This is a genomic window from Vibrio sp. 1F263 (assembly GCF_041439035.1).
In the GTDB taxonomy this organism is placed as follows: domain Bacteria; phylum Pseudomonadota; class Gammaproteobacteria; order Enterobacterales; family Vibrionaceae; genus Vibrio; species Vibrio tasmaniensis_A.
On record NZ_JBGONI010000023.1, the window covers coordinates 1 to 57,671 of the forward strand.

General features: G+C 43.6%; 51 protein-coding genes and 1 pseudogene (1 of these 52 running past the window's edge). 37 read left to right on the top strand and 15 right to left on the bottom strand.

Annotated elements, in window-relative coordinates; genetic code table 11:
* The first annotated feature begins 393 nt into the window (after positions 1-393).
* Both mepA and ACED25_RS14835 read left to right on the top strand, forming a co-directional pair.
* Positions 394-1,233 carry a penicillin-insensitive murein endopeptidase gene (gene mepA, locus ACED25_RS14830; protein ID WP_017098092.1) on the top strand — a complete coding sequence of 280 codons (840 nt, stop codon included), beginning with the start codon at positions 394-396 and terminating at the stop codon, positions 1,231-1,233.
* A 278-nt stretch (positions 1,234-1,511) separates the two neighbouring features.
* Positions 1,512-1,820, top strand: a complete 309-nt coding sequence (locus ACED25_RS14835; protein WP_009848260.1) for a hypothetical protein — start codon at positions 1,512-1,514, stop codon at positions 1,818-1,820.
* Between the two features lie 42 nt (positions 1,821-1,862).
* Here the strand turns inward: ACED25_RS14835 and ACED25_RS14840 are convergent, their stop codons facing one another.
* From ACED25_RS14840 to rdgC, 3 genes are all read right to left on the bottom strand, one after another.
* Positions 1,863-2,117, bottom strand: coding sequence for a YfhL family 4Fe-4S dicluster ferredoxin (locus ACED25_RS14840; protein WP_004735061.1), 255 nt, complete (start codon positions 2,115-2,117; stop codon positions 1,863-1,865).
* A gap of 20 nt (positions 2,118-2,137) precedes the next feature.
* Complete coding sequence (yegQ, locus tag ACED25_RS14845) at positions 2,138-3,556, bottom strand: tRNA 5-hydroxyuridine modification protein YegQ (RefSeq protein ID WP_017098091.1); 1,419 nt, start codon at positions 3,554-3,556, stop codon at positions 2,138-2,140.
* Between the two features lie 205 nt (positions 3,557-3,761).
* A complete protein-coding gene (gene rdgC, locus ACED25_RS14850; protein WP_009848262.1) occupies positions 3,762-4,676 on the bottom strand; it encodes a recombination-associated protein RdgC in 915 nt (304 codons plus the stop codon).
* A gap of 193 nt (positions 4,677-4,869) precedes the next feature.
* On the opposite strand from rdgC, the gene phoB reads away from it, so the two are divergent.
* The 3 genes from phoB to ACED25_RS14865 are packed head-to-tail and all read left to right on the top strand — an operon-like array spanning position 4,870 to position 7,865.
* A complete protein-coding gene (phoB, locus tag ACED25_RS14855; RefSeq protein ID WP_004735064.1) occupies positions 4,870-5,559 on the top strand; it encodes a phosphate regulon transcriptional regulator PhoB in 690 nt (229 codons plus the stop codon).
* A gap of 33 nt (positions 5,560-5,592) precedes the next feature.
* Positions 5,593-6,891 (top strand): phosphate regulon sensor histidine kinase PhoR, encoded by a 1,299-nt coding sequence (gene phoR, locus ACED25_RS14860; protein WP_371695552.1) that lies wholly within the window; start codon positions 5,593-5,595, stop codon positions 6,889-6,891.
* A 17-nt stretch (positions 6,892-6,908) separates the two neighbouring features.
* A complete protein-coding gene (locus tag ACED25_RS14865) occupies positions 6,909-7,865 on the top strand; it encodes a PstS family phosphate ABC transporter substrate-binding protein (RefSeq protein WP_371695585.1) in 957 nt (318 codons plus the stop codon).
* A gap of 78 nt (positions 7,866-7,943) precedes the next feature.
* On the opposite strand, the gene ppx is transcribed toward ACED25_RS14865, so the two are convergent.
* Together ppx and ppk1 are read right to left on the bottom strand one after the other, a co-directional pair.
* Positions 7,944-9,455 carry an exopolyphosphatase gene (gene ppx / locus ACED25_RS14870; protein WP_371695553.1) on the bottom strand — a complete coding sequence of 504 codons (1,512 nt, stop codon included), beginning with the start codon at positions 9,453-9,455 and terminating at the stop codon, positions 7,944-7,946.
* Complete coding sequence (gene ppk1, locus ACED25_RS14875) at positions 9,446-11,542, bottom strand: polyphosphate kinase 1 (protein ID WP_371695554.1); 2,097 nt, start codon at positions 11,540-11,542, stop codon at positions 9,446-9,448. The genes ppx and ppk1 overlap by 10 nt, the downstream gene beginning before the upstream one ends.
* A 200-nt stretch (positions 11,543-11,742) precedes the next feature.
* On the opposite strand from ppk1, the gene ACED25_RS14880 reads away from it, so the two are divergent.
* From ACED25_RS14880 to phoU, 4 genes are all read left to right on the top strand, one after another.
* Positions 11,743-13,959 (top strand): ABC transporter permease subunit, encoded by a 2,217-nt coding sequence (locus ACED25_RS14880; RefSeq protein WP_371695555.1) that lies wholly within the window; start codon positions 11,743-11,745, stop codon positions 13,957-13,959.
* A gap of 110 nt (positions 13,960-14,069) precedes the next feature.
* Entirely contained in the window at positions 14,070-15,779 is a 1,710-nt protein-coding gene (gene pstA / locus ACED25_RS14885; RefSeq protein WP_371695556.1) for a phosphate ABC transporter permease PstA, read from the top strand.
* On the top strand, positions 15,780-16,598 hold the full coding sequence (gene pstB / locus ACED25_RS14890) for a phosphate ABC transporter ATP-binding protein PstB (RefSeq protein ID WP_009848269.1): 819 nt from the start codon (positions 15,780-15,782) through the stop codon (positions 16,596-16,598).
* 74 nt (positions 16,599-16,672) lie between these two features.
* The gene (gene phoU, locus ACED25_RS14895; RefSeq protein ID WP_009848270.1) at positions 16,673-17,371 is read left to right on the top strand and encodes a phosphate signaling complex protein PhoU; all 699 of its coding nucleotides are present in this window, start codon (positions 16,673-16,675) and stop codon (positions 17,369-17,371) included.
* 9 nt (positions 17,372-17,380) lie between these two features.
* On the opposite strand, the gene ACED25_RS14900 is transcribed toward phoU, so the two are convergent.
* The gene (locus ACED25_RS14900) at positions 17,381-17,872 is read right to left on the bottom strand and encodes a hypothetical protein (protein WP_371695557.1); all 492 of its coding nucleotides are present in this window, start codon (positions 17,870-17,872) and stop codon (positions 17,381-17,383) included.
* Between the two features lie 383 nt (positions 17,873-18,255).
* On the opposite strand from ACED25_RS14900, the gene ACED25_RS14905 reads away from it, so the two are divergent.
* Positions 18,256-18,951, top strand: a complete 696-nt coding sequence (locus ACED25_RS14905) for a hypothetical protein (protein WP_041472743.1) — start codon at positions 18,256-18,258, stop codon at positions 18,949-18,951.
* Between the two features lie 27 nt (positions 18,952-18,978).
* Here ACED25_RS14905 and ACED25_RS14910 read toward each other — a convergent pair whose 3' ends face one another.
* From ACED25_RS14910 to ACED25_RS14920, 3 genes are all read right to left on the bottom strand, one after another.
* The gene (locus tag ACED25_RS14910) at positions 18,979-19,908 is read right to left on the bottom strand and encodes a LysR family transcriptional regulator (protein WP_012603303.1); all 930 of its coding nucleotides are present in this window, start codon (positions 19,906-19,908) and stop codon (positions 18,979-18,981) included.
* A 99-nt stretch (positions 19,909-20,007) separates the two neighbouring features.
* On the bottom strand, positions 20,008-20,751 hold the full coding sequence (locus ACED25_RS14915; RefSeq protein WP_371695559.1) for a copper homeostasis protein CutC: 744 nt from the start codon (positions 20,749-20,751) through the stop codon (positions 20,008-20,010).
* Between the two features lie 317 nt (positions 20,752-21,068).
* The gene (locus ACED25_RS14920; protein WP_009848275.1) at positions 21,069-21,677 is read right to left on the bottom strand and encodes a peroxiredoxin C; all 609 of its coding nucleotides are present in this window, start codon (positions 21,675-21,677) and stop codon (positions 21,069-21,071) included.
* Between the two features lie 209 nt (positions 21,678-21,886).
* Here ACED25_RS14920 and ACED25_RS14925 point away from each other — a divergent pair, with 209 nt between their 5' ends.
* The gene (locus ACED25_RS14925; RefSeq protein WP_009848276.1) at positions 21,887-22,792 is read left to right on the top strand and encodes a hydrogen peroxide-inducible genes activator; all 906 of its coding nucleotides are present in this window, start codon (positions 21,887-21,889) and stop codon (positions 22,790-22,792) included.
* 127 nt (positions 22,793-22,919) lie between these two features.
* Here the strand turns inward: ACED25_RS14925 and ACED25_RS14930 are convergent.
* From ACED25_RS14930 to ACED25_RS14945, 4 genes and pseudogenes are all read right to left on the bottom strand, one after another.
* A pseudogene (locus ACED25_RS14930) lies at positions 22,920-24,860 on the bottom strand (methyl-accepting chemotaxis protein).
* A 315-nt stretch (positions 24,861-25,175) separates the two neighbouring features.
* Positions 25,176-26,096 carry an aminoimidazole riboside kinase gene (locus ACED25_RS14935; protein ID WP_371695586.1) on the bottom strand — a complete coding sequence of 307 codons (921 nt, stop codon included), beginning with the start codon at positions 26,094-26,096 and terminating at the stop codon, positions 25,176-25,178.
* Positions 26,097-26,185: 89 nt separating this feature from the next.
* On the bottom strand, positions 26,186-27,556 hold the full coding sequence (locus ACED25_RS14940; RefSeq protein WP_371695561.1) for a PTS transporter subunit EIIC: 1,371 nt from the start codon (positions 27,554-27,556) through the stop codon (positions 26,186-26,188).
* A 16-nt stretch (positions 27,557-27,572) separates the two neighbouring features.
* The gene (locus tag ACED25_RS14945) at positions 27,573-29,015 is read right to left on the bottom strand and encodes a glycoside hydrolase family 32 protein (protein ID WP_371695563.1); all 1,443 of its coding nucleotides are present in this window, start codon (positions 29,013-29,015) and stop codon (positions 27,573-27,575) included.
* 198 nt (positions 29,016-29,213) lie between these two features.
* Between ACED25_RS14945 and ACED25_RS14950 the strand changes: the two genes are divergently transcribed.
* Positions 29,214-30,227, top strand: a complete 1,014-nt coding sequence (locus ACED25_RS14950) for a LacI family DNA-binding transcriptional regulator (RefSeq protein ID WP_371695564.1) — start codon at positions 29,214-29,216, stop codon at positions 30,225-30,227.
* Between the two features lie 43 nt (positions 30,228-30,270).
* Here the strand turns inward: ACED25_RS14950 and ACED25_RS14955 are convergent, their stop codons facing one another.
* The gene (locus ACED25_RS14955) at positions 30,271-30,711 is read right to left on the bottom strand and encodes a CBS domain-containing protein (protein ID WP_371695566.1); all 441 of its coding nucleotides are present in this window, start codon (positions 30,709-30,711) and stop codon (positions 30,271-30,273) included.
* 334 nt (positions 30,712-31,045) lie between these two features.
* Here ACED25_RS14955 and queA point away from each other — a divergent pair, with 334 nt between their 5' ends.
* From queA to secF, 5 genes are all read left to right on the top strand, one after another.
* Positions 31,046-32,098: a tRNA preQ1(34) S-adenosylmethionine ribosyltransferase-isomerase QueA gene (gene queA, locus ACED25_RS14960; protein ID WP_371695567.1), complete on the top strand. Its 1,053-nt coding sequence runs from the start codon at positions 31,046-31,048 to the stop codon at positions 32,096-32,098.
* A gap of 194 nt (positions 32,099-32,292) precedes the next feature.
* Positions 32,293-33,429, top strand: coding sequence for a tRNA guanosine(34) transglycosylase Tgt (gene tgt, locus ACED25_RS14965; protein ID WP_371695568.1), 1,137 nt, complete (start codon positions 32,293-32,295; stop codon positions 33,427-33,429).
* Positions 33,430-33,539: 110 nt separating this feature from the next.
* On the top strand, positions 33,540-33,869 hold the full coding sequence (gene yajC, locus ACED25_RS14970) for a preprotein translocase subunit YajC (protein WP_009848281.1): 330 nt from the start codon (positions 33,540-33,542) through the stop codon (positions 33,867-33,869).
* Positions 33,870-33,889: 20 nt separating this feature from the next.
* Complete coding sequence (gene secD / locus ACED25_RS14975) at positions 33,890-35,746, top strand: protein translocase subunit SecD (protein WP_009848282.1); 1,857 nt, start codon at positions 33,890-33,892, stop codon at positions 35,744-35,746.
* Between the two features lie 14 nt (positions 35,747-35,760).
* Positions 35,761-36,708 (top strand): protein translocase subunit SecF, encoded by a 948-nt coding sequence (secF, locus tag ACED25_RS14980; RefSeq protein WP_012603308.1) that lies wholly within the window; start codon positions 35,761-35,763, stop codon positions 36,706-36,708.
* Between the two features lie 331 nt (positions 36,709-37,039).
* Here secF and suhB read toward each other — a convergent pair whose 3' ends face one another.
* Positions 37,040-37,843 carry an inositol-1-monophosphatase gene (suhB, locus tag ACED25_RS14985; protein WP_009848284.1) on the bottom strand — a complete coding sequence of 268 codons (804 nt, stop codon included), beginning with the start codon at positions 37,841-37,843 and terminating at the stop codon, positions 37,040-37,042.
* 181 nt (positions 37,844-38,024) lie between these two features.
* On the opposite strand from suhB, the gene trmJ reads away from it, so the two are divergent.
* The 20 genes from trmJ to ACED25_RS15085 form a co-directional block, all read left to right on the top strand.
* Positions 38,025-38,753 carry a tRNA (cytosine(32)/uridine(32)-2'-O)-methyltransferase TrmJ gene (trmJ, locus tag ACED25_RS14990; RefSeq protein WP_004735091.1) on the top strand — a complete coding sequence of 243 codons (729 nt, stop codon included), beginning with the start codon at positions 38,025-38,027 and terminating at the stop codon, positions 38,751-38,753.
* A gap of 116 nt (positions 38,754-38,869) precedes the next feature.
* Positions 38,870-39,391 carry a Fe-S cluster assembly transcriptional regulator IscR gene (iscR, locus tag ACED25_RS14995; RefSeq protein WP_012603310.1) on the top strand — a complete coding sequence of 174 codons (522 nt, stop codon included), beginning with the start codon at positions 38,870-38,872 and terminating at the stop codon, positions 39,389-39,391.
* A gap of 27 nt (positions 39,392-39,418) precedes the next feature.
* The gene (locus ACED25_RS15000; RefSeq protein WP_009848287.1) at positions 39,419-40,633 is read left to right on the top strand and encodes an IscS subfamily cysteine desulfurase; all 1,215 of its coding nucleotides are present in this window, start codon (positions 39,419-39,421) and stop codon (positions 40,631-40,633) included.
* Between the two features lie 33 nt (positions 40,634-40,666).
* A complete protein-coding gene (gene iscU / locus ACED25_RS15005) occupies positions 40,667-41,044 on the top strand; it encodes a Fe-S cluster assembly scaffold IscU (protein WP_004735094.1) in 378 nt (125 codons plus the stop codon).
* Between the two features lie 101 nt (positions 41,045-41,145).
* Complete coding sequence (iscA, locus tag ACED25_RS15010) at positions 41,146-41,469, top strand: iron-sulfur cluster assembly protein IscA (protein ID WP_004735095.1); 324 nt, start codon at positions 41,146-41,148, stop codon at positions 41,467-41,469.
* 80 nt (positions 41,470-41,549) lie between these two features.
* On the top strand, positions 41,550-42,065 hold the full coding sequence (hscB, locus tag ACED25_RS15015) for a co-chaperone HscB (RefSeq protein WP_009848288.1): 516 nt from the start codon (positions 41,550-41,552) through the stop codon (positions 42,063-42,065).
* 22 nt (positions 42,066-42,087) lie between these two features.
* A complete protein-coding gene (gene hscA, locus ACED25_RS15020) occupies positions 42,088-43,938 on the top strand; it encodes a Fe-S protein assembly chaperone HscA (RefSeq protein ID WP_371695569.1) in 1,851 nt (616 codons plus the stop codon).
* Positions 43,939-43,958: 20 nt separating this feature from the next.
* On the top strand, positions 43,959-44,297 hold the full coding sequence (gene fdx / locus ACED25_RS15025) for an ISC system 2Fe-2S type ferredoxin (protein ID WP_017098073.1): 339 nt from the start codon (positions 43,959-43,961) through the stop codon (positions 44,295-44,297).
* A 92-nt stretch (positions 44,298-44,389) separates the two neighbouring features.
* Complete coding sequence (gene iscX, locus ACED25_RS15030; protein WP_004735099.1) at positions 44,390-44,590, top strand: Fe-S cluster assembly protein IscX; 201 nt, start codon at positions 44,390-44,392, stop codon at positions 44,588-44,590.
* Between the two features lie 205 nt (positions 44,591-44,795).
* Positions 44,796-46,091, top strand: coding sequence for an aminopeptidase PepB (pepB, locus tag ACED25_RS15035; protein WP_371695570.1), 1,296 nt, complete (start codon positions 44,796-44,798; stop codon positions 46,089-46,091).
* 106 nt (positions 46,092-46,197) lie between these two features.
* Positions 46,198-46,632 carry a nucleoside-diphosphate kinase gene (gene ndk, locus ACED25_RS15040; protein ID WP_371695571.1) on the top strand — a complete coding sequence of 145 codons (435 nt, stop codon included), beginning with the start codon at positions 46,198-46,200 and terminating at the stop codon, positions 46,630-46,632.
* Positions 46,633-47,074: 442 nt separating this feature from the next.
* Positions 47,075-48,217 carry a bifunctional tRNA (adenosine(37)-C2)-methyltransferase TrmG/ribosomal RNA large subunit methyltransferase RlmN gene (locus ACED25_RS15045; protein WP_371695572.1) on the top strand — a complete coding sequence of 381 codons (1,143 nt, stop codon included), beginning with the start codon at positions 47,075-47,077 and terminating at the stop codon, positions 48,215-48,217.
* A gap of 441 nt (positions 48,218-48,658) precedes the next feature.
* Positions 48,659-49,606 (top strand): cytoskeleton protein RodZ, encoded by a 948-nt coding sequence (gene rodZ, locus ACED25_RS15050; protein ID WP_371695573.1) that lies wholly within the window; start codon positions 48,659-48,661, stop codon positions 49,604-49,606.
* Between the two features lie 7 nt (positions 49,607-49,613).
* Entirely contained in the window at positions 49,614-50,735 is a 1,122-nt protein-coding gene (gene ispG, locus ACED25_RS15055; protein ID WP_009848294.1) for a flavodoxin-dependent (E)-4-hydroxy-3-methylbut-2-enyl-diphosphate synthase, read from the top strand.
* 70 nt (positions 50,736-50,805) lie between these two features.
* Entirely contained in the window at positions 50,806-52,074 is a 1,269-nt protein-coding gene (gene hisS, locus ACED25_RS15060; RefSeq protein WP_012603314.1) for a histidine--tRNA ligase, read from the top strand.
* 76 nt (positions 52,075-52,150) lie between these two features.
* Positions 52,151-52,765 carry a YfgM family protein gene (locus ACED25_RS15065; protein ID WP_065678454.1) on the top strand — a complete coding sequence of 205 codons (615 nt, stop codon included), beginning with the start codon at positions 52,151-52,153 and terminating at the stop codon, positions 52,763-52,765.
* A 10-nt stretch (positions 52,766-52,775) separates the two neighbouring features.
* Entirely contained in the window at positions 52,776-53,936 is a 1,161-nt protein-coding gene (bamB, locus tag ACED25_RS15070) for an outer membrane protein assembly factor BamB (RefSeq protein ID WP_009848297.1), read from the top strand.
* A gap of 158 nt (positions 53,937-54,094) precedes the next feature.
* Complete coding sequence (der, locus tag ACED25_RS15075) at positions 54,095-55,576, top strand: ribosome biogenesis GTPase Der (protein ID WP_010440555.1); 1,482 nt, start codon at positions 54,095-54,097, stop codon at positions 55,574-55,576.
* Between the two features lie 132 nt (positions 55,577-55,708).
* Positions 55,709-56,611, top strand: coding sequence for an alanyl-tRNA editing protein (locus ACED25_RS15080; RefSeq protein WP_371695574.1), 903 nt, complete (start codon positions 55,709-55,711; stop codon positions 56,609-56,611).
* A 290-nt stretch (positions 56,612-56,901) separates the two neighbouring features.
* On the top strand, positions 56,902-57,671 hold the 5' portion of the coding sequence (locus ACED25_RS15085; protein ID WP_371695575.1) for a diguanylate cyclase. The gene runs 226 nt beyond the window's last position; only the first 770 of its 996 coding nucleotides appear in the window; its start codon is at positions 56,902-56,904; its stop codon lies beyond the right edge, outside the window.

Below are 57,671 nucleotides of genomic sequence, written 5' to 3' on the forward strand. Positions count from 1 at the left end.
CCTGTCACGCCGGGGGTCGCGGGTTCGAGTCCCGTCCACTCCGCCACTTATTAGACAAAGCCCTAACAGAAATGTTAGGGCTTTTTCATGTCTAGTGTTTTGGTCTGCGACCAACGAGTCCCGGTGCCTGCAACCCCAGCCGTTCCGCCATTTATTAGAAAGCCTAGTCTTATGACTAGGCTTTCGTCGTTTCAGGGCTGTGAGTTTTTGTCTTCGACTACGATAATATCGCTACAGATTGAGAAGATTCGCTAGGAATAGTGAAGCTTTTTCACTTAAATATCTAAAGTCAGTAGATAACTCTCAAGCTATCCCAAAAATATCACTCTCGACATACACCAATTCCCTAATGACGACTAGTATAAAAACAGTGATCGTTTATTTGGAATTGTTATGAGGTTATTTTGTACATTGGCTCTTATCTTTTGTTCGTTTGTTGTATCTGCAACCTCGTGGGAAAAAGAGAAAAGCCCAACAAGAAATTCAACCTCATCCATAGGTAGTTACGCTAATGGTTGTCTTGACGGGGCGCAAGCTTTGCCAATTAATGGGCAAGGTTATCAGGTGATCCGCCCTCAGAGAGAGCGCTATTATGGCCACACAGAGTCAATTCAGTTTATTGAAAGGCTAGGTTTAACTACAAGCAAACAACTCAACACAAATCTATTGGTGGGTGATATTTCTCTGCCTCGTGGAGGGCGTTTTTCTTCGGGTCATTCAAGTCACCAGACTGGTTTGGATATTGATATATGGTTAAGGCTCACTGATAAAAAACTTTCAGAGAATGAACTTGCCGTACCTAAGCCATTGAGCGTTGTCGATCTCACTAACTACAAATTGCGTGAATCGAATTGGACCGATGATCATTTTCAAGTGATTCGCTATGCAGCCAAAGATGAAAAAGTGGTGCGTATTTTTGTTCACCCAGTTATTAAGCACACCCTTTGTGAACAAGAAAACTCTGATGCCAATGGGAGAGCTTGGTTAGGTAAAATTAGGCCTTGGTGGGGACATCATTCTCATTTTCATGTTCGTTTAAAATGCCCTAAAGGCAGCTCAAACTGTATAGCTCAAGCAAGCCCTCCTAAAGGTGATGGTTGTGGAGATGAACTTGCAAGTTGGGCTCCAAAGACCATTCCCGTTCCTCCACCTAAAAAAGTCGCTAAAAGTAAGAAAAAAAAGAGAGTTAAAGTGATGCCAAGTCAATGTTTGGCCTTGATATCAAATAAGTAATCCTGTTCATCGAGAATTTTTGCAGTGGTAATGCCACTGGTTTTCTCGACTCTAAAACTGGAGAAATATCACACTTTTGTCTAGAGTTTATAAACACGAGATTAAGAACATCGTTTGATATCAATAAAACCAATAACGATATCAGCAAAGGCGACGATGACGAATTTGACAAGGTTTGGTCAGGGATTGAGTGTTTTTTGGGGTGAAAGATGCGGCTTATACGCAGTATGCGAAATCAGAGTCTGATGCCCGTCGATAGATAATTCAAGGATAAGACTATGACTATGATTTGTGCAAAGGAATTTTCCGAATGGTTAAGACATAGGTTCAACGCTGAAAGCTCGGGTATTTCTATTTCAAGAGCTGATATCAATCAGCTAACAGGCAGACAACGTTTAGACCCTAGCTTCGTAAATGATGTTCACTATGAATTAATGCAGTATGGAATGGCATTTGTGACTGATACCAGTAGAGAAAACTTCTATCTTGTTCCGATAGCTCAATCAATAAACTGGCGTGAACGACTCGAATATCAATTTGAGAAAGAGATGTTCTGCAACATATATCCCATTGAAAAATCGGGTTAAAAAAAAGGTTCAACTTGATGATTAAGTTGAACCTTTTACCTTTTAGGTCAAGCCTTGAATAATGACAAACTTTTCTAATAATTCGTCGTCAGTTTCAATATGGTTTGGGTCAGTGATTATGCATTTTGTAATGGGACACACTGACTGACATGTTGGCTTCTCATAGTGACCTTTACACTCAGTACATAAATCAGGATCGATTTCGAAGATACTGTCACCCATAGTGATTGCGCCATTTGGGCATTCTGGGTCACACATATCGCAGTTTATGCACTTGTCAGTTATTAGTAGAGCCATTTATCTTTCCAAAGTAACCGTTATTTACCTGAAGCGTTACGTGTATCTTGGCCTGCGCTCAAGTTACGCATTAACAAACCAAATTCTAGATCAAGATCAGCAGGTACAGGAATAAATACGAAGTGACCGTTACCTTTTGCGTCGTCTACCGCTTCAGATTTACGGTTTTCCATAACTTCTAGTTTGAAAACAATGTTACCTTTCGGTGTCATCATTTCTAGGCTGTCACCAACTAGGAATTTGTTTTTCACTTCTACTTCAGCTAGGTCGCCACGGCGTTTACCTGTGAATTCACCAACAAACTGTTGAGTATCAGAGATAGAATAACCGTATTCGTAGTTTTGGTATGAATCGTGAGTGTGACGACGTAGGAAGCCTTCAGTGTAACCTCGGTGAGCTAGGCTCTCTAGCGTACCCATTAGACTCTCATCAAATGGCTTACCTGCAACAGCATCGTCGATAGCTTTACGGTAAACCTGTGCTGTACGTGCACAGTAGTAGAAAGACTTAGTACGACCTTCGATTTTCAGAGAGTGAACGCCCATCTTAGTTAAACGCTCAACGTGTTGGATTGCGCGAAGATCTTTTGAGTTCATGATGTAAGTACCATGCTCATCTTCAAACGCTGCCATTTTCTCTTCTGGCTTGTGTGACTCAGAAAGCAACACGACTTCGTCTGTTGGCTTGCCAAGGCCTAGAGTGTTGTCTGGGCGTTCGTCTTGAACTTCAATACCTTGAGTTTCTACTTCTTGAATAGCAACACCTGTTGGGTTTGCTTCAACGATCTGACCATTTTCGTCTTCTTTCGCAGCTTCGGTCTTGTATTCCCAACGACAAGCGTTAGTACAAGTACCTTGGTTTGGATCGCGTTTGTTCATGTAGCCAGAAAGTAGGCAACGACCAGAGTAAGCCATGCATAGAGCACCGTGAACAAAGATTTCTAGCTCTGTTTCTGGGCAGTGTTCGCGAATCTCTTCGATTTCTTCAAGAGATAGCTCACGAGATAGGATCACACGCTCAACGCCTTGAGTTGACCAGAACTTAACGGTCGCCCAGTTTACTGCGTTTGCTTGAACTGAAAGGTGGATCGGCATTTCAGGGAATGATTCACGTACCATCATGATAAGACCTGGATCTGACATGATAAGTGCGTCTGGGCCCATCTCAACAACTGGCTTAAGGTCGCGGATAAATGTTTTTAATTTAGAGTTGTGTGGCTGAATGTTACATACAACATATAACTTTTTGCCTTGAGCATGAGCTTCATCGATACCGATTTGTAGGTTTTCGTGATTGAACTCGTTGTTACGAACACGAAGGCTGTAACGTGGCTGGCCTGCGTATACTGCATCTGCGCCATAGGCGAATGCGTAACGCATGTTTTTAAGGCTTCCTGCCGGTGATAATAGTTCAGGTACAAATGGTTTTTGTGTAGTCATTGCTTCGTTCTCTAATCTGATCTCAAGTCAGGTTGATACCACCAAGTGATATCAAAGGGGCGCAAATTTTACGCTAAAATGAGTTTGGTTGATAGCCCTAAAGATAACAATGGTATTGTGAAGAGTGTTGTTAGGTGTTGATAAGCGGGGTGGAGAAGAAAACAAGCTCAGATATCGTCGATGCCTGAGCTTCAAATCGGAACAATTAAGCGTTAGGTTGAGTTAACCCGCCTAATGATTCGAATAGGTTTGGTAGGAAAACACTGAACTCACCACAAAGTAGAGAGAAGTCTGCATCAAAACGTGCAGCTTGATCTTCACGAGGAATATCGTCGTTCTCATCTTTTAGTTCATCACTGAATTTTAGACGCTTGATGCTGCCATCTTCAGCAAGAATGAACTCAATGCGATCTTGCCAGTTGATCAGAAGTTTAGTCACAACTTTATTGGCTTCGATGTGGTTCTTAATCTCATCAGCTTCTAGTTCTTGTTTCTTAACTCGAACAATACCGCCGTCTTCTTGGATTGATTTAAGCTCAGCTTCATCAAGCATGGTGATGCCTTTAGGCGTATCACCTGACTTAACCCATTCCGTTAACGTTGTTTCAATCGCTTGCTCTGGAATAGCTGGCACTACTGGCAAGCTACCCATTGTTTTACGTAGTAATGCTAGTACGTCTTCTGCTTTTTTGTAGCTGCTAGCATCAACAACAATAAAGCCTTCTTTCGGCATGATCAGCGCGTAAGTAAAGTTACTGCGGCTGAAAGCACGAGGAAGAAGATCGATGATGATGTCTTCTTTTAGGCTGTCTTTCTCTTTCTTTTTCAAAGGAGTACCAGACTCTGCCTCAAGCGTTTCTACTTTTGCATTCAATGAATCTTTGATCACTGAAGCTGGAAGCATTTTCTCTTCTTTCTTTGCACAGATGAGAATGCGGTTTTCTGATACGTGCGTCATCATATCGCCGTGTCTACCCATCGCGTTTACCCAACCAAACTTCTGTTTGTCTTGGCTGCCACAAGGGGTAAAACGGAACTCTTCAAGTTGTTTCTCTAGCTGATCTGCGTTGAAGTCTATATCACGATTAAAGCGATAGACGAGGCAATTCTTAAACCACATAAATATTTCTCATACCTTTATCTGAAGACGCTCATCATAGGAGATTTCGATCCATTTGTCTTATACCTGCAATAAAAATTAAAAGTGAAATGTTTGAGACAGTTATATGAAAATTTGTTTTCAAAGGTCACAAAAGTGTCATAATTAAACCAGATAATGCAATGCGTTGATTAAATACTAAGGCTATTCAATTATGTCGAGAAGGATTCTGGTCGTTGAAGATGAAGCACCTATTCGTGAGATGTTGTGTTTTGTACTTGAGCAAAAAGGCTACCAAGCAGTAGAGGCTGAAGATTACGATACAGCGGTAAACAAGCTATGTGAACCTTTCCCAGATCTAGTATTACTAGATTGGATGCTACCTGGTGGTAGCGGGATAAACTTTATCAAGCACATGAAGCGTGAAGAGTTAACTCGCAACATCCCAGTGGTGATGCTGACGGCTCGTGGCGAAGAAGAGGATAAGGTTCGCGGTTTAGAAGTGGGCGCTGATGATTACATCACCAAGCCATTTTCGCCAAAAGAGCTCGTTGCTCGCCTGAAAGCGGTTATCCGCCGTGTAACGCCTACTGCACTAGAAGATGTGATTGATGTACAAGGCCTTAAGCTAGACCCTGTATCTCACCGCGTTACCGCAAGTGAAGGTCCCGTTGATATGGGCCCAACCGAGTTCAAAATGCTGCATTTCTTTATGACTCACCAAGAGCGAGTATACAGCCGAGAGCAACTGCTAAATAACGTTTGGGGTACTAACGTTTACGTTGAAGATCGTACGGTTGATGTTCATATTCGACGTTTACGCAAAGCACTTGAATCTGCTGGTCATGACAAATTAATTCAAACGGTTCGCGGTGCAGGCTACCGTTTTTCTACAAAGGCTTAATGTGGCTTCACTGCCCAGTTTATGGAGTCCTGAATGGTTGAGAAGTTAACCTGGAAAAAGCTAGCTTGGGAGCTGGCTTTTTTTTACGCACCTTGGATTATAGTCGGATGGATATTCGGTTATTTACCTTGGTTATTGCTGGCTGCAACAGTATTACAGTTAGCATGGCATCTACACTATCAAATGCGTTTGTCTGCTTGGTTGTGGGATGAAAAGCGGTTAACACCCCCTTCAGGTTCTGGAAACTGGGAGTCTCTGTTCAACGGTATCTATCGTATGCAGCAGAGGCAGCGTCGCAAACGCAAAGAATTGACCAACCTTATCCGCCGTTTCCGAAACGGTGCTGAATCCCTTCCCGATGCCGTTGTGGTGTTTCGCGGTGAAGGCAATATTGTTTGGTGTAACAAGCTTGCTCAGTATTTACTGGGTTTTCGCTGGCCAGACGATTCAGGTCAACCGATCTCTAACTTGATCCGCACGCCGGACTTCATCAAGTACCTTAACAAACAAGATTTCTCAGAGCCGTTAGAGATGCCTTCGCCACTTAACGTGGAGCGTATGCTTGAGCTGCGTATCGTACCTTATACTGAAGGTGAGCATTTGATGGTAGTACGTGATGTTACTCAGCTAAAACAGCTAGAAGGCATGCGTCGTAACTTTTTCGCTAACGTTTCTCACGAGCTACGCACTCCAATGACCGTACTTCAGGGCTATCTTGAAATGACGGAAGATCCAGACATGGTCGTTGGACCTATGTGGCCTAAGGCTCATGGTGTGATGACTGAGCAGTTAAATCGTATGAACAGTTTGGTCAATCAGCTTCTTACTCTTTCTAAGATAGAAGCGGCGCCAATGCATGAATTGGATGAAGTGGTGAATGTTCCGGCGATGTTGGAAGTTCTTGAAAAAGAAGCCGCTAGTCTCAGTGGAGAGCGAGAACACAAGCTGGAATTTGATATTGATAAGAGCTTACGCGTATTAGCTGATGAAGATCAGTTAAGAAGTGCGATATCGAATCTGGTTTACAATGCAGTGAAATACACGCCGCCTGGTGCGACCGTAAAGGTTCGTTGGTATCAAACCAGTCAAGGTGCGTGTTTGGATGTGTCAGACACCGGAGACGGTATCGAACCACAACACTTGCATCGACTTACAGAGCGTTTCTATCGTGTTGATAAAGCACGCTCACGCGATACTGGGGGCAGTGGCCTAGGGTTAGCGATTGTGAAACATGCGCTTAGTCACCATGATTCACATTTAGAAATTCAAAGTGAATTGGGTGTTGGTAGCCGATTCCATTTCACGCTACCTAGCCGATTGACAGTGTCATGAGTTCCTTAATACGCCGGATGCGTTTCCCCATCAGTTCATTATTAGCATTAGCTTTGGTTACCCCTGTTCATGCCGAGCAAAGTGTCGATTCTCTTCCTGATTATTCTAAGGGTCCGGGTATTTCTGGCAGCTTGTTGTCTGTCGGTTCCGATACCTTAGCGGGAATGACAACGTTATGGGTTGAAGAGTTTAAGTCTTACTACCCGAACGTGAATGCTCAAGTTCAGGCTTCTGGTTCATCCACTGCACCTCCTGCATTAACGGAAGGTACTGCTCACCTTGGGCCTATGAGTCGTCCAATGCGCCTACGAGAAGTGGAAGCGTTCGAAAGGGAGCATGGCTATAAGCCGACGGCGCTTCGAGTTGCTATCGATGCGATTGGTCTTTTTGTGCATCGTGATAACTCTATCGAGGGGCTTAATTTTCGCGAAATTGACAGCATATTTTCGGAGACATTGCGCTGTGGCGCGACTAAGCCGCTAAACAATTGGCAAGATTTAGGTATCAGCCAGCCGTGGGCAAAACATAGATTCCAACTGTTCGGTCGTAATTCCGTTTCGGGAACCTACGGCTACTTCAAACAAAACGCATTATGTAGTGGCGACTTCAAGAACCGAGTCAATGAACAGCCAGGCTCAGCGTCGGTTGTACAGTCGGTCGCTTCATCAATCAGCGGGATAGGGTACTCAGGTATTGGTTATCGAGTGGCTGGTGTAAAGTTAATTCCTATTGCGGAGCATGGTTCTGATTACGTAGAGCCTACTCGAGCGAATATTTTAAGCGGAGATTACCCTCTATCGCGCTTTCTCTATGTGTATGTGAATAAACACCCAGATAAACCGCTTTCTCCTGTAGAGAGAGAGTTCCTCACTTTTGTATTCTCGAAGCAAGGGCAAGAACTGGTAGAGAAAGATGGCTATTTAGCGATACCGCCTGAGTTCGCGGAGCAAGAGTTGGCAAAAGTCGGGCTCTGATTGAGGCTAATACAAACTTAGAAAACGAACGTATGAACAGCTTGCTAAGTCGCAGGCTGTTTTTATTTTGACTGGTCGTTATTCTACCTTTAACGACCATCCAGCATTTTGCCAACGTTGTTGTTCTTCTTTGAGTTCATATTCAAGCAGTTGGTTTTGGGCCAACCAATAGCTGTTAGATCCTTTCAATCCCCAGTTATCCTGTTGTTCAATCGTTAGAGTCGTGTCTGGGACTAGTGCTTGATTTCTCTGACGATTGAGTAAGATAGCGAGTCTTAATATGCGAATTAGTAGCGTTATTTGTTGTGGAGAAAATAGAGACAGTTCCGGCAAGTCTTGTCGCTTAATCGCTTTTCTTTGGTGGCGAACCAATGTCGAGATAAGACGTTGTTGCTCAGTATTGAAACCGGGCATTGTCGTGTGCTTAAGCAGATAAGCCGAATGGCGGTGATAGCCTTGGAATGCGATGCTTTGCCCTACCTCATGAAGTAGTGCAGCCCAACCAACTAGATCATACAGCTCATTAGTGACCATAGTCGTTACTTGAGGCTGCACTTGTTTCAGTAATGCAAGGGCGAGTTCTTTGACTCTCTGGCCATGCGCTACGTCAACATGGTATCGAGAGACGAGCGTTTCGGCAGTTCTTGTTCGAACATCAATATCTTTAAACCTATCCTCCATGTCATAAAGAACGCCTTCTCTCAGGGCGCCATCAGAAAAATGTAACTCCTTTATGTCTAGCGTATCCATGGCTGCTGAAAGAATGATGACGCCAGCAGCAAACACCGGCTTTCTCTCATCACTTAAACCTGAAAGGTCTAAGGTTTTGGATGATGAAAACTCACATAAGTGATTTTTCAAATAGGACAGACGTTGCGGCGTAATGAGACCATCGGTAAAGCCTAAACCAATGAGTACCTCTTTTATTGACTTAGTCGTCCCTGATGAGCCAAAGGCGATTTCCCAAGGGGCCTTTGTGTATTCTTCAATCAATGGCATCAATAGACGAGTAGCCGCGGTATAAGCATCTGAGAAGTGTTGTGAGGTTAGCTCTCCGTCAGCAAAGAAGTGTTGAGTGAAGCTGACGCATCCCATAGGTAAACTGCGCATAATTAGGGGCGTAAAGCCTTGCCCTGCGACGAGTTCCGTACTCCCTCCACCGATATCAATAACCAATTTAGATTCGGAAGCGGTTTGAGTGTGTTCTACACCGTTATAGATTATTCGAGCTTCTTCTTGACCTGAAATGATCTCTATTGGAAAAGGAAACAGTGGTTTGGCTTGCTCTAAGAAGTCTTGAGCGTTTTTGGCTTTTCTTAGGGTATGAGTCGCAACAACTCTTACATCATCAAGTTCAAAATCCGCTAGTCGTTCTGCGAACACTTTGAGGCACTCCAAGCCTCGCTCGATAGCACTTTCGGATAAGAAGTTAAACTCATCCAACCCATTACCTAATCTCACTTTCTGTTTGTGTCTGCTGACTAATTGCAGGTGTTGTTCGAATACTCGGGCAACCACCATATGAAAACTGTTCGAACCCAAGTCGATAGCGGCAATACATCGAGAATGTTTGTTATCAATTAGCGGCATGATTTCTTCTCTTGTTTGTACTTCTTGCGAGCAAGTTTCTCCATACGTTTAATATAGTGGTAAGTGGAGAGTTGTGACGTCGGGTAATCGAGTGGGTTTGTTGGAGCTTGTATGTAAGGATTGCTCATCGATTGGTCTAGCACTCGAGCTTTGTTGCTGTCATCGAAATGAAACTCGGTGATATCGATAATGGTTTGCTTGATCTTTGGATCTAAAATTGGGGCTGCAACTTCGATCCTATGATCGAAGTTTCGTGTCATCCAGTCGGCAGAGGAGATATAGACTTTTGGATTACCAGCGTTACCAAAGATCATCACTCTTGGGTGTTCGAGAAAACGATCGACCACACTAACAATCTCAATCTGCTCACTGATATTGGAGACTCCCGGTACGAGAGAGCACATACCACGAATGACCATTCTCACTTTCACATTGGCTTGGCTAGCCTGATAGAGCTTCTCAATGATCTCTCGGTCGACCAAATTGTTGAGTTTTAGAGTGATACTTGCAGGCTTGTTCTCTATCGCGTTTTGTATTTCATTATCTATCAACTGATACAGGCGTTTTCTTGTATTCTTTGGTGACACAATCAGTTGCTTGAACTGTGATTTTTGATAAGGGTTTTCAATATACTTAAAGACTTGTCTCACCTCTTGAGTCAAATCTTCATTTGCAGTGAGCAGAGAAAAATCGGTATACACGCGCGCTGTTACTTCATGAAAGTTACCGGTGCCAATATGAGCGTAATGCGCCGTATGCTTGCCTTCTTTCCGTTTAATGAGCAACAGCTTGGAGTGGATTTTCAAACTTGGGATGCCATGGATGACTTTTATACCGGCTTCTTGAAGTTTCTTGGTCCATTGAATATTGGCTTGCTCATCAAAGCGAGCTTGAAGCTCAACGACGACAGTTACTTTCTTACCATTGTGCGCCGCATCGATGATCGAGCTAAGGAGCTTTGATCCTTCTGCAACACGGTAAACGTTTATTTTTATGGAAGTTACCTTCGGGTCAAAGGAAGCCTGCCTCACGAGTTCAGTAATGTGATTAAAGGTGTGATAAGGGTAATGCAACAAGATGTCACGAGCTTTGATCGCTTCGAAATAGTTTGGGTAATGACTGAAATGCGCGCACTTAATCGCGGGTAGTGGACGATTAACTAAATCACGTCGATTAAGGCGTGGGAACTCAGAGAAGTGTTTGAAGTTATGGTAGCGACCACCCGCAATGACACTGTCATAGTCAGATAGTTTAAGTCTGACTTGTAAGAAATTGAGCATTTCAGCGGGCATTTCTGACTCATAGATAAGGCGTATCGGTAGTGCCGTCAAACGCTGTTCTAAACCCAACGACATAGATTCTAGTAGAGTATTTTCATTGCTCTCTTGAAGGTCATAATCGGCATCACGAGTCATTTTTATAGCAAAGCAACGCACGGAGTCATACTCAAAGAATCCTTTAAGCAAGTCATCTAAACAAAATCGAACTATATTATCTAATAAGATCAAAGTCGTACGCTGTGAATCCGAAGTGTCTGGTAACTTAACAAATCGAGGGAGAGCTTCAGATGGGATTTCGAGTAAGACATATTGAGAAGATGTCTCTTGCTCAATGTCGATCGCCAAGTAGCTTTGCTCGTCTTTGATAATATTGAGTAACTGGCTATCTTCGTTCAAGAGAAACGGAGTTAAATGTGGCAGCACTTTTTTCTTAAAATACTTTTTGATCCACTCACTTTGCTCTTCGCTGATTTGCTGTTCGTTGACCAGAAAAATACGATTGCGCGCCAGTTCCAATAGTAATTCGCTATACAATTCATGGAATTGAGCATCGAGCTTACTTGCTTGGCTCTGCATTTGAGTTAGCAGGGTTTTCTGCGAGTTGGCAGGTAATTGAGGATCTTGAAGTAAGATCTTTCGTTTCACATCAGCAAATCGGACTTTGTAAAACTCATCGAGGTTTTTCGAGTAAATACCTAAAAAACGAACTCTTTCGATTAAGGGAACTGACTTGTCGGCCGCTTCTTGGAGTACTCTTTCGTTGAAGGATAACCAGCTAAGTTCTTTTGTGGCATAGTCTTTTTCCATCGAGATGATAATCCTTGAGTGCTGGCTATAGAGCTAATTACTTTAATCTAGAATGACAAAATTCACAAAATCTATGATCTTACTTTAAGAAATATGGTCAACAAACTTGTTATTAGTTTCAGTTGTTTAACGTAACTTGTAATATAATTGTCATCTAACGTACATATTATGTCAGTAGCTAAAAAAAGGTAGATAAACAGATGGCTTCAGCCCAATTTTCATTGAAAGAGCGCGACAAAAAAAGATGGTTGAAAGATCGTCTCGTCCGTTTTTCGGTGACATGTGGCGCGGTCAGTGTTCTAGCTGCTCTGGTGCTGATCTTTGTTTACTTGGCGATGGTCATTTTACCGGTATTTTCTGATACTGGTTTAGAGACAGACCAAGCCGTGAAGACCGTAGCCATAGAAAAGCCTATCGCCTTATCCGTGGATGAATACGGTCAGCATGCGTTTACTATCGAAAAATCCGGTTTGGTTCAGTTTTGGGATTTAGAGTCTCAAAATACACATTCTTACTTTGAGCGTAATGTTTTAGCTAACCCCATCGCTTTTTCTCGAAATACCCCATCTGAAAACTGGTTTGCCTTTGCTGATAGCGCAAGCAACCTTACTTTTTTCTACCCTGAGTATAGTGCGCCTGTGCTGCAAAAGGGCAGTGAAGCCGAACCTAAAATTGAGCAAATCGATCTCCCGGAACCGTTTTTAAATGATGAATCATCAAACGGAACAACAATCGAAAAATTTGCGTTCTCTAAGAATGGACGTGGTATCACGGTTGCCGCTCAGCTAAGCGATCAACGAGTTTTGGTTAAGTGGTACCAGAGTGATCTTACTGGTCAGTATGTTTTTCAGAAGAGTCAATGGCTGTCGGATAAGTTGGGTTTACAGCAACAGTTGTTAGTCACGCCTGATGGCCAAACTTTATATCTTCGAGCACAATCGGATTTAGTTGTATTGAAGTTATCCGATAGCGGCTTCAATGTTCGTGAAGTGATTGATCTTAGCTTAAATGATGCGAAGCACTCGGTGAAAAGTATCGATTTACTGTCTGGAGCTTATTCACTGTTGGTTACGCATGAGGACGGACAGGTTTCTCAGTGGTTCGATGTACTCAAAGATGAAAAGCGTAGCCTGACCCATATTCGCGACTTCCAACTCGCCGAAGAGGTTCAGTTTATTCTGCCAGATACTTATAGAAAGGGTTTTTATAGTTTCTATCAGAATGGCACATTACAAAGCCACTATACGACCAGTGAAAAGCTGTCGCTGTTTGAGCGCGCATTTGATAAGTCACCACAATTAGCGGCTATGTCTGCTAACGAACTGCATTTGGCGACGCTGATTGATGGCACCATCAGCGTGGCTAAAGTTGATAACGAATATCCGCAAATATCATTCTCATCGCTTTGGCAAAAAGTCTGGTACGAAAGCTATCCTGAGCCACAATACGTTTGGCAATCAACGTCGGCGAACGATGACTTTGAAGAAAAATTCAGTTTAGTCCCTATCACATTCGGTACTATCAAAGCCGCTCTGTTTGCAATGATGTTTGCCGTGCCGGTTGCTGTGCTCGGAGCCATTTACACCGCATACTTCATGTCTCCACGAATGCGAAGAGTGGTTAAGCCTTCGATTGAGCTGATGGAAGCTCTTCCGACCGTTATTATAGGATTCTTAGCCGGGCTTTGGTTTGCTCCCATTGTTGAAACGCATTTAACGGCCGTCTTCTCGTTAATGGTGCTATTGCCACTGAGCACGCTACTGACTGGGTTTGTCTGGTTCTGTTTGCCTAAAATGGTAACGAGCCGTTTTACTAATGGTTGGCATGCTCTGATATTGATCCCGGTATTGGTGATTACTGTGATAGCAGTCTTTGCTGGTGAAAATGGTATGGAAGCCTTGTTGTTTGGTGGTGATATTCGTACTTTCTTAGCTAACTATGGCATCGACTTTGACCAACGTAATGCGTTGGTGGTTGGCTTCGCTATGGGCTTCGCTGTGATCCCGACAATTTTCACGATTGCAGAAGACGCTATTTTCTCTGTGCCAAAACATTTATCCGATGGCTCACTGGCTTTGGGAGCGACGGCGTGGCAGACCCTTATTTATGTGGTGTTATTGACGGCTAGCCCTGGTATCTTTTCTGCAATCATGATGGGGCTAGGACGAGCGGTTGGCGAGACTATGATTGTCTTGATGGCGACAGGTAACACCCCAATTCTTGACTGGAATATTTTGGAAGGGATGAGGACATTATCGGCAACGATTGCTGTTGAATTACCAGAATCTGAGGTGGGCGGTTCTCATTTCCGCTTGTTGTTCTTAGCGGCACTCTTACTGTTTATTTTTACATTCGCGGTGAACTCTGTCGCAGAGTGGGTTAGACAAAGACTGAGAGATAAATATCGTGCGCTTTAGTTTTAAAGCTCTACCTCAATGTGTCTCAATGGCTGTTAGCTGTTTGACTAGTGTATCTCACGAACTTGGCTCTTCCTTGGGTTCAGCACGTCAGAGCAAGGTCGTTCATAATGAATAAACTGAAGTCATTATTGTCTTGGATTAAATCAGGCTCTCCGTGGATATGGCTAACGGGTGGGGCGGTGAGCATCAGTATGCTTTCGGTTCTTGGCCTAATGCTGCTGATCGGCTGGAAGGGCTTAACCTATTTTTGGCCTGCTCCTTTGTACCAATGGCAAGTGGATTCCAAAGATGCATCGTTAGTTGTCGGCCTCGACGAAACGGTAGTAAAGCAAGATGTATTGATTGGCCAGTTATATGAACGAAAATACATCCCGATAGAGCAAGTCCCACAAGTACAAGACCTATTGTCGACTCAAAACCTGTCGACTGGGCTAATTCAGCGCTTAAGTATCAAAGTTGCCAACAGGGAGATTTATCCAGCGGACTTTGTTTCCATTTTGGATGTTAACTTACGTGAACCAACCACCCCACCTGACTGGGCTGTGATTGAGCGAAGTCGAGGTGGTTATTTCTTTGGTAAACCAGTGGGTTTTAAAACCACTTCTGGCACATTTGATTCGAACATAGACCAAAAGCTCGAGCAAGGCTTGGCGTTCGCTGATACGTTACGCAAAGAGACGTCGCGTGTTGTGAACCAAGAAATCCGCAATATCAGCTGGCAATTGGAAAACTTGCGTTTAGAAAAACGTAAGCTTGAACTCAATGAGTCAGTGAGCGATGAATACCTTAAAACCTATACTCAAACTAAATTGGAATTAAATCGCCAGTTGGCTGAAGCCGAAGTAAAGCTTGAGCATCTTAGAACACAGCTCAATGTCGAAAGCTTGTTGGTAGAAGATATGACAGGAGAGCAGGTTGAAATTTCGCTCAGTCATATTTTGGATTATTGGTACCCGAATAATATGTCTTATCTTGAAAAGGTTGGACATTGGGGCAAACAAGTTTGGAAGTTCTTGTCGGAGAACCCGCGAGACTCAAACTCTGAAGGCGGTGTGTTTCCTGCGATTTTTGGCACGGTACTGTTGGTTATTCTTATGTCGATTGTAGTGATGCCTCTTGGTGTGGTTGCTGCGATATATCTTCATGAATACGCAAAAAACAACGCATTAACACGTTTGATTCGTATTGCCGTAATTAACTTAGCGGGTGTACCGTCGATTGTGTATGGTGTATTCGGCTTAGGATTCTTTGTGTATACCATCGGTGGCTCAATCGATTCTTTGTTTTACGCAGAACGGTTACCCGCTCCGACATTTGGTACGCCGGGCCTTTTATGGTCTGCACTGACCTTAGCGGTATTAACATTACCCGTTGTTATTGTAACAACGGAAGAGGGCTTAACGCGTATCCCTAGCTCGGTGAGGCACGGTTCATTGGCGCTTGGCGCCACTCAATTTGAGACGCTTTGGCGCATTGTTTTACCGATGGCAAGCCCTGCGATTATCACGGGTTTGATTTTGGCAATCGCGAGAGCTGCGGGGGAGGTTGCCCCACTTATGCTGGTGGGGGTGGTGAAACTCGCATCAAGCTTGCCTGTGGATGGTCAGTTCCCATACCTGCATTTAGATAGAAAGTTCATGCATTTAGGTTTTCATATCTATGATGTTGGGTTTCAAACCTCTAATATCGAAGCGGCACGACCTTTAGTGTATGCGACTTCATTTTTACTGGTTACTGTGATTGTTGGATTGAATTTAACGGCCATCAATATCCGTAATAACTTGCGTGAAAAATACCGAACCTTAGGACAAGATTAGATGTTCTCGATTAATGAAACCTTGGGTTACCAAGCACCACTTGATGTTCACAACTTGAAGGATGAGCAAATTGCTATCTCGATTGAAGGGCTGAATCTTTACTATAAAGAGAGCCAAGCACTTGATGATATTTCAATGCAAATCCCAAAGGGACAGGTGACCGCGTTTATTGGCCCATCAGGGTGTGGTAAATCGACTCTACTGCGCTGCATTAATCGCATGAACGATCTTGTTGAAGGTTGTAAGGTTTCCGGCAAAGTGAAGCTTCATGGCAAGAACGTCTATCACCCTAAGGTGGATGTCGCGACCTTACGACGTCGTGTCGGCATGGTGTTTCAACGCCCTAATCCTTTCCCTAAATCCATCTATGAGAATGTGGTTTATGGATTGAGGCTGCAAGGCGTGAGCAACAGTCGAGATCTTGATGATGCAGTTGAGCGCTCTTTGCGTGCAGCCGCGCTATGGGATGAAGTGAAAGACCGATTGCATGAGAACGCTTTTGGTTTATCGGGTGGTCAACAGCAGCGTTTGGTTATCGCTCGTGCGGTTGCCATCGAACCTGAAGTACTGTTATTGGATGAGCCAACATCGGCACTCGATCCGATTTCTACTCTGACGATTGAAGAGCTGATCAACGATCTAAAAACACAATACACAGTGGTGATTGTTACCCACAACATGCAACAAGCCGCGCGTGTAAGTGACCATACTGCCTTTATTCATATGGGAAAATTGATCGAGTACTCAGATACTGACTCAATTTTTACGTCTCCATTGAAAAACCAGACGGAAGACTACATTACTGGTAGATATGGCTAACCTCTACAAAGGTGTCATCTAGAGCTAAGTCACTCTACAAAAATGGCTTTCTTCATTTCTTTCAAGGAGCAAGTATGCATTTCGGTCGCCACATTTCAGGGCAATTCAATGTCGAGTTAGAATCGATCCGTACTCATGTATTGACCATGGGCGGGTTAGTGGAGCAGCAACTCTCGTTTGCAATGCAGGCGCTCCATAAAGACGATGTTGAATTGGCCAAAAAAGTAATTCGTGACGACCATAAAGTGAATGCGATGGAAGTGTCGATTGATGAGGCGTGTACTCGTATTATTGCGAAGCGTCAGCCGACTGCCAAAGATCTGCGTTTGATTATGGCGATCATCAAAACCATTACTGATCTAGAGCGTATTGGCGATGTGGCTTCTAAAATCGCACAGGGTGCGATTGAGATCCCTTCAACGAAAGAGCAAAAGTTTCACGTCTCGTTAGAGCCATTGTGTCGTCAGGCAATTACTATGCTGCATCAAGTATTAGATGCGTTTGCTCGTATGGATGTAGATGCGGCGGCAGAAGTACATAAACTTGATGATAAGCTGGATGCGGAATATGAAGCTGTGATTCGTCAGTTGATGACGTACATGATGGAGGATCCTAAGAACATCCCCAATATCCTGCAAGTGATGTGGTCAGCTCGTGCGATTGAGCGAGTGGGAGATCGTTGCCAAAATATCTGTGAATACATTATTTACTTTGTGAAGGGTAAAGATGTACGCCACCTTGGTGATCAAAGCCTAGATGACGCACTGAAGTAGGTATTAACTTTAGAACCGAATAATTGCACCAAGGTTAAGGTTGATTGTTGTGTCGTAAGGCACAAAGGTCTTATTGTGATCAAAAATATTCATATCAACACCAGCACGTAGCCCAAGTATTGGTGTTGCTTGGTAAACGTAGGCTCCACCAAGACTTAATCCATGTGCTGTCTTCTCTTCAATTTCGCCGTTGCGCGTCTTTGTTCCGTCATAACTCGCTACACCAATCTCCGCCTGAAAGCCGTGGTTCTGGTTGCTTCCAAACATATTTTGAATACCAACGCGGTATGCATCGACAGTCTCATCGTATCGATCGCTGTCATACCATAGGTGAGAATAGCTCAGGTAAACCGCACCTAGATTCGCCACATCAGTAATGCCTGCTTGTATTCCAAAGCCATGATAAGAACCAATCTTTAGTTCAGGAGATAAGTGAAGACCATTTGAAAGTGCAGAGGTTGAGAATAAAGCTGAAGCTAAAAGCAGTGTTTTATATTTCATGGTACCACCGAGGTAATTTTGCGCTCTCCTTAGCATTAGGTCGATCCATGCGTGAACCCAGTGAAATCACTGGCTAACGGTGATCATTATATGGGCTTTGAAAGAGCAGGCTAATTCGCATTGGTTATCTCTGTGATAATGCTTGCTTATCAGCAGGGGTGATCATTACACGTGATCTTTGGGTCTTACGTAGCCTTACAAAACGAGCTTGATAGAAGTGTCTAAACATAAGCTGATGTTCTGTAATGTATTTGTTTAAGGCACATGAGAAAAATAACGATAGTATCGATATAGCTCATTGATGCTCGCTATATTCTTACTTATCTTTAATTTATTCTTCTACTGAATTTTTCCCTTACATTTATTTTTAGGTAGATATCAGTATGAAGAAGTTTCTTTTCGTTGTGACTCCTCTTTTCGCGTTAACTGCGTGCGGCAGCGTTGCCATCATGGACAAATCAGATGCGGTTAATCAGCAGCCAGAACTCATGGTTAAAACTGATGGTGATTTTTGGGGGTTAGGACAAGAAGGGACGTTTGATATTGCAGGTATGTACCAAGGTAAATATAGCCGAGATTCATCAGGTTCAACATGGTTTGAGACTGTTTCATTCAAAGAGGGTGAGCTGGCTGCTGAAATCACTAGAGTCGATAATGGCCAAGTGTGGAACTTAGTCTGTTCTGGCGGTGGCACTTCAGTTAACTACATGGGTGTTGATTTTGGTGGCAATAAACCTTACCGCTGTTCTGTATCTCAAAGCAATGAGAATATAGGAGAGTTCGTTTTAGAGCCTCAATCTGGGATGATCAGTGTTAGCTTAGAAAAGAAAGAAGCTGGCTACATCCGAGTTGGGGCGAATAAATATGACGTAGAAACTGTCCATTCAAGTAAAGACCTTTTAATGTCGGTAGAAAAACCACTAGGGTATAGCTTTAAACACGCTTCGCAAGAAGTAGCGGCTGCACAGACAAATGGAATGATAACGCTACAGATGTTACCTGAACTTAATGACGCTGAAAAAGACACATTAGTTATCGGTACTATTGCTAGCGCACTGAGCTGGCGTCCGGAAGAGTAAAATACAATATATAACTTTTAATCGAACTTACTTTTGTACTTGTTCTGATAAAACTTGCTCTATGAGTTTTGAAAGCCAATTTGTTAAAGGTGAGTTTCGATTTTTAATGTGTATATAACTATAGACCGGAGTTTTCAGCGTTTTTCCGTCCACTGAGACATCTATCCCGCGTAATGTCGGATAGTTTTCTACTGGGAAAAGGTTGGAATGGGGCATGTACATATCAGTATGTTGAATGACATCGATTATAGCCATGACCAATTCGCTGCGAAAACCGATACGATGCTCGATGGAAAGGTCGGTTAGAATCTGAGACGCTAAGCTAAAATTGTCATTCCAACCTGGTGTTACTAAAGATGCGATTTCGTACCCTGCCATGTCATTTGGAGTCACGGTGTCTTGCTTTAAAGGGTGATCTTTCCTAACAAATATACGTCCTGTTAATTCAATGAGCTGCCTTGTATAGACTTCTTTACTTGTCTTTTCCCCTAAATAGCTTACTCCCATCAAAACCTCATCTTTTTGTATATCTGAGACAGACGAGTTTGACCATGGAACAAGCTTTAGTTTAGCGTTTGGTGCTTGCGCTTTTATATCTTTAAAAAGTGAGCCAGACAGACAAGAAAGCACCACTGGAGATAGGGCTATTTTCAACGTGTAATCGATCTCTTTCGGATCAAAAGTGTTTGATGTATTAACCGCGATAGATAGACCGTCCATGAACGGCTTGATTTGATTGGTGAGCTGCTCTGAAAATGCCGTAGGTTGTAAGCCTCCATGAACCTTTACGAAAAGATCATCGTTGAAGTGGTGTCTTAGCTTTTGTAGGGCTTGGCTAACCGCTGGCTGAGAAACGAATAAACGTTCCGCAGCCTTTCTGGTGTTTTTTTCTTGATAAACAATCAGAAATGTTCGTAACAGGTTTAAATCAAGAGAGCTGAATAGGTCTTTAGCCATATCTATCCATGAAAATTTTCTGTGCTATTCACTCTAATATACGCCAGTCCGCTAGATTCGTCAGCGTGGTTCTCTGGATTTGTGTTAGTGACGATTACCCTAAGCGGTGAGGGCAGCTCTCACATTGGATATCTTATTCGCATCAGTTACTGGTATCTGATAATCATCAACATCATTACTGCCCATTTGAGCGCTTGAATTGCTTTCCATTAGACTCGGTCTTGTCGATTTACCTGAAAGGTGAAGTGCAGGTACTTGGGTGGTGCTTTGAATCATTTTGGCATTCGTTGCGTTGACGCCAGCACCGGCCATGATATCGATTCTGCCATCGGCTTGTTTGACCATATCTGCGATCACATTGATGCCTTGCTCTGCATTAATAGCAAGTCCTGACGTCAGGATTCTTTCACATCCAAGCTCAATAATCTGCTCTAACGGTACTTTATAATCCTGAAGTTGGTCGATTGCACGGTGGAAGGTGATTGCTAGTTTGAGTTGGTGAGCCTTGCTTGAGAGAATTTGCATTGCAGACATATCAATCTCACCATCAGGTGTTAGTACACCCAGAACGACGCCATTCAACCCTGCTCTCGCACAAGCTTCAATATCTTCCAGCATACAGAGTATATCGTCATAATCGAATATGAAGTCACCTTGTCTCGGTCGTATCATGGCATAAACTGGTACGGACGAAATTTTTGCCGCTTGCTTCATCATTCCGAAGCTTGGAGTTAACCCGCCAAGTGCTAATGAAGAGCAAAGCTCAATTCGATTCGCGCCACCAGATAGTGCGTTATATAGAGATTCTAAGTTATCGATACAGACTTCAATTTCGGTGTTCATCGTATTTATCCGTTCAAAAAGATACGGACGAAATCATAACAACCTAGATACGGATATGAATAGGTGGTAGCAGAGGAAAATAGGGGTAAAGTTTGTTCTTGTAACTGCCTCTATTAAATGTTGCAGAGACGGTTTAGGTAGAGAATTGTCGTCGGAGAGAGATGAAAAAAGCCCGAAGCGTTAACTTCGGGCTTTTAATAGGACTTTACTTCTTAACTGATTGGCGGTGCGCTTTGCGCTATTAGCTTATGCTTTATTTCTCTTTATAGAGAGTCTTCCAACCATTAACCCGCGTTGAGTTCGGGCTTAAGAGGTAATTACTTGCTTAGGTCGTCAGCGTGCTCAGATAGGAATGCAGCAACACCTTGTGGAGATGCGTCCATACCTGATTTACCTTCTTCCCATTGTGCAGGACATACTTCACCGTTCTTCTCGTGGAAGTTTAGTGCGTCTACCATGCGTAGCATTTCGTCGATGTTACGACCTAGTGGAAGATCGTTAACTACTTGGTGACGTACAAGGCCGTCTGCGTCGATTAGGAAAGAACCACGGAAAGCAACGCCTGCTTCTGGGTGCTCAACATCGTATGCTTTGCAGATTTCGTGCTTAACGTCAGCAATTAGAGGGTATTTAACTTGACCGATACCGCCGTCAGCGATAGCAGTGTTACGCCATGCGTTGTGAGAGAATTGAGAATCGATAGAAACACCGATTACTTCAACGCCTTTAGCTTGGAAATCTTCTAGACGGTTGTCGAAAGCGATTAGCTCTGAAGGACAAACGAAAGTGAAGTCTAGTGGGTAGAAGAAAACTACCGCTTTCTTACCTTTAGTGAATTCTGCGAAGTTGAAGTTATCAACGATCTCACCGTTACCTAGAACAGCTGCTGCAGTAAAGTCAGGGGCTTGACGACCTACTAGTACCATTTGGAATCTCCTAAAAAATTAGTTGGCCCAACACATCTTTGTTTGGGCTCCGTTTCTACGGGACAAACTATAGTACAATCGGTACTATAGAAAAAAGCGAATTAAATAGATTAAGTTAATCGAAAAAAGCGATAAGCTTATTCTTTGTCCGTTCCTTAGGTCAAATGACCTTCACTTAAGTTATCCTACTCATATTACAAAGTAATTTCATGAATAAATGGCCAAGTCTTAAGCAACTTCACTATCTTGTTACTCTTCACGAAACTCGCCACTTTAGCGACGCTGCGGATCGCTGCTTCGTGAGTCAATCGACACTAAGTAAAGGCATTCAAAACCTGGAAGAACTCATTGGTTGTCCTCTCTATGAGAAGAAAGATAAAAAGAGCCCATTGGTTTTCACTCAAGCGGGTGAGCTGGTGGTTAAGCATGGTCGAGAGTTACTGGCGAAAGGGCAAGACTTGGTTGAGCTCGGAAATCTATGTAATGGAGACGCGATGCAAGGGCAGTTGCGAGTAGGGTGTATTCCTACTATTGCTCCATTCCTATTGTGCGATTTGGTACAAGAAGCGAACCAACGTTTTCCACAGTTGAACTTGTTGTTACGGGAAGACACGACAACTAACCTATTGGCTGCGTTGCGTCATGGTGAGTTGGATGTACTGATTCTGGCTTTGCCTGTCGATATCGATAACATGGAGAGCAAAGTTGTTGGGCAAGACCCTTTCAGAATGGTAATCAGCCGCAATCAAGCCGATGGTATTCGTGTTCCGATTAAATATGATGACCTGCCAGACGAATCTGTATTCTTGTTGGAGAACGAGCACTGTTTAACCGAGCACGCGGTATCAGCTTGTAAGCTAACCGACAAAGAGAAGATAAACCCGTTCACCGCCACAAGCCTACATACGTTGGTACAAATGGTGGCAAATGGTTTAGGAACCACCTTTATCCCACAAATGGCGATCGATCATGGTTTGTTGCAAAATCAGAATTTAGTGGTGATCGACCCGCCAGGCCAACAAGCATACCGAGACATAGGCCTTGTATGGCGACCAAGTTCGTCACGTCTTGAAACCTTTCATCAGTTAGCTGATGTAGTCTCAGAATTGCTTTAAAAAACTAGAAAATAAAATTCAAAAGAAAAAGAGCAGCGATTTGGCTGCTCTTTTTGTTTGTTCATTTGAGAAGAAAAACGCCACAAATAGTGGCGTTAGAAGCTTATTTATCTATTTTACTATAACGTTAGATTTTGAAAAAACTCAGCAAGTCTTTTTGCTTAACAGCTAATGAAGAGAGTTCTTCACTTGCCTGTTTGCTCTGCTCAATTCCTGAAACATTTTGATGAACAATATCAAAGGTCAGAGAAACATTTTGTGAAATATCTTGTGTTACGCCAGATTGTTCTTCAGACGCTGTGGCTACTTGTGTGTTCATATCAGATATTAGTTGTACAGAGTCAGTGATAGAGGCGAATGCAGCACGAAGCTGTTCGCTATACTGTCTAGATTCTTCTGCTAACGAAAGGTTGGATTGCATAAATTGGTTCGCATCTTTCGCTTGAGCCTGAAGGCGAGATATTATTTCTTGAATATCGACCGTTGATTGTTGTGTTTTAGCGGCAAGAGAACGAACTTCATCTGCAACTACCGCAAAGCCTCGGCCTTGCTCTCCCGCTCGAGCGGCTTCAATGGCTGCATTTAACGCAAGTAAGTTAGTTTGCTCAGAAATTGAATTGATCACTTCAATCACACTACCGATCTCTACCGAGTACTCTTGCAATTGATTAACGATGTTTGATGTTTCTTCGATCGAGTCTTCAACTTTTCGTGATATATCATCTGATGCATCGAGTGAAACACTGCCATCTTTGACATTTGTCGTTGCCCCAGTTGCTGCGCTCTCTGCGCTAGCTGCGTTCTGACTAACCTCACTCGCGGTACTAGAAAGTTCATTGATAGCAGTTGCGATTTGCTCCATTTGACTCAGTTCTTGTTGAGCATTTCCTTCTGTTTGGCTCATCACCGTGGTTAGCTCAACGGAGGCTGCTGAAACATTATCTGAAATTTGGTGGAAACCATCGATGATTCGACGTAGTTCTTGGCGCATCTCCAAAATGTTTGCGTATATACCGGTTTCTTTACCCGTAATTGGAATCTGCTTTGAAAGATCACCAGCGGCGACTTCGGCAACAATTGCTTGGATGTCACTTGGCTCTCCTCCAACGACTTTCCATACACTGCGGTAAATCGAAACGGCAATGCTAAGAGAAGCAGCGACAACGAGAATTGAAAGAACGCCAAGCACAAATTGCGCGTTAGAGAATCGCTCGACCATATTAGGCCCGACAGAGTCTTGCTCTGACTTTGTTGATAGCTTTATCTCTTCAATTGTTTTTGCCGCATTAACACCAGCAAGATCAAGAGTCCCTGAAATGATGCCATTTCGTGTGTTTATAGTGTCAACGATCTTTGAAAATGTATTGCGGTAAGTTTTGAAGGCACTAGTGAAATCGTTTAAGTAGTTGATTTGTTCCATCGACATGAGTTGAGATTCGATTGTTTCTGCAAGTAGTGCGGCAGAGGCAAACTCTTTTTCAGCACGCTGAGCATCTTCTGTTTTATTGCTCGTCAGAAATTTAGAAGCGTACAATCTTGATAGCAATACATGCTGCTGAAGCTGTCCTGAACTGACAGCAACTTCTAAATCTTCTTCAGCTGAAGCCTAGGTCATTAGGTTAGTCACTGCCTCACGCATATTGACCCCTGATGGGTCTAAGGCTTCTTGAACTAGGTTGTTTCGAGTATTGACAAGCTGAACAACCTTGTTAAAGCCTTGGCTATATTGATCAAGCTGCTTCTTTATCGTTAGGAATTCATTTTTGTGTAGATCGTCAAGATGAGAGTCTAATATTTCATCTATCAATTGATTTGATGCGGTGATACGTCTATTCAGTTCAGAAGCATGTGACGGAATAGGGTTCTTAATATATTTAAGTGCAGATAAACGAGCTTCCAGAATATTGGCTTGGATTCGACCTGTTGAGACACTTGTTATTGCAAGAGAGCGGTAGGTGTTAAACCCATCACTCGATTGATAAAAGCGTAATGAAGCAACGACTGAAATAACCAAAATTAGCGCGAGAATCACGCCAAAACCTAAGGACAGCAATTTCTTTAAACTCATAAATATCATTCCTAGTAAGGCAGCTTGTTTTTATTCTTAACAAATTCTTACATGATTCTAACGATAAATATATCAATAAATAGTATGTATCCACTATATTTTTATGCCTAAGAATGATGGGTAAATAGGTTGTTGATATTATTGGGTTTTGCTTGTTGCTCGTCTGGTTTCACATCAGCTGAGAGTTATTGCTTAGGCCTCTTCCGTATTATTAACGCATCTTTAATTTGTATTACAAAGTCATGGAGTAGGAAAGTTCGGTTTGGTATAGCCTAATAGCTTGATTATTAGGCTATTTGTATTGTTGGGTTAAAGCTAGTTTAGGGATGTGAGTAGCTTTCTTTTCTCTGGTAAAGCGGTCATTGCGCCTTTCTGTGTTGTTGCTAATGCCCCGCAGCCATTGCCCCACATTACTGCTTGTCGAATGATTTCAGGTTGATGCCATTCCTCGTATTGTGAGAGGTAGGCGAGTAGACCTGCGACAAAGGCATCTCCCGCACCAGTAGTATCAATAGCTTGAACTTTTTGACTCGCAATGTGCTCTCGTTGTCCATCTACTATCATCATCGAACCCGTAGCACCTAAGGTGACCAAAGTGACTGGAATTTTCAATCGGTCTAGTGCTGTTAGTCCTGATTCTAATGTGTTGCTTTCTGTAAGAAAAAGCAGTTCTTCTTCTGAAAACTTAACCACATCAGCTAAGGCGATGGCTTGCATAACAATAGGACGAACTTCTTCAGGGGTTCGCCAAACCTCTTCTCTTAGGTTGGGGTCAAAGCTAACAAATCCTCCTTTTGATTTGATTGCTTCAAGCGCTTTCAGCGTTGTACTTCTGCTTGGCTCATTTGCTAATGCGATTGAACAGCAGTGTAGCCACTCACCTTGATTAAAGGTGGGGATATCATCTTCTGTAATGAACTGATCTGCACTGGGTTTTACCATGAAGGTAAAAGTTCGCTCGCCATCTTGATCAAGATCGACCAGCACGGTTGATGTTCCGTGTTTTTCATCGAGTTTGAGTTGGGACGTATCAACCCCTTGCTCTTGGAGAACCTCTGACATAAAACGACCAAATGGATCATTACCAACTCGGCCAAAAAAACTAGCTTGACCTGATAAACGAGCAATACCAACCGCAACGTTTGCGGGGGCGCCGCCTGGACATTTTAAGTAGGTAGAGTCGCTCTCAGGAATCAAATCCACCACAGCATCGCCAGTTAACCATACCTTATTCATCATTATTTCCTCATATAGAAGCCCACCTGAGCATAAGTAGGTGGGAAATGGGTGACTTGCCTAGGGGGAAGCAAATCACCCAAAGTTGATTAAGCGTTTTTAACTGGGTTATAGATGCGAGTCAGCATAAATGCTGTGGCAAATGCACTAGCTATAACGGTTAGGTAACCAATGACTGCCGAAAGTGATTGCGAATAAAGAAGAATACCTGGAATAAAGGTAATGCCCATACCGGTTGCACTGATGTTGAGTAAGTAAGTAACAAGCCCACCTACAGCACCGCCTACCATTCCAAAGACAAAGACTTTTCCATATTGTAAGTTCACACCGAACAGAAGTGGCTCTGTAATACCAAATAATGTGGAGATCGAAGCACTGTAGGCATTACCTTTTTTCAGTTTATCTTTGAGTAGAGTCGCGACGGCTATCGCAGCGCCAAATTGACCTGCCATTGAAGCTGTACCAAGAGGTTGCAGTGGGTTAACACCAGTTTCATTTAATAAGCCAATCTCAATGACACCAAGAGCATGGTGTAGACCGGTGATCACGATCATTTGCTGAACGGCACCATAAAGGATGTAACCAATACCAAGAGGTAGGTCGAGCGCCATACGTACTAGAGAAGTACAGCCGTGTTCAATGCTTTGTAGAATCGGACCAAAGCCAAACAAGATGACAAATACGGCAATCGTAATGGTTAAAAATGGAGTGAAGACTAGGTCCATACTTGCTGGAATGAAGCGGCGTAGATTACGCTCCAAGTAAGAGACAAACCAACCTGCGAATATTGCTGGAAGTACAGTGCCTTGGTAGCCCACTAATGGGAAGTTGATTCCCAATAAGTTGACCATCATCGGCTCGGCACCGCCAGAGGCTACCACCCAAGCATTAGGTAATTGTGGGGCGACCATCATCAAACCAACAACGATGGCAATAATAGCATTGCCACCGAATTTCTTTGCCGCAGAATAAGCGATTAAAACGGGTAAGAAGGCAAAGGCAGTGTCGGTTAGCATGCTAAATAGGGCAAGCGTTTCGGGTGAGAAACTCATGCCAGAATGCAGCATCATGCCACGTAAACCCATCAGTAAGCCGGTGGTCACTAGTGCTGGGATCAGTGGGATCAAAATATCGGCGAGAGTGCGAACCACTTTTTGACTTATGGTCATATCTGCGAAGGCATCTTGTTTAAAATCTGAGTTATCAAGCTCTCCGCCTAATGCGTGCTTTAATGAGTCATAAACGTGAGAGACTGTACCAGTGCCAATAATAAATTGGTGTTGACCTGATTGATAAAAGTAGCCGCTGATCTGTTTAATTTCTTTTGCTTTTTCAGAATCAACTTTTTCGTTGTCTTTTAGGATGAGGCGCAAGCGTGTGGCGCAGTGTTCTGCGTTGCGGATGTTCTCTATGCCCCCGATACTCTCGAGTATCTCGTTTACGGTAGCGTCATAATTCATTTTGTTCACCATTTTATTATATTGTAAGGTAGTTAAGTTTGATATCCATATCGGTATCTTCTTTTTGTAATATATTTAATCTGTGTTCTTCATTTTCAGGGAAAAACAAACAAGTAAATACATCTCGTCCATTGTTGAGGTATATCTCAATGATGCTTTGGTCACATATAAATTTGACATCCGTTATGTCATAATTTGTTCTGTGATGTCTGACGCTTCCAAATTCCCAATCTTCTGGATGGTGGTTATATTGGCTTCGATCTAAGTGAATATCTCTGTCTTTAATAGAGAATAACAATTTCTTATTTTTATTTTCGATGGATATTTTTATATTTCCATTGAACTCATTTACATCGAGTGAAAATGAAAGTTGCTCTAACTTAATGGGTATATTGGTTTTATTTATTTCCAATGGACGCTTATTAAAAGAGTCAGATTGCAAAATCTTCGGTTGTTGGTATAAGCGACGATTAAGAATTGATAGTGTTCTCGGCAATGTTAAACAGTTAACCCAGCCAAATTGGCGACTTGGTAGTTCTTCATCGGTCCCTGCCCATGCAATAAGAGTTTGCTCATCTGGGGTGTTCGCCATAGTTTGTGGGGCATAAAAATCAAACCCACGGTCCAATTCATCCCAGTGTTCAACTTCAAAGGTCAGTTTTTCGAAGTTGATGCTGCCTAAACAATAGATAACGTTGAATCGGTTATGGAATCGACTTCCGTTTGCCTTGCTACCTTGCGGTGAAAAAATTAAAACGTCATGGCCGTCAACGTTTAATAGATCAGGACATTCGAACATGTAACCGGTTAAGAATTCCCCTGAGAACTGAAGATCTAATTCTCCTTTGAATTCCCAACGGAGCAAATCATCCGATTGATATATGATGATTGCCCCTGATAGATCGGTTTCTCGCTGCGCACCAAGCAACATGTAATAGTGCTCATTGTGTTTAACGATTTTTGGATCTCGTACATGCCCGGTATACCCCTTGGGAACCGACTTAATCACTGGATTCGGGCTATACTTGGTGACGGCATTAGTGTTATCGAGTAATGCTAAACATTGGTTTGCATCTCGAGAGGAGCCTTTTTTAATGTTTCCTGTATAAAATAAATAAGCGTTATTATTTTCTACAAAAGCACTGCCGGAATACGCTCCGTGAGATTCGTAATTTTCTTTTGGTGTTATTTTAGAACCATGCCTCTTCCAATTTAATAGGTCATTAGAAGTTAAATGCATCCAATGCTTCATTCCATGATAGGTATCGAATGGAAACCATTGGTAAAATAAATGGTATTGATTATTGAAAAAACAAAAACCATTTGGATCATTTAATAAACCATGGGGAGGCGTAATATGAAATAAAGGTCTCATTTCTGATGAATTTTCTATTTCAGTAAACTTAGTTATTTCACTAGCCGTTGCTAAATTGATTGTTTTGTATTTTTGTTCTTGCACGATGGCTTACCTAATCATGTTGCTTGGTTTAAATCATAGGTAGGGTGACGATTTGATAAAATAGTGAGGACGAATTCTCCTGCAGTTCTGAGTGAATATTGGCTAAATCTGTAGTCGTTTGTGATGTAACATCAAGTCTTGTTACATGTTTTTGGTTAATGTATTGGGTTGGTAGATTGTTAAAGAGAATGAGTGAACATGACTATTAGGGATGTTGCTAAACGTGCGGGTGTATCAATCGCGACAGTATCAAGGGTGCTAAATGGTAGTGAGCGTGTCTCAGAGCAAGCAAAGCTGTCTGTGATGAGTGCGATGGAAGCTCTGAACTATCAGAAACCGCCTGCGAAGCGTAAAAAGCCAACTAAGCTGTTTGCTGTCATTGTGCGAAATATGTCGAATCCTTTCTTTACTCAGTTAGTGGATGTTCTTGAGGAAGAGGCCTACAAGCATGGCCGAAGTATACTGTTGTTTAATAGCCGGAATAATTTACAGTTAGAGAAGACGTTTCTTTCGGAGTGCATCAACCATAAGGTTGATGGTGTTTTTCTAATCCCTCGCTCGTTGAAAAAAGAACATCTAGAGCCATTAGGTGAGCTACCGTTTCCTGTCGTATTGTTGACAGCGACAGACCCTACTGTTGCGAGTATAGGAACTCATCACCAGCACGGGGGTGAGCAAGTTGCCTGTTATTTTGCTAAGCGAGGGTATCGTCGTATTGGCTTTATTGGAGCCAGTGATATTCAATCGGATCGTTTTATTGGTTTTCAAACAGAATTAAAGTCTCGCGATATCCTGTTGGATAAAAAACATGTGTTAGCTCCCTACACTACGGAGTCGTTGACAGAATATATCCAACACTTGATCGTCGATAATTCTTCGCCACTGGAAGCTGTATTTTGTTCCGATGATATATCGGCTAGTCATCTATTTAATGGGTTAAAATCAGTAGACAGTCAACTGCTTGAAAGGGTTGATATTGTAGGGTTTGATGACACATTTATTGCCCAGTCATTGGGCTTTTCAAGTGTTAAGCAACCAATACATCAAATTGCGCTGTTAGGTTTTGATATGATGATGGAGTTGATTCAAATCGGAGAGTCTTTTCCAAAAGCTATGTTGCTAGAACCGACAGTCGTTATCCGACATACACCTAAAGTTCCGTCTATTTCACGTAGCCCTGAAATTCTTCGTAATAACGTACAGCAACGCTAAGGATTCGCTCTCTTTCCTTAGCGTGTCTATTGGTGAATAGTGGTTAATTTACCTCTTCCGGTTCCGCTTCTTCTTGTAGCTCTAGCAGGTTAATGGCTATCGTAACGAAATCGCTGTCTGTAATGATGCCCACGAGTTCGTGGTTCTCTACGACAGGTAAACAGCCCACTTTGTGTTTCTGCATATAAACAGCAGACTCTTTTAGTCCTGCGCGCGGCTCTACAGACATAACACTCTTGTGCATGATGTCATTGAGTGGTGTTGCAAGAGTATAGGATTGAGCTTGTGGGATGTTTTGTAGGTTAGATTCTTGAGCGGCAAGAACGTCTCGCTGTGTGACGACGCCAAGTAGTTGTCTGTCGGCATCAACAACCGGAATATGGCGGATATCAAGCGCTTCCATCATGTGCTTTGCATCGGCCAGTGAGTGTGAGCGCAATAGGGTATGAGGGTTGCGAGTCATCATATCTTCAACCTTGATCATACGGACCTCCTTCTTTTTTATTTGTTGCTATTACTATAGTTTTTTATCCAAAAAATAACTGAGATCTAACGCATTTTTGGGTGAGTTTCATGCAACTAATTTTGTTTTTTTATGAGGGGGAATGGTCGTATTATTTTACGACTCTTTACAATAATCCAATGCTGTAAACCTTGCTATTGCGGCTCGTGTGCCTATACTAGCCCACTGCGAAATTTTTAGTCATGTTTACGATGTGTTTCTGGTAACGATTTACTTACCGAAACGATTGTTCGGCAACTTCGACTTATTATTCGTCAACGGCATAAATATCATCAACTAAGACAAGACTCGACACATGCAAGTTTCAGATTTTCACTTTGACCTACCAGATGAACTCATTGCTCGCTACCCTCAAGAGGAGCGCACAGCAAGCCGCCTACTTAAATTAGATGGCAATAATGGCAACCTAGCTGATGGTTCGTTTAAAGACGTTTTAGACTTGGTTGAGCCAGGTGATCTTGTTATTTTTAATAACACTCGCGTGATTCCTGCTCGTGTATTCGGTCGCAAGGCATCAGGCGGTAAGCTTGAAGTGTTGGTTGAACGTATGCTGGATGAGAAAAGCATTCTTGCGCATGTTCGTTGTTCTAAATCACCGAAACCGGGTACCAAATTGTTCCTTGGTGAGAACGATGAGTATGAAGCTGAAATGGTGGCACGTCATGATGCGTTATTTGAAATCCATTTCACATCCGATCAAAGCGTTTTAGAGATTCTTAACAGTGTTGGTCACATGCCACTGCCTCCTTACATCGATCGTCCAGATGAAGACGCCGATAAAGAGCGCTACCAAACTGTCTATAATGAAAAGCCGGGTGCAGTTGCTGCGCCAACAGCAGGCCTTCACTTTGATGACAAGCTAATGGCTGACATGAAAGAAAAAGGTGTTGAGTTTGCTTACGTGACGCTTCACGTTGGTGCTGGTACGTTCCAGCCAGTAAAAGTCGATAATATCAATGACCACCACATGCATGCTGAGTACGTTGAAGTACCGCAAGAAGTGGTGGATGCCGTAGCTGCTGCAAAAGCACGTGGCGGGCGTATTATTGCCGTTGGTACAACCTCTGTGCGTTCACTAGAAAGTGCGGCTCAAGATGCATTGAAAAATGGCACTGAGTTAGTTCCTTTCTTTGGTGACACAGAAATCTTCATCTTCCCTGGTTATGAATATCAGCTGGTGGATTGCTTGATTACCAACTTCCACTTACCAGAATCAACGCTGATTATGTTGGTGAGTGCATTTGCTGGCTACGACAATGTGATGGGCGCATACGATCACGCAGTGAAGAGCGAATACCGTTTCTTCAGCTACGGTGATGCGATGTTCATCAATAAGAAAACGAGCTAATTTTAGCTGGTTATAAACGATATAAGCAGAATTTACGGGTGCTAGCAGTAAGCTAGGAGTCGGGCAGGGTGTCTGTCTAATCTCTCGCAAGGAATACGCGACCGCTCCTCATAGAACCCACTAGACTGAACTTTTGTTTGGCCTAAGGTTCTGAATTAACAGTCAGATTGTTTCTCTGGCATATTGGAGGCTTCGTGAAATTAAAATACGAACTTAAAAAAACTAATAGCGGCGCACGTCGTGGTCAACTTCAGTTTGAACGCGGTACCGTTGAAACCCCAGCATTCATGCCTGTAGGTACTTACGGTACGGTTAAAGGCATGACACCTGAAGAAGTAAAAGACACAGGTGCTGAAATCCTATTAGGTAATACATTCCACCTATGGCTACGTCCTGGTCAAGAAATCATGAAACTGCACGGTGATTTGCACGATTTCATGAACTGGAAAGGTCCTATCTTGACTGATTCAGGTGGCTTCCAAGTATTCAGCCTAGGTGCAACGCGTAAAATCACTGAAGAGGGTGTTCATTTCCGTAACCCTGTAAACGGTGACAAGATTTTCATGGACGCTGAGAAGTCGATGGAAATCCAAAAGGATCTAGGTTCAGACATTGTAATGATCTTTGACGAATGTACGCCTTATCCTGCAACGCACAAAGAAGCTAAAGACTCAATGGAGATGTCTCTTCGTTGGGCTCAGCGTTCACGTGATCATTTTGATAAGCAAGAAAACCCGAACTCACTGTTCGGTATTGTACAAGGTGGCGTATACGAAGACCTTCGTGATGTATCCGTTAAAGGCCTAACAGAAATTGGCTTTGACGGTTACGCAGTAGGTGGTCTAGCAGTAGGTGAACCAAAAGAAGATATGCACCGCATTCTTGAGCACACATGTCCTCAACTGCCTGAAGATAAGCCTCGTTACCTAATGGGTGTAGGCAAACCTGAAGACTTGGTTGAAGGTGTTCGTCGCGGTATCGATATGTTTGACTGTGTTATGCCAACGCGAAATGCACGTAATGGTCACCTGTTTGTAACGGAAGGTGTGATCAAGATCCGTAATGCGAAGCATAAAACCGATACAACACCACTAGATTCAGATTGTGACTGTTACACTTGTAAGAACTACAGCAAGTCGTACTTACACCATTTGGATCGTTGTAACGAAATCCTAGGTGCTCGACTGAACACGATTCACAACCTGCGTTTCTACCAACGAGTAATGTCAGACATTCGTCAGTCTATCGATGAAGATCGCTTTGAAGAGTTCGTTGCAGAGTTCTACGCAAAAATGGGGCGTGAAGTGCCACCACTAGGTAAAGAATCTTAGTATTTCTTTTTTGCGAGCCCTATCTCTCTTCCGAGTGATGGGGCTTGAAAATAAAGGGATACGACCCAATTAGACAAACAATTACGAAAATATAATAGAGGATGTTTTAAATGTTTATTTCTCAAGCTCACGCAGCAGCAGAAGGTGCACCAGCAGGCGGCGGTTTCGAAATGCTTATCATGCTAGGTATGTTCGCTGTGATCTTCTACTTCATGATCTACCGTCCACAAGCTAAGCGTGTTAAAGAGCACAAGAGCCTTATGTCTTCTATGGGCAAAGGCGATGAAGTTCTTACAAGCGGCGGCCTAATCGGCAAGATCACTAAGATTGCTGAAGACAGCGACTACGTTGCTATCGAACTGAACGCAAACAACGAAGTCGTTATCAAGAAAGACTTCGTTACAGCAGTGCTACCAAAAGGTACTCTGAAATCACTATAAACAGCTAGAGGATCCTCGCTGTGCTAAACCGTTATCCGTTATGGAAGTATTTGATGGTGATGTTTGCCATCGCTATCGCTGCGTTGTACGCACTTCCAAATATATACGGTGAAGATCCGGCAGTTCAAGTTACAGGGGCGCGTGGCGCCTCTGTAGATCTGTCTACGCTGGATGCTGTCACCAATGCTCTTGAAGCAGAAAACCTTTCTACTAAATCCGTTGCTCTCGAAAACGGTTCCATTCTTGTTCGATTTAACGATACAGATACGCAAATCAGTGCCCGTGATATCATCACAGAAGCACTAGGTGATGACGTTATCGTAGCTTTAAACCTAGCGGCTTCAACTCCTGATTGGCTTGAATCTATTGGTGCTGCACCAATGAAACTGGGTCTTGATCTACGTGGTGGTGTTCACTTCTTAATGGAAGTGGATATGGACGCTGCGATGCAAAAACTGGTTGGCCAACAAGAAGAAGCGTTCCGCAGTGAACTTCGTGAAGAGAAAATCCGCTACCGTGCTATTCGCCCATCGGGTAAAGATGCGGTTGAAGTGATTCTGCGTAACGAAGAGCAGCTTGCTGAAGCGAAATCGCTACTGCAATCTAAGCACCAAGATATGACGTTCGTAGATTCAGAATCTAACGGTCGTTTCTCTTTGATTGCTAACTTCACTGAAACTCGTCTTCAAGAAATCCGCAATTATGCGGTAGAGCAAAACATTACTATTCTACGTAACCGTGTTAACGAACTTGGTGTTGCTGAGCCTTTGGTTCAACGTCAAGGTGCTAGCCGTATCGTAGTGGAATTGCCAGGTGTTCAAGACACGGCTCGTGCTAAAGAAATTTTAGGCGCAACCGCGACTCTTGAATTCCGTGAAGTGGACAGCAGTGCCGATTTGGCCGCTGCAGCTTCTGGCCGTGCTCCTGCTGGTAGTGAAATTAAGCAAGACCGTGATGGTCGTCCTGTAGTACTTAAGAAACGCGTTATCTTAGGCGGTTCTAGCATTACAGATGCAAGCTCAAGTGTTGATGAATATGGTCGCCCACAAGTTAACATCTCGCTAGACAGCGAAGGTGGTAGCAAGATGTCTACATTCTCTCGTCAAAATATCGGTAAGCTAATGGCAACCGTATTTGCAGAGTATAAAGACAGCGGTCGTAAAACACCTGAAGGCCGAGTGATCCTAAGTAAGCACGAAGAAGTGATTAACCAAGCGACGATTCAATCTGCGCTTGGCCGTAACTTCCGTATTACAGGTATCGACTCAACGGCTGAAGCTCATAATTTGGCACTTCTACTACGTGCAGGTGCATTGATTGCGCCTATCTCGATTGTAGAAGAACGTACGATTGGTCCATCTATGGGTCAACAAAACATCGATATGGGTATCATGGCGATGGTTTGGGGTATGGCTGCAGTAATGCTGTTTACACTGCTTTACTACCGTACTTTCGGTTTGATTGCGAACGTCGCTCTGATGGCTAACTTAGTGTTGATTATTGGTGTGATGTCGATGATTCCTGGCGCGACAATGACGCTACCAGGCATTGCCGGTATCGTATTGACGGTCGGTATGGCAGTCGATGCCAACGTTCTTATCTTTGAGCGTATACGTGAAGAACTTCGAGATGGACGTAGTCCACAACAAGCGATTCACCAAGGTTATGCAAACGCATTTAGTACAATCGCCGATGCCAACATCACCACACTACTAACAGCAATCATTCTATTTGCTGTCGGTACAGGTGCGATTAAAGGCTTTGCGGTAACGTTATCAATCGGTATCTTGACTTCAATGTTTACAGCTATTATCGGAACACGTTGTATCGTGAACCTGATGTATGGCGGCAAACGCGTTAAGAAACTGTCGATCTAAGGCTAGGAATTAATATGTTTCAGATTCTAAAAGCAGACAAAATGATCGACTTCATGCGTTGGTCAAAGGTTGCCTTTTTATTCTCAATCTTGATGATTGGTACTGCTATCTTCACCCTAACAACGAAATCGTTGAATTGGGGTCTAGATTTTACCGGCGGTACTCTGATTGAAGTGGGCTTTGAGGAGCCAGCAAACCTACCTGACATTCGAAGCGCACTAGAAGCTGAAGGCTTTGGTGATGCTACGGTTCAGAACTTTGGTTCTGCGCGTGAGGTAATGGTTCGTCTACGTCCACGTGATGGTGTTGCGGGCGAAACGCTTGGTAACCAAATCCTGTCTGCAATTAAAGATGGTACTGGTGAGCAAGTTGAGATGCGTCGTATCGAGTTCGTTGGTCCTAACGTAGGTGACGAATTAACAGAAGCTGGTGGCCTTGCTATCCTTGTTTCTCTTATCTGTATCTTGATCTACGTATCAGTGCGATTTGAATGGCGATTAGCTGCAGGTGCTGTATTAGCCCTAGCGCACGACGTTATCATCACACTAGGTGTGTTCTCTCTAATGCAAATTGAGGTCGACCTTACCATCGTAGCAGCCTTGCTAACGGTAGTCGGTTACTCCCTTAACGATACCATAGTGGTATTTGACCGTATTCGTGAGAACTTCCGTAAGATGCGTAAAGGCGAGGCACCTGAAGTGCTGAACAGCTCAATCACACAAACATTGAGCCGTACATTGATCACTTCTGGTACCACGTTATTCGTAGTTATCGCACTGTTCGTTCAGGGCGGCGCTATGATTCACGGCTTTGCGACTGCACTTCTACTGGGTATTACCGTTGGTACTTACTCTTCTATCTACGTTGCATCTGCACTAGCTATGAAGTTGGGTATTACGCGTGAACACCTAATGCCACCACAAGTGGATAAAGAAGGTGAAGAGTTTGACGAAATGCCTTAGGCCACGGCTTAACAACTTTCGCTAAACCAAAAAAACCGCTGGGCAACTAGCGGTTTTTTTATGTCTGTATATTGTGGGTTAGCTTTTGGAACCGACTGAACATTGTCGTATTTACCAATACCAATACCAAGTGCCAAAGTAGCTAAGTCACTATCTAGTGACGATCTAAATACAGCTTACAGAGCAGTGATTTGTGTTCACTGTAACTAACCGACATTTTGGTCGTATCTCGTATCTCGTATCTCGTATCGCGGATACAAAAAAGCCTCGCAATAGCGAGGCTTTGAAAATCTTCTGCTCTTAACTAGAGAGCATTAACGCAAGGTCTGAATTACTTCAGCATACCTTCGTTAGAGTTCTCACGAACGTGCTTAAGAATAGACTTAACACCACGTGCGCTTGAAGCAACAACATTACCAGACGTCATGTAATCAGTGCCGCCAGCAAAGTCAGTCATGATAGCACCAGCTTCACGAGCGATTAGATCGCCAGCTGCTAGATCCCATGGCTTAAGGCCTAGTTCTAGGTAACCGTCAACACGGCCAGCTGCTAGGTAACATAGGTCAAGAGCTGGAGAACCAGTACGACGGAAATCAGCACAATCAACGAATAGACCAGAGATGATCTTCATGAAAGATTCAGAGTGTTGTTTTTGCTTGAATGGGAAACCAGTCGCTAGAACAGTACCTTGAAGGTCTTTTAGTTGAGTAACACGCATACGAGCGTTGTTAAGTTGAGCGCCAGCGCCACGTTGAGCTGTGAATAGCTCGTTTAGCATTGGGTCATAAACACAAGCAACTTCTGTACGACCGTTCATGCGAACAGCGATAGATACAGAGAAGTGAGGGAAACCTTTTACAAAGTTGTTGGTGCCATCTAGTGGGTCAACGATCCATTGTACGTCAGAATCTTTACCTTCAGTTAGGCCTGACTCTTCAGAAATAATGCTGTGCTCTGGGTAAGATGATTTGATTGTCTCAATGATCATGTACTCAGCTTCTTGAGCAATGTTAGTAACGTAATCGTTGTTACCTTTTAGAGACGATTCGATCTTATCAGTTGTTTCTAGAGATTTAGCAATATGGTTGCCAGCTTTACGCGCAGCGCGTATCGCAATGTTTAGCATTGGATGCATATGGTTTTTCCCACAAGATGTTAAAGAACAGTTTAAAGCGGCGGCGAGTATACCAAAGTTTCCCCAAAAGGGAAGTGGTTATTTTTTGAACTCTTGATTTCACATTCCGAGAAGGGTCTGACCATTTTACTTAGCTATGTGTTAATATCTCGCGATTATTTTTAAAGTGGTGTCATATAGCATGTTAGACAATGTAAAAGTCGTTCTGGTTGGTACGTCTCATTCGGGAAATATCGGATCAGCAGCTCGCGCAATGAAAGTGATGGGTTTGAGTCAGTTAGTTCTTGTAGACCCTCAATGTGAAGTTGACGAGCAGACCTTAGCACTGGCTGCGGGTGCAGGTGACATCGCGGAAAACGCGACCATCGTTTCTACACTGGATGAAGCAGTAAAAGACTGTGGTTTGGTGGTTGGTTCGAGTGCACGCTCTCGTACGCTTGAATGGCCAATGCTTGAGCCGCGTGAATGTGGACAAAAATTTGCAGTTGAAGGTCAAAAGCACCCTGTAGCGTTAGTGTTCGGCCGTGAGCGTACTGGCTTAACCAATGATGAGCTTCAGAAGTGTCATTTCCATGTATGTATTCCTGCAAACCCAGAATACAGCTCACTAAACCTAGCAATGGCAGTACAGACTCTTAGCTATGAAGTGCGTGTAGCACACCTTGATATGGTGGCGAGCCAGTACCAGCCGCAGCAACAAGATGAGTACCCTCGTCACGAAGAACTAGAAATGTTCTATGAGCACCTTGAAAAAGTGATCATTGATACCCAATTTATCTCTAAGGATAAGCCGGGTCAGGTGATGAATAAGCTACGTCGTTTGTTCAGCCGAGCTCGTCCAGAGCTGCAAGAGATCAACACTCTACGCGGCATTTTGACTTCAATTGAGAAGAGTAAAAACGACAAATAAAGCCCATACAAACTCCAAGGGTGAATACCTGACTAAAATAGTCAACTAAATACTTGACCAATTTAGTCGGGTATGGGAAAATTCCAACCACATAAACAATGTGGATACGGTGTGATATGAAACTTACATCTAAAGGAAGATATGCGGTAACAGCTATGCTAGATGTAGCACTGCATTCGCAAAAAAGCCCAGTTCCTCTGGCTGATATTTCAGAGCGACAAGGCATCTCGTTATCTTACTTAGAACAACTTTTTTCTAAGTTACGTAAAGCTGGCTTGGTTGCTAGTGTTCGTGGTCCTGGCGGTGGTTACCGTTTAGGTGCTGAAGCGAGCGACATCGCTGTCGGAACTGTAATTGCTGCAGTTGACGAATCAGTCGATGCAACTAAGTGTCACGGTCGAGCAGATTGCCAAGGTGGTACTCGTTGTTTAACTCACACTTTATGGCGTGATTTAAGCTCCCGAATCAGCAGCTTCTTAAACGACATTACGCTCGGTGAGCTAATGAAAGATAACGAAGTTTTAGAGATTTCTGATCGTCAAGATATCGATCTTGCGGTTAATAATGGTTTTGCACATAAAAATACGAGCACTACAACGATTAGTGCAGCACCTCACGGTGTTAATGCCCGCTCTTAGCGGTCAGTTTTTACATTGGAGTAGAAAATGAAACTGCCTATTTACTTTGACTATTCAGCTACATGCCCAGTCGATCCACGTGTTGCTGAAAAAATGGTTCAGTGCATGACGATGGACGGTAACTTCGGTAACCCTGCATCTCGTTCACACCGTTACGGCTGGCAGGCAGAAGAATCAGTAGATAATGCTCGTGAGCAAATTGCCGATCTACTAAATGCAGACCCACGTGAGATTGTTTTCACGTCAGGTGCTACAGAGTCAGATAACCTTGCTATCAAAGGTGCTGCGCACTTTTACGAGAAGAAAGGTAAGCACGTAATCACGTGCAAAACAGAACACAAAGCGGTTCTTGACCCATGTCGCCAATTAGAGCGTGAAGGTTTTGAGGTAACTTACCTTGAGCCAGAAGCAAACGGCATCATTGATCTAGACAAGCTACAAGCTGCAATGCGTGAAGATACTGTTCTAGTTTCTATCATGCACGTAAACAACGAGATTGGTGTAATCCAAGATATCGGTGCAATCGGCGAATTATGTCGTGCACGCAAGATTATCTTCCACGTTGATGCGGCGCAGTCTGCGGGTAAAATCCCACTAGACGTAAAAGAGATGAAAGTTGATCTTATCTCTATGTCTGCACACAAAGCATACGGCCCTAAAGGCATCGGTGCTTTGTACGTTCGTCGTAAGCCACGTATTCGCCTTGAAGCGCAAATGCACGGTGGCGGTCATGAACGTGGTTTCCGTTCTGGTACGCTTGCTACTCACCAAATCGTGGGTATGGGCGAAGCGTTTGCTATCGCTAAGCAAGACATGCAGAAAGATTACGATCACGCACTAGCACTTCGTGAGCGCCTATTGAAAGGTGTTCAAGATCTAGAAGCAGTAACCGTAAACGGCGACTTAGACCAACGTGTACCACACAACCTAAACGTGAGCTTTGCTTTCGTTGAAGGTGAATCTCTGCTTATGTCTTTAAAAGACCTAGCGGTATCATCAGGTTCTGCATGTACATCAGCAAGCCTAGAGCCTTCATACGTTCTACGTGCTCTTGGTCTGAACGATGAACTGGCACACAGCTCAGTACGTTTCTCATTCGGCCGTTTCACAACGGAAGAAGAAATCGACTACGCGATTGCACAAATCCGTGTAGCGGTAAACAAATTACGCGACATGTCTCCTCTATGGGATATGTATAAAGAAGGGATTGATTTGAACACTGTTGAGTGGGCTCATCACTAATCTCACGGAAATAGAGGATTCGAGGTAACTATCATGGCATATAGCGAAAAAGTAATTGATCACTACGAAAACCCACGTAATGTAGGTTCGTTTGATAAAGAAGACCCAAGTGTAGGTAGCGGCATGGTTGGCGCACCGGCTTGTGGTGATGTAATGAAACTGCAAATCAAAGTATCTGCAGAAGGTATTATTGAAGACGCAAAATTCAAGACTTACGGTTGCGGTAGCGCAATCGCTTCTAGCTCACTAGTAACTGAGTGGGTTAAAGGTAAAAGTATTGATGAAGCAGCTGCTATTAAAAACTCTGAAATCGCAGAAGAGCTTGAGTTGCCACCAGTGAAAGTTCACTGTTCAATTCTTGCTGAAGATGCAATCAAAGCAGCTGTTGCGGATTACAAAAAGAAGCACTAATCGCTTCAATACCGTAATTACGTCGACAAAAAAGTAATATTTGGGAGCATCCTTTGTGCTCCCCCTGAGTTCTCAATTTATATAAAACACAAGGTTGTAGTATGGCCATCACCATGACAGATACGGCAGCAAGCCGAGTTCAAGCTTTCCTAGATAACCGTGGTAAAGGTCTCGGGTTACGCTTAGCAGTAAAAACTACTGGCTGTTCGGGTATGGCGTATGTACTGGAATTCGTTGACGAGCTTAACGAAGAAGACGAAGTGTTTGAGCATTCAGGTGTTAAGGTCATCATTGATCCAAAGAGCCTAGTATACCTTGATGGTACTGAGCTTGATTATGTAAAAGAAGGCCTAAACGAAGGTTTTGAATTCAACAACCCGAACGCGAAAGGCGAATGTGGTTGTGGTGAGAGCTTCAATGTTTAAACGCTTGTATCGTTAAGCGTTGTAAGCGAAGAATAAAATTAGGCTCTGAACAAAGAGCCTAAACTTAGGACCACCTTTACATGAATCATTTCGAATTATTTGGGCTACCACTTCAGTTTCAACTGGATGGTAGCCTTCTTTCTTCTCAGTTTAGAGATCTGCAACGCCAATTCCATCCTGATAAATTCGCGATAGCTTCTGAGCGTGATCGCTTATTAGCCGTGCAAAAAGCGGCACAAATCAATGATGCGTACCAGGTATTGAAGAATCCAATCAGCCGAGCAGAATATCTGCTGGTTCAACACGGCGAAGACATTCGTGGTGAACAACAAACCATGCAAGATCCGATGTTCCTGATGGAGCAGATGGAATTGCGTGAAGAGCTAGAAGACATCGCAGACAGTTCTGATCCCGAAGATGCGCTATTTGCATTTGAAGGCAAGGTTAGCAAAATGTATAAACAACAATTAAGCGCTATCCAACAAGAACTCGAAAGCGAAGCTTGGCTTGAAGCTGCAGACCGAGTAAGAAAGCTTAAGTTTATTGCAAAATTAAAGAATGAAATCGAATTAGTTGAAGATCGTTTGATCGGCTAGTTTGTATAACAAGGACACCTCCATGGCACTACTTCAGATTGCAGAACCAGGGCAAAGCGCCGCTCCTCACCAGCATAAGCTTGCTGTGGGTATTGATTTAGGTACAACAAACTCGTTGGTTGCTGCAGTACGCAGTGGCGAGGCGAGTACACTCGTTGATCAACAAGGTCGAAGCATTTTACCTTCAGTTGTTCACTACCAATCGGAATCTTATACGACTGGTAATGAAGCGCGTGCAAATGCACAAACTGATCCTAAAAATACCATTATCTCAGTTAAGCGATTAATCGGTCGTTCACTGTCAGATATTCAACAGCGATACCCGTCTCTGCCATATCAGTTTGAAGAAAGTGATAATGGTTTGCCTGTGATTCGCACAGAGCAAGGCAACAAGAACCCAATTCAAGTATCAGCAGACATTCTGCGAGCGCTAGGTCAACGTGCCGAGTCAACACTAGGTGGCGAGCTATCTGGTGCAGTGATTACGGTTCCTGCGTACTTTGATGATGCGCAGCGTGCTGGTACGAAAGACGCGGCTCAACTTGCTGGTCTTCACGTGTTACGTCTTCTTAATGAACCGACTGCGGCAGCGATTGCTTACGGTCTGGATTCAGGTAAAGAAGGGGTGATTGCGGTTTATGATCTTGGCGGTGGCACGTTTGATATCTCTATCTTACGCCTGTCTAAAGGTGTTTTTGAAGTATTAGCAACGGGTGGCGACTCTGCATTAGGCGGAGACGACTTTGACCACTTGATCGCAGAGCACTTCCAAGAGCAAATGGGCTTATCAGAGCTAACCGCAGAACAGAATCGTATTCTTCTAGATGCAGCAACAGAAGCGAAGATTGGCTTATCTGAAGCTGAAAGCGTTAATGTTGAAGTGTTGGGTTGGGCTGGTTCATTAACTCGTGAAGAGTTTGAAGAGATCATCAAGCCACTGGTTAAGAAAACACTGCTTTCGTGCCGTCGTGCATTGAAAGATGCTGAAGTTGACGCGGATGATGTTCTAGAAGTCGTGATGGTCGGCGGTTCAACTCGTACATTGCTTGTCCGTGAAATGGTGGGTGACTTTTTTGGTCGTACGCCATTAACCAGCATTAACCCAGATGAAGTGGTTGCGATTGGTGCTTCTATCCAAGCGGATATCTTAGTCGGTAACAAGCCTGACTCTGAAATGCTGCTGCTTGATGTTATTCCTCTTTCCCTAGGTATCGAAACGATGGGTGGCTTGGTCGAAAAGATCATTCCACGCAATACCACTATCCCTGTTGCTCGCGCACAAGAATTTACCACGTTCAAAGACGGTCAAACTGCAATGACAGTGCACACCGTGCAAGGCGAACGTGAGATGGTTGATGACTGTCGTTCATTGGCTCGTTTTGCTCTAAAAGGCATTCCACCAATGGCGGCTGGTGCGGCGCATATTCGTGTGACTTACCAAGTAGACGCTGATGGCCTGCTATCGGTTACTGCTATGGAGAAGAGCACAGGTGTTCAAGCTGAAATTCAGGTTAAACCGTCTTACGGCTTAAGCGATAATGAAGTGGCGAGCATGCTGAAAGATTCGATGACGTTTGCTAAAGAAGACATGCAAGCGCGTGCTCTAGCTGAGCAACGTGTAGAAGCAGATCGTGTTATCGAAGGCCTTATTGCAGCAATGCAAGCTGATGGCGATGAGCTGCTTGATGAGCAAGAAAAGCAGCACCTTCTACAAGCTATTGAAGCACTGATTGAAGTGCGCAATGGCGAAAGCGCTGATGCCATCGAACTAGAAATTAAGAATACCGACAAAGCGAGCCAAGACTTTGCTTCTCGTCGTATGGATAAATCAATTCGAGCTGCACTGTCAGGTCAGTCAGTCGATAATATTTAATAGTTAGAGAATAGATAAACATGCCAAAGATTATTGTTTTACCTCACGAAGATCTATGTCCAGAAGGCGCTGTTTTAGAAGCAAAAACTGGTGAGACGGTTCTTGATGTTGCATTGAAGGCCGGTATTGGTATTGAACACGCATGTGAGAAGTCGTGTGCATGTACTACATGTCACGTCGTGATTCGTGAAGGTTTCGACTCTTTAGAAGAGAGTGATGACCTAGAAGACGACATGCTAGATAAAGCATGGGGTTTAGAGATGGAATCTCGCCTTGGTTGCCAAGCTAAAGTAGCTGATTCGGATCTTGTTGTAGAGATTCCAAAGTACACGTTGAACTTAGCTTCTGAAGAGCATTAAGAAATAAGCTCGACTAAAACTGTTAGTAAAGCTGGCATAGAATATAAGTCACTAAGATGACAAATCGTCGCTGATAAAGATAAGGAAATGTTATGAGTTTGAAATGGATTGATTCGCGAGATATTGCGATTGAACTATGTGATTTATACCCAGATACCGATCCTAAAACAGTACGCTTCACGGACTTGCATCAATGGGTGCTAGATCTTGAAGATTTTGATGATGAGCCGAATCACTCGAATGAGAAAATTCTAGAGGCCATTATATTGTGCTGGATGGATGAGATGGATTAATCCTCTTGTCTAATCACTTGGTCGCGGGTTGGTTCAGTCCAATGTAAAACGCAGCCAAGTTAACAATTCTTACTAAAAAAAGCGGACCTTATGGTCCGTTTTTTTATCAAAATGACATTTTCCTCCTACATAATGCTAACATCAGTGCGCTAATAAAAAACAATCAGAATCACATACTCAAAGTGGTTCATGACAAGGAGAAATCATGTCTACACAGATGTCAGTATTTTTAAGTCAAGAAGCTGCCCAGCCTCAGTGGGGAGCAAGAGCTATTTTATCGTTCTCAGAAGCGGGAGCGACAATTCACATTGGTGAAGGCCACGATCTAGGCGCGGTTCAACGTGCGGGTCGTACGCTTGACGGACAAGGTATCGCATTGGTTGCACTTAGCGGTAAAGGCTGGGATCTAGAAAGTGTTTGGGCTTTTTACCAAGGCTACCGTGGACCAAAGAAAAAGAATGCATTGGAGTGGGATACTCTAGCTGAAGCTGATCAGGTTGAATTGGAAGCACGTATCCGCGCGACAGATTGGACGCGTGACATCATCAACAAAACGGCTGAAGAAGTTGCCCCTCGTCAATTAGCGACAATGGCAGCTGAATACATCAAGTCAGTGGCACCAGCAGGCACTGTTAAAGCGAAAATCGTTAAAGACAAAGATCTCCTAACTGAAGGTTGGGAAGGCATCTATGCGGTAGGCCGCGGCTCTGAACGTACTTCTGCAATGCTTCAACTGGACTTCAACCCAACCGGCGATGAAAACGCACCCGTGTTTGCTTGTCTTGTGGGTAAAGGTATCACTTTCGACTCAGGCGGTTACAGCATTAAGCCAGGTCAATTCATGACAGCAATGAAGGCTGACATGGGTGGCGCAGCGACTATTACCGGTGGTTTAGGTCTAGCGATTGAACGTGGCCTGAGCAAGCGCATTAAGCTTATCTTATGTTGTGCTGAGAATATGATCTCTGGTCGTGCATTGAAGCTTGGCGACATCATTACTTACAAAAATGGTAAGACTGTCGAGATCATGAATACCGATGCGGAAGGTCGTTTAGTTTTAGCTGATGGCCTGATGTTCGCAAGCGCTCAGAATCCAGAGTTGATCATCGACTGTGCAACGCTAACCGGCGCGGCTAAAAATGCATTAGGTAACGACTACCACGCATTATTGAGCTTTGATGATGAGTTGTCTCATCAAGCACTAACGGCTGCGAACCAAGAGAAAGAAGGTCTATGGCCATTGCCGCTTGCTGATTTCCACCGTGGTATGTTGCCTTCAAACTTTGCTGATCTTTCAAACATTAGCTCTGGTGATTACACTCCGGGTGCAAGTACAGCTGCCGCGTTCCTTTCTTACTTTGTAGATGACTACAAAAAAGGTTGGATTCACATGGATTGCGCGGGTACTTACCGCAAGTCATCAAGTGATAAGTGGGCTGCAGGCGCGACTGGTATGGGTGTTCGTACACTGGCTCGTCTTCTTATCGACCAAGCAAAATAATAATAAGAGTGAGTGGTATTTCGATACCGCTTATTCATAAACTCAGATCGAATGATCTTAGTAATTTCAGTATTTAATAACAAAAAAATGAAGTGAAGGAATCCCTATGGCTCTAGAAAGAACGTTCTCAATTGTTAAGCCGGATGCAGTTAAGCGTAACCTTGTCGGTGAAATCTACCACCGCATAGAAAAGGCAGGCCTAGAAATTATTGCTGCTAAAATGGTTCGTCTTACTGAAGAACAAGCAAGTGGCTTCTACGCAGAACACGAAGGCAAAGAATTCTTTCCGGCTCTTAAAGAGTTTATGACTTCTGGTCCTATCATGGTTCAAGTACTTGAAGGCGAAAACGCGATTGCTCGTTACCGTGAATTGATGGGCAAAACAAACCCAGGAGAAGCAGCATGCGGCACTATCCGTGCTGACTACGCTATCAGCATGCGTTACAACTCAGTACACGGCAGCGATAGCCCTGAATCTGCGGCTCGCGAAATCGAATTCTTCTTCCCAGAATCTGAAATTTGCCCGCGTCCAGCTGAATAAGCAGACAACAGCAAGTCTCAATAAAGGCTTCACTTCGGTGAAGCCTTTTTCGTTTCTGGTGAGCTCTAGTGTTTTTTCGGTAGTGACGAGGGAAGCTGTTGGGAGTCTCAGTGTGCTGTCGGAGATTCCAGATACCTCGTTCCTCGGTTCTGGAATGACGAACAAGTCGCGTTAGTTGTAAGGCTGCGAAGATAACGAGCAGCGTTAGTAGGGCGCGAGTATTAGGTGGTTAAAGCCCGTCATTCCCGAAAGCGACGGAGGAGCGTAATCGGGAATCTCTCTTTGAATTGGCCAAACTTAAGCAGGTAAATTTGACTGTGTAAATTTTAATCACTTAAGTTTGAATGTCTTAGTAAACACAAGGTTTTACAGTGCTTGTTGAAGTTGCGTAAAGGCTGTACAATTCGCGCCCTTAATTATTGTTCCGTCATTGAGAGGCATCATGACCACAGCTAAAGTCAATCTACTCGATTTTGATCGTAAAGGTCTTCGTAAATTTTTCACAGAAGAACTGAATGAGAAAGCGTTTCGAGCAGAGCAAGTGATGAAGTGGATTTATCACTTCGGTGTCGATGACTTCGAACAAATGAACAACATCAACAAAAAGTTACGTGAGAAACTGCTGCATCGCTGTGAGATTGTTGCACCTATCGTTTCTGAAGCTCAGCACTCTGCGGATGGCACCATTAAATGGGCGATGAGCGTTGGTGACCAAGACGTTGAGACTGTATACATCCCAGATGGTGATCGTGCGACGCTATGTGTATCTTCGCAAGTAGGTTGTGCGCTTGAATGTAAATTCTGCTCTACGGCTCAACAAGGCTTCAACCGTAACCTGAAAGTTTCAGAGATCGTTGGTCAAATCTGGCGTGCTGCACGTGAAATCGGTTTAGAGAAAGAAACGGGTCGTCGTCCAATTACTAACGTCGTAATGATGGGTATGGGTGAACCTCTATTGAACATGAAGAACCTAATTCCATCATTGGAGCTGATGCTTGATGATCTAGGTTTCTCACTGTCTAAGCGTCGTGTAACAGTATCAACATCTGGTGTTGTTTCTGGTCTTGATCAGATGACAGACAACATCGATGTCGCTCTGGCGATTTCTCTACACGCACCAAACGATGCACTACGTAGCCAAATCATGCCAATCAACGATCGTTGGGATATCCAAGACTTCCTAGCATCGGTTCGTCGCTACATTGCTTCTTCAAATGCTAACCGCGGCAAAGTAACGGTTGAGTACGTTCTGTTGGATCATGTGAATGATGATATGGGCCATGCTCGTGAACTTGCTGAGCTAATGAAAGATACGCCTTGTAAGATCAACTTGATTCCATTTAACCCTTATCCGGGGTCGCCTTATAAGAAGCCAAGCAACTCTCGTATTGATCGCTTCCAAAAAACGCTGATGGAATACAATTACACAGTAACGGTTCGTAAGACTCGTGGTGATGATATTGATGCCGCATGTGGTCAGCTGGTTGGTGATGTTATTGATAGAACCAAGCGTACTAAAATGCTGAAAGCCGCCTCTGAAGCTAACTTGATCGCAGGTGATGTGATTCAAGTAAAAGCGGTTTAAATACCATTTAGATCTAAACAAGCCAGAAGGATTCCTTCTGGCTTGTTGCTTTTCTGGAAGGTGAATTTCCAATAATTGGATTTTTTCCCCATGCTTTCTTACATTTTTCGTCAAATTTTGGACAAAACCATGAGCTGACGGTAAATTTTGTTTAAAGTGTTTTTGCCTTGCAATGGCATTAGCTTATGATTAACTCATCTTAAATTAATTTAAGTGCTCGCTTGTTACCCGATAATCGTCAATGTGTCTATTTAGGTTGGCTACTTGATAAACTAGCTTCCTGAGAAGGTCATCCATAGTCAATGGGTGATGTTCGTCTTTAAGGGTTGATGATTTAGATAACAGGAAAAATTCCACATAAAGTGGGTTGTTAGATTGAGCTTAAACGACAATAAAAATGCTCTCATCAACCTGCGATAATACTTTAGAAGTTCACTCTCTATGAACACAGAACACGAAACACAAACAAAAGAAACTGTCGCTCCAGAAATCGAAGCGGGAACGCTGCTTAAAAATAAACGAGAATCTCTTGGTTTAACACAAAAGCAGATTTCTGATCGTTTAAAGCTGCGCGTTACGCTGATCCAACAAATTGAAGAAAACCAATTCGAGTCAGATCAAGTTGCCACCTTTATGCGTGGCTACATTCGTTCATACGCGAAATACGTCAATCTTGACGAAAAGGTCGTATTGAGCGCACTCCATCATGCTGGTGACGCTCAACATCAAGAACAAGAAATGTTGAGCTTTTCTCGTAAGACTAAAACCGAGAAGCACAACAGCCGTATTATGATCCTTACTTGGAGCATTTTTGCGGTAATTGCGGGTATCTCCTCACTGTGGTGGTGGCAGAACCAACAACAAGACACCCTATCTCAATCTTTAGCTAATACTGAAAGCTCAGAAGAGCTAGCTGTAGAAGAATCACTTGCCCCTGAATTCACCTCTTTAGAAGTGATTGAAGCTGAACAAAATGAAGAGGGTACTTCTGTAGTTGAAGATACTGATGACCTTGCTGCGATAAGTGATGCGGAAGATTCTGTTACTTCAACTGACGAAACTACTGCACAGCAAGCAACAGAGACAGAACCAACTGCTGAAGTTGCTGCTAATGCAGAAGCTGTTGAAGCAAGCACTGCGCCTGAAGCTGTGATTAACGAGTTAGTGATGCAGTTCTCTGCTGATTGCTGGATCCAAGTGAAAGATGCTTCGGGCAAAACCTTGTCGACTGGCATCAAAAAAGCAGGTCAGTCGTTAAATCTATCAGGAACTGCGCCATATAAAGTGATTCTAGGTGCGCCAGAGGGCGTATCGATGACATTTGCAAGTGAACCTGTCGACCTTTCTGGGTATACTTCAGGCAAAGTAGCTAGAATAACCTTACCTTAGAGTTAATATGCAACACGAATCTCCTATTATTCGTCGCAAATCAACCCGTATTTATGTGGGTGATGTGCCGATCGGTGATGGTGCACCAATTGCTGTGCAATCCATGACCAACACAAGAACAACAGATGTAGCCGCGACCGTTGCTCAAATTAGAGCTCTGGAAAAAGTTGGCGCTGATATCGTTCGCGTATCTGTACCGACTATGGATGCAGCTGAAGCCTTTAAGCTAATCAAGCAGCAGGTCTCTGTTCCTTTGGTTGCTGATATTCACTTCGACTACCGTATCGCACTTAAAGTGGCTGAATACGGCGTTGACTGTCTGCGTATCAACCCAGGTAACATCGGTAACGAAAGCCGCATTCGCTCTGTTGTGGATTGTGCTCGTGATATGAATATCCCGATTCGTATTGGTGTTAACGGCGGTTCTCTTGAAAAAGAGATCCAAGAGAAATACACAGAGCCTACAGCAGAAGCGCTTGTTGAATCTGCAATGCGTCACGTCGACATCCTAGACCGTTTGAACTTTGATCAATTTAAAGTCAGCGTTAAGGCATCTGATGTATTCCTAGCCGTCGGTTCTTACCGTTTGCTTGCTAAGCAGATTGATCAACCTCTTCATCTTGGCATTACCGAAGCGGGTGGTGCTCGTGCTGGTTCTGTGAAGTCAGCGGTAGGTTTAGGCATGCTTCTCTCTGAAGGTATCGGCGATACGCTGCGTATTTCGCTCGCGGCTGATCCTGTTGAAGAGATCAAAGTTGGCTTTGATATTCTTAAATCTTTGCGCATTCGCTCGCGTGGCATCAACTTCATTGCGTGCCCGAGCTGTTCTCGTCAAGAGTTCGATGTTATTAACACCGTTAATGCCCTTGAAGAGCGCCTAGAAGACGTGATTACTCCAATGGATGTATCTATCATCGGTTGTGTGGTTAACGGCCCTGGTGAAGCTGAAGTGTCTCACTTAGGCCTAGCTGGTAGTGCACGTAAGAGTGCTTTCTACGAAGACGGTAAGCGTCAGAAAGAGCGCTTCGACAACGATGATCTTGTCGACAAACTTGAAGCTAAGATTCGTGCAAAAGCATCAGTACTTGATAAAGCAAATCGCATTGATGTAGAAAACTTAGAAGATTAATACAACGCGATGGGGTGTGATTGTCTATTCGCACTGATACCTGGTCGTGAGAAATTACGGAATAAATACTGTGGCTAAAAATATCCAAGCAATTCGAGGCATGAACGACTGCCTTCCAACTCAATCACCACTGTGGCAGAAAGTAGAAAGCGCAGTTAAAAGTGTGGTGAGCGCATACGGTTACAACGAAGTACGTATGCCTATCGTTGAAGAGACGAACCTATTTAGCCGTGCGGTTGGTGAAGAGACTGATGTTGTTTCTAAAGAGATGTACACCTTTGATGACCGCAATGGTGACAGCCTAACGCTGCGTCCAGAAGGCACAGCAGGTTGTGTACGTTCATGTATTCAAAACAGCCTTATCAACCGTGATGAGCAGCGCCTATGGTACATGGGTCCAATGTTCCGTCACGAGCGTCCTCAAAAAGGTCGTTACCGTCAATTCCACCAATGTGGTGTTGAAGTGTTTGGCCTAGACGGTCCAGACGTTGACGCAGAACTTATCATGATGACAGCACGTCTATGGCGTGAACTAGGCATCGATAAGCACGTTCGCCTCGAGTTGAACTCAATCGGTTCTCAAGAAGATCGCGTAAGCTATCGTACAGCGTTAGTGGCTTTCCTTGAGCAACACATTGATGTGCTAGATGAAGACTGCAAACGTCGCATGCACACTAACCCTCTACGTGTACTTGATACTAAGAACCCGGATGTTCAAGCTATCTTAGGTGACGCACCTCGACTATCTGAATATCTAGGTGAAGAATCGAAGCAACATTTTGCTGGTTTGTGTGAACTTCTTGACGCTGTTGGTATCGAATACCAAGTTAATGAGCGTCTAGTGCGCGGCCTAGATTACTACAACCGCACCGTATTTGAGTGGATCACTGACAGCCTTGGTGCCCAAGGTACAGTGTGTGGCGGTGGCCGTTACGATGGTCTTGTTGAACAACTAGGCGGCAAAGCAACCAATGCTGTTGGCTTCGCAATGGGTCTAGAGCGTCTAGTCCTTATGATGGAAACGCTAGAGCTTACAGAAGTTCGCCGTAGTGTTGACGTATACATGGTTGCTGCTGGCGAAGGTACAATGATCGCGGGCATGCAGTTAGCGAATCAATTACGCGACACCGTTGAAGGCGTACGTGTGATGAACCATTTCGGTGGTGGTAACTTCAAGAAGCAATTCAAACGTGCTGACAAAGTAGGTGCTGTTGTGGCGTTGGTACTTGGTGAGAACGAAGTTGCTGACAATACAGTTGTGCTAAAAGATTTGGTTGGCGGCGAGCAACAAACCGTGTCTCAAACGGAAGTTGCAGAAAAAGTTGCTGCGTTAATCTAAGCCATTGAGCAAACGCTCATCATGAATATCAACGTCAGCACTATGCTGGCGTTTAAAGAATTAAAGAGGACAGGAAGTGGAACTTTACGATAGCGAAGAGCAACAAGTTGAAGCCATTAAAGATTGGTGGAAAGAGAATGGCAAAGCCGTAATCTTTGGTGCGGTTATTGGTTTAGGTGGCCTATTTGGTTGGCGCTATTACCAAGATTCAGTCGTTGAAGCGCGTGAAGCCGCTTCAGAAAGCTACACCTCTGCAATCTCAGCTCTAGATGCTAAAGGCGTTGATGCTCAATCTGATATTCAAGCTTTCATCGACGCAAACAAAGACGCTGAATATTCAGTACTTGCTGCTATGCAATTAGCAAAAGCGCAAGTTCAAGCGGGTGACCTTACTGCTGCACTAGAACAACTTGAGTGGGCAAAATCGGCAACTAAGGACGCGGCATTAGCGCCACTACTGACTTACCGTGTTGCTCGTATCAAAGCTGAGCAAGGTGAATTTGACGCAGCATTGACTGATCTTGAAGCGATGACTGACGAATCTTGGAAAGGCCGTGTTGCTGAACTACGTGGTGATATCTCACTTCGTAAAGGCGACACAGATGCAGCTTACAGTGCATACTCTGAAGCTCAACAAGCTGCTGATGCGAGCCAAACGCTTCAAATCAAACTTGACGACCTAGCTAAATAAGGCGCTTTGAATGAAGAAGATGTTTCCAAAAGCGGCGTTGTGTGCGATTGCTCTTGGCCTGCTAGCGGGCTGTGCAAGTGAAGAAGACACCGTAATCATGGCACCAGTACCAACGGTAAACAGCGAGTTTACTCCTAGCCAGGAATGGTCTACGTCGGTTGGTGATGGTGTTGGTCACTACTTTTCAAAACTAACGCCAGAATTGGCTTACGACAAAGTATTTGTTGCAAGCCGTGAAGGTATGGTTAAAGCGCTTGACCCTGAAACAGGTAAAGAGCTTTGGAAAGTCGATCTTGAGAAAGAAGTACTGGCTCGTTTATCGGGTGGCTTAACGGCAGCTTACGGCAAGGTATTTGTTGGTTCTGAAAATGGCGAAGTGATCGCGCTGGATGAATCAACCGGTGAAGAGCTGTGGCGTGTATCAGTGAATGGTGAGGTGCTTGCATCCCCAGCAACTGAAAGCAACATGGTTATTGTTCATACCAGTCGTGGCATGTTGACCGCGTTAGATCAAGAAAGCGGTGAGCAAAAATGGACCATCAGTACAGAAGTACCAAGCCTAACACTTCGTGGCGATAGCTCACCTGTTACGGTTTCAGGTGGTGTATTCTGGGGTACGGCAAATGGTCGTTTAGCCGCAGCTATCGTTGATCGTGGTCAGCTTATTTGGCAACAGCCAGTAGGTACGCCAAAAGGCGCAACGGAAATTGATCGTTTGGTTGATGTTGATGCATCACCGGTTGTTCTTGGCGGCACCCTATATACCGTAGGTATCAATGGTCAACTGATTGCTATCGATCTTCGTTCTGGTAAGCCAGTTTGGAAACGTAACTACTCGTCAGCGATTGATTTAGCAAGTGATGGCAGCCGTTTGTTCGTTGTGACTGACAAAGACCATGTGGTTGCGGTTGATGCGCGTAGTGGCACTGAACTTTGGAGCACTCCATTGTTAGAAAACCGCTTACTGACAGCTCCTGCTATTATTAATGGTTATGTAGTTGTTGGTGATACTGAAGGTTATCTGCACTGGTTAGATCGTTCATCGGGTGAGTTTGTTGCTCAACAGTTGGTCGATGATAGCGGCTTTGCGGTTGCGCCAATTGAAATGCCTGAAGGCTACTTAGTGACGACTCGCAATGGCGATGTAAAGAAACTAACGATTAGCCAATAAAAGCGTGATATAATTCACAGTCGGCTCCTGGTTGGTAACAGCTAGGAGCCGTTTTGTTGTTATAAATTAATAAACCGTGTGGTTATAGGTAAGAGTTTAAACTTGCGATCAAGTGCTTACCTATAACTACATTTAGAGAAGAAATTGTAGAGGTTGTTATGGTACCTGTTGTTGCTCTAGTAGGGCGTCCGAACGTAGGTAAATCTACGTTATTTAACCGATTGACTCGAACTCGTGATGCATTGGTTGCGGATTTCCCTGGCTTAACGCGTGACCGTAAATACGGTCATGCTCATTTTAGCGAGCATGACTTTATTGTTATCGACACTGGTGGTATCGACGGTACCGAAGAAGGTGTTGAAACTAAAATGGCTGAACAGTCGCTAGCGGCGATTGATGAAGCTGATGTCGTTCTATTTATGGTAGATGGCCGTGCGGGTCTAACACCTTCAGACGTAGCTATTGCTAAGCACCTTCGTCAACTAGAAAAACCTTCAATGCTAGTAGTAAACAAGGTTGATGGTATCGACCCTGATGCTGCAAGTGCTGATTTCTGGCAACTAGGCGTAGAAGACATGTACCAAATCGCTGCAGCGCACGGTCGTGGTGTAACAGCGTTGATTGATCTTGCTCTAAACCCATTCGCTGAAGCGTTAAAAGCTGAGAATGGCGAAGTAAGCGATTTAACTGAATTTGAAGACGAAGAAGAAGAGCAAGTTGATTTCACTGAAGAAGAAGCGGAAGAAGAATTCAAGCGCCTTCAAGATCAACCGATTAAGCTAGCGATCATTGGTCGTCCTAACGTAGGTAAATCAACACTAACTAACCGTATTCTTGGTGAAGAACGTGTTGTTGTTTACGATATGCCTGGTACAACTCGTGACTCTATCTACATTCCGATGCAGCGTGATGAGCGTGAATACGTTCTGATTGATACTGCGGGTGTTCGTCGCCGTAAAAATATCAACGAAACAGTTGAGAAGTTCTCAGTGGTTAAAACACTGAAAGCGATTGAAGATGCTAACGTTGTATTACTGCTTATCGATGCTCGCGAGAACATCTCAGATCAAGATCTAAGCTTGTTAGGCTTTGCGTTGAATGCTGGTCGTTCAATTGTTATTGCCGTAAACAAGTGGGACGGCCTAGATAACGACGTTAAAGATCGTGTAAAGAAAGAACTAGACCGTCGTTTAGGTTTCGTTGATTTCGCACGTATTCACTTTATCTCTGCACTTCACGGTACTGGTGTTGGTCACTTGTTTGAGTCTGTTCAAGAAGCTTATAAGTCAGCAACGACTCGTGTTGGTACTTCTGTACTTACTCGTATCATGAAGATGGCGACTGATGATCACCAACCACCTATGGTTCGTGGCCGTCGTGTTAAATTGAAATACGCGCACGCTGGTGGCTACAACCCACCGATTATCGTTATCCACGGTAACCAAGTACGTAACTTGCCAGATTCATACAAACGATTCTTGATGAACTACTACCGTCGTTCACTAGAAATTATGGGTACACCTATTCGCATTCAATTCCAGAACAGCGAGAACCCATTTGAAGCTAAGACTAACAAGCTGACAATTTCTCAAGAACGTAAACGTAAACGTATGATGAGCATGGTTAAAGGTCGTAAGTAAACCTTTCCAATAGATTTGATACCCGAGCCTGTCTCGGGTATTTTTTTAAGTAAAATTCACGTTATCTGATAATCGCGTCTTTGATTCCGTTATCAGCTAGCGACTTAGACTAGATTCCAAAAGAAGAATGATATGACCACTAGCGATTTGATTACACCAGCGTCAGCAATCACACCAACCATCACTCAATTTTGTCATCAAACTTGGCTGCTCAATGCAAAAGCGGTGTACGTTGAAAGTGACGACAGCAAAACTCACTTGATCACTGACGTGACACCTTTCCACCCAGTGAGTCATATTTGGCCCGATCACCCAGCAGACCGAGGTTTTGTCAGTGTAGGTGGTGAACAGTATATTGTTGAAGATTGCCTTGTTGGTGCAATAGAGCAATCTACTGGAAATCTTTATATTGCAGCAGATATCCCTGTTAAGCGTGATACGGAAGGGTGGGCGTTTGTGGTTGTCCACCAACTACCTGTATCAGCTTCTATGATTAACATTGGCGATGAAATTGAGTTGTCGGTTGATAAAGAGCACCAAGCCAGTTTGAGCCGCGGTCATAGTGCCGGACATATTGCTTTCTTAGCGTTGAATAAAGTATTGGCTGAGAGTTACTGGCGTAAAGATGCAGACAGAAAAGATCCATTCGGCAGCTATGACTTCAATAGCTACGCACAGGTGACTAGCTTTGTTACTCCAGAGTTGTGTACCGATAAGTATCGTTTAGGTAAAACCTTGAAGAAACGCGGTCTGAACGTTGCTGACATGCTAACGAACCTTGATGGCATTGAGGCCGACATCAACCAGATGATTGCAGGCTGGCTTGTTGAATCGACTCTTGTAACGATGAGACTAGAAGGTGAGGCGTTAACAGACTCTCGCTACTGGGAATGGCAGCTAGATGACGAGACTTTAGTGTCTATTCCGTGTGGTGGTACTCACATCGACAATACTTCAGAACTTAAGGCATTGTCGGTTAAGTTAACCCAATTAGATGACCAACATATCGAAATGCAGACGTGTGTCTCTCGATGATCTCAATTAAAGATCGAAAATAGATTGTTCTGCATTATTGGTTTTATTGGTTTGATTTTAGTTATATATTCCATTGTAAATTGAAATGCAGTATATGTAACTTATGCTTTCGGTGTGTGGTGATATAAATATTCTTTTTGGGGTAGATCGCTGATCAAAGTAGATAAAGCAAAAGATCAACCTATGATCTTCGGTGGTGTGTTGTGGTAATTTAGTGTGTTAATATTGACCAGTATATAGGCTTGCATAAGAACAAGCTGTTCCCACCATATAATTGAAAGCTTTAGTGAATGAAACAACAATTTTTATTAGAAGGTCACCGAGCAGTAAACAGTTTGCTTCGAAAGCTTGCCCTTGGGTTGGATCGCAAAGAATTAAATCGTAAGATCATTCAACTCACCGAGCAGATTTTTGGTCAAAGGATGGCCTCTATCTTATTGCTAAACCCCGAATCGAATACATTACATTTAGAATATGCTCCAAACTTGCCTGATTTTTATAACCAGCAGATAGAAGGGGTGGGTGCTGGTGCCGGAATTGGTTCTTGTGGCGAAGCGGCGGCACTTAAGAAAGCTGTCATGGTCTCCAATATTAATGCACACCCGAATTGGACTCCTTTCTTAGCCTCAACCAATCAGGCCAATCTTCATGCATGTTGGTCAGTGCCAATCATCTCTTCACATGGTCACGTATTAGGTACCTTCGCAATTTACAGTCAGTACATCTCTGAACCTCATGAGTTTGAACTTGAGATCTTAGAGTTATTGGCTTCTCTGTATTCAGTCGCGCTTGAGAAGTATGAGTTAGAGAATCAACTCAACTTTTTTGCCAATCGGGACTCCCTAACACACAGTTTGAATCGCCGAGCATTGCTGAGAGAAGCCGAGCAGGTGTTAACTAACCGCTGTTTTACTGAAAAAGTGATGGCATGCCTGTTTGTTGATGTCGATAAATTTAAGTCAATAAACGATACGTTTGGCCACAGCTTTGGTGATGATGTGTTGTTAGCCGTTGCAAAAGTGCTTGATGAGGCAACGACTGCCTGTGCCAAGATAGGGCG

Coding starts and splice junctions, on each gene's coding strand:
- mepA (WP_017098092.1), top strand. CDS start 394: ATGAGGTTATTTTGTACATTGGCTCTTATCTTTTGTTCGTTTGTTGTA.
- ACED25_RS14835 (WP_009848260.1), top strand. CDS start 1,512: ATGACTATGATTTGTGCAAAGGAATTTTCCGAATGGTTAAGACATAGG.
- ACED25_RS14840 (WP_004735061.1), bottom strand. CDS start 2,117: ATGGCTCTACTAATAACTGACAAGTGCATAAACTGCGATATGTGTGAC.
- yegQ (WP_017098091.1), bottom strand. CDS start 3,556: ATGACTACACAAAAACCATTTGTACCTGAACTATTATCACCGGCAGGA.
- rdgC (WP_009848262.1), bottom strand. CDS start 4,676: ATGTGGTTTAAGAATTGCCTCGTCTATCGCTTTAATCGTGATATAGAC.
- phoB (WP_004735064.1), top strand. CDS start 4,870: ATGTCGAGAAGGATTCTGGTCGTTGAAGATGAAGCACCTATTCGTGAG.
- phoR (WP_371695552.1), top strand. CDS start 5,593: ATGGTTGAGAAGTTAACCTGGAAAAAGCTAGCTTGGGAGCTGGCTTTT.
- ACED25_RS14865 (WP_371695585.1), top strand. CDS start 6,909: ATGCGTTTCCCCATCAGTTCATTATTAGCATTAGCTTTGGTTACCCCT.
- ppx (WP_371695553.1), bottom strand. CDS start 9,455: ATGCCGCTAATTGATAACAAACATTCTCGATGTATTGCCGCTATCGAC.
- ppk1 (WP_371695554.1), bottom strand. CDS start 11,542: ATGGAAAAAGACTATGCCACAAAAGAACTTAGCTGGTTATCCTTCAAC.
- ACED25_RS14880 (WP_371695555.1), top strand. CDS start 11,743: ATGGCTTCAGCCCAATTTTCATTGAAAGAGCGCGACAAAAAAAGATGG.
- pstA (WP_371695556.1), top strand. CDS start 14,070: ATGAATAAACTGAAGTCATTATTGTCTTGGATTAAATCAGGCTCTCCG.
- pstB (WP_009848269.1), top strand. CDS start 15,780: ATGTTCTCGATTAATGAAACCTTGGGTTACCAAGCACCACTTGATGTT.
- phoU (WP_009848270.1), top strand. CDS start 16,673: ATGCATTTCGGTCGCCACATTTCAGGGCAATTCAATGTCGAGTTAGAA.
- ACED25_RS14900 (WP_371695557.1), bottom strand. CDS start 17,872: ATGAAATATAAAACACTGCTTTTAGCTTCAGCTTTATTCTCAACCTCT.
- ACED25_RS14905 (WP_041472743.1), top strand. CDS start 18,256: ATGAAGAAGTTTCTTTTCGTTGTGACTCCTCTTTTCGCGTTAACTGCG.
- ACED25_RS14910 (WP_012603303.1), bottom strand. CDS start 19,908: ATGGCTAAAGACCTATTCAGCTCTCTTGATTTAAACCTGTTACGAACA.
- ACED25_RS14915 (WP_371695559.1), bottom strand. CDS start 20,751: ATGAACACCGAAATTGAAGTCTGTATCGATAACTTAGAATCTCTATAT.
- ACED25_RS14920 (WP_009848275.1), bottom strand. CDS start 21,677: ATGGTACTAGTAGGTCGTCAAGCCCCTGACTTTACTGCAGCAGCTGTT.
- ACED25_RS14925 (WP_009848276.1), top strand. CDS start 21,887: ATGAATAAATGGCCAAGTCTTAAGCAACTTCACTATCTTGTTACTCTT.
- ACED25_RS14935 (WP_371695586.1), bottom strand. CDS start 26,096: ATGAATAAGGTATGGTTAACTGGCGATGCTGTGGTGGATTTGATTCCT.
- ACED25_RS14940 (WP_371695561.1), bottom strand. CDS start 27,556: ATGAATTATGACGCTACCGTAAACGAGATACTCGAGAGTATCGGGGGC.
- ACED25_RS14950 (WP_371695564.1), top strand. CDS start 29,214: ATGACTATTAGGGATGTTGCTAAACGTGCGGGTGTATCAATCGCGACA.
- ACED25_RS14955 (WP_371695566.1), bottom strand. CDS start 30,711: ATGATCAAGGTTGAAGATATGATGACTCGCAACCCTCATACCCTATTG.
- queA (WP_371695567.1), top strand. CDS start 31,046: ATGCAAGTTTCAGATTTTCACTTTGACCTACCAGATGAACTCATTGCT.
- yajC (WP_009848281.1), top strand. CDS start 33,540: ATGTTTATTTCTCAAGCTCACGCAGCAGCAGAAGGTGCACCAGCAGGC.
- secF (WP_012603308.1), top strand. CDS start 35,761: ATGTTTCAGATTCTAAAAGCAGACAAAATGATCGACTTCATGCGTTGG.
- suhB (WP_009848284.1), bottom strand. CDS start 37,843: ATGCATCCAATGCTAAACATTGCGATACGCGCTGCGCGTAAAGCTGGC.
- trmJ (WP_004735091.1), top strand. CDS start 38,025: ATGTTAGACAATGTAAAAGTCGTTCTGGTTGGTACGTCTCATTCGGGA.
- iscR (WP_012603310.1), top strand. CDS start 38,870: ATGAAACTTACATCTAAAGGAAGATATGCGGTAACAGCTATGCTAGAT.
- ACED25_RS15000 (WP_009848287.1), top strand. CDS start 39,419: ATGAAACTGCCTATTTACTTTGACTATTCAGCTACATGCCCAGTCGAT.
- iscU (WP_004735094.1), top strand. CDS start 40,667: ATGGCATATAGCGAAAAAGTAATTGATCACTACGAAAACCCACGTAAT.
- iscA (WP_004735095.1), top strand. CDS start 41,146: ATGGCCATCACCATGACAGATACGGCAGCAAGCCGAGTTCAAGCTTTC.
- hscB (WP_009848288.1), top strand. CDS start 41,550: ATGAATCATTTCGAATTATTTGGGCTACCACTTCAGTTTCAACTGGAT.
- hscA (WP_371695569.1), top strand. CDS start 42,088: ATGGCACTACTTCAGATTGCAGAACCAGGGCAAAGCGCCGCTCCTCAC.
- fdx (WP_017098073.1), top strand. CDS start 43,959: ATGCCAAAGATTATTGTTTTACCTCACGAAGATCTATGTCCAGAAGGC.
- iscX (WP_004735099.1), top strand. CDS start 44,390: ATGAGTTTGAAATGGATTGATTCGCGAGATATTGCGATTGAACTATGT.
- pepB (WP_371695570.1), top strand. CDS start 44,796: ATGTCTACACAGATGTCAGTATTTTTAAGTCAAGAAGCTGCCCAGCCT.
- ndk (WP_371695571.1), top strand. CDS start 46,198: ATGGCTCTAGAAAGAACGTTCTCAATTGTTAAGCCGGATGCAGTTAAG.
- ACED25_RS15045 (WP_371695572.1), top strand. CDS start 47,075: ATGACCACAGCTAAAGTCAATCTACTCGATTTTGATCGTAAAGGTCTT.
- rodZ (WP_371695573.1), top strand. CDS start 48,659: ATGAACACAGAACACGAAACACAAACAAAAGAAACTGTCGCTCCAGAA.
- ispG (WP_009848294.1), top strand. CDS start 49,614: ATGCAACACGAATCTCCTATTATTCGTCGCAAATCAACCCGTATTTAT.
- bamB (WP_009848297.1), top strand. CDS start 52,776: ATGAAGAAGATGTTTCCAAAAGCGGCGTTGTGTGCGATTGCTCTTGGC.
- der (WP_010440555.1), top strand. CDS start 54,095: ATGGTACCTGTTGTTGCTCTAGTAGGGCGTCCGAACGTAGGTAAATCT.
- ACED25_RS15080 (WP_371695574.1), top strand. CDS start 55,709: ATGACCACTAGCGATTTGATTACACCAGCGTCAGCAATCACACCAACC.